We start from the raw sequence: 57,671 nt of genomic DNA on the forward strand, positions 1-57,671 counted from the left end.
GGTCATGGCGGCGTTCCTTCGCGGGAATCAGTGACGTGAACAATCACCAGCCTGCCATGACCGCCCCCTCTCAGCGAATTTGCAGAACTCTCAGCACACTACCTATCGCAGGAATGCTCGGCGGTCATCGAGATGAGCAAGTGTGCCGAAGAAGCCGAGCCGACCGGCGTCGTGCAGAGCGACCAGCCGGGTCAGGAACAGCCGTCGGAACAGCTTGCCGAGAACGCGCACCGGAAGAAGGAAAGCCGGCCGTGACGATATCCACCGGCTTCCGTCAGGCGCGATGCCGCCGCCCGGCACGATCATGTGCACGTGCGGATGGTGGGTCAGCGCCGAGCCCCAGGTATGGAGCACGGCGGTGATGCCGATGCGCGCGCCGAGATGCTTCGGATCCGCCGCGATCGTCAGCATCGTCTCCGATGCTGCCTTGAACAGCAGGTCGTAGACGAGCGCCTTGTTCTGGAACGCGATGTCGGCGACCTCGGCGGGCAGCGTGAACACGACATGGAAGTAGCCGACCGGCAGCAGATCGGCCTCGCGCTCGGCGAGCCATGTCCGCGCCGCCGCGCCCTCATCTGGGACAGTGCCGGTTGCGGCAGGAGTTATAGGCGATCCGCCATTGGCCGCAGTCCTCGCAGGCCTCGACGTGACCGCCGAGCGCCGCGGTGCGGCAATGCTCGATCGCCGACATCACCTTGAGCTGGATGAGGCTCAGGTGACCTGCATGGGCGACCCGATAGGCGGGGCCGGCAGCACGGAAGATATCGGCGACCTCGATCGAGGCGCGCACGGCTCAACCGGACGGCGTCTTGCCTTCCATCAGCGCCATCAACCGATCGAGCGGCCCTGCGTCCGCATGGATCGTCCGGGTCGAGACCTTGGTGTAGAGCGCGGTCGTATCGAGCTTGCTATGCCCGAGCAGCAGCTGGATGACGCGGATGTCGACATCCTGCTCGAGCAGGTGGGTGGCGAAGCTGTGGCGCAGCGTGTGCGGACTGACGCGCTTGCGGATGCCGGCGACTTCGGCCGCCTCCTGGACGGCGCGGTGCAGTTGCCGCGACGAGATCGGCGCCGTGCAACTGCGGCCCGGGAACAGCCAGCCATGCGGAAGCATCACCCCGCGCCGCCTGCCTTCGCGCCACCACAGCCGCAGCAGCTCCAGAAGCTGCGGCGAGAGCATCGCGTTGCGGTCCCTGCGGCCCTTGCCCTGCTCGACGCGGAGCAGCATGCGCGTGCTATCGACATCGTCCACCTTGAGATGCGCGACCTCGGATACGCGCAGGCCCGCGCCATAGGCGACGCCGAGCGCGGCCTTGTACTTGATGCCAGGTGCGGCTTCGAGCAGCCGCGCCGCTTCCTCCACGCTCAGCACGTCGGGAAGCTTGCGCTGATACCGCATGACCACCAGCGCATGCGCCAGATCCCGCCGCTTCAGCGTCACCAGGAACAGGAACCGCAATGCCGAGACCGCGCCGTTGATGGTCGCAGGCCCGGCGCCGCTCTCATGCTGATGAAGCTGGAAGCGGCGGATGTCCTCAGACGACGCCGCCTCGGGCGAGCGGCCGAGGAACGCGGCGAAGCGCCGGACGTGACGAACGTAATCCTGCTGGGTATGCGAGCCCAGGCCCCGCATGAGCATGTCGTGCTGCATGCGCTGGCGAAGCGGGCTATAGGTGCATCGGTCGATGGGGTAGCCATGGCGAGTTCCTCTCGTTGAAGGGAACTCCATGGTCAGATCGACGCCTCTACCCGCTCAAGGTCTATGACATGCACGCCATCTCAGAAGGAGGCGGCCCTCCCGCGCAGCGGGTTCGTGCATGAGGCGCAAAGCTGTCATTCCGCCGCACACAAAAGGCACCCGGCCTCTTGAACCAACCTCGGTGAAATTCCTCGTAACCTTTTGAGATAAAAACTATATTATCCGCCGGGGCCTGCAACCCGAGCCGCAGCCGTGCAGTCTTTCCCACTTGGGGGTTACCGCGGCATGGCTTGATCGAGAAAGGGCAGTAGGTCAACCGGCTTGGATGTCTGCACGGCGGTATAGCATCCGAGCACGTAACGGACCGACAACCTGTCAAGAACCAAGCCGGGTGTCTGCAGATACGGCGCCAGTTGAACAGCTGGCCGCCGATCAGGTTCAACGTCTAGGGCATGGCGTGTTATCACTGATCTTCCGCCACATGTGGGATTTGCGGTCGTAGTAGCAGTCTGTTTCGGGACCGGTATCGCCGCTTGGTATTGCGTCTAGCGCCCGCGTTGAAAAGGCGGCTGTCTGAGCCTGCGCTCGGGCGTAGACCTTGGCCTCTGGATTATTCGGGTGCACAAGATGCAAGGTTACGATTGGGTGACGGTGGTCGCCACAGGTCGCCAGCCCATGGTTCTCAAAGCGGGAAATCAGTTTCTCATCGATTTCGGTCCAGTGTTGGCAGCCACCGACCTCTGAGAACAGCAAGCGAGTACTGTCGGTTGCGTGACGTTTGACCATACCGGTCAAGACATATTGTGGGCCTTTATCAAGCTCTTCAAACATCGACTTAGCGGAAAACTTAGCCTGCGCAACCATAGACACCATCCCCGATGTTGCCGAAAAGAGATCAATCGCCAGATTCGATTGCCTGACCCAAAATAAACATAGGTTATGCGTCTGCAGTCAGCTTGAACCCCGACCGACTTCACTTGATACTCGCGGCAGTCAAGTGTCAACTAGGGAGGGGACGATGACCAAGGGTATTCCGGATTCCAACTTCTCGTTTTCTGCAGTAGCGCCAACTGTGGCACTATTCGGTCTATTATTGGCCTCTGGATGTGCGGTGGTCGACACGGTCAGCTCGCGGGCGAACACTTTCAACCAGCAGGCCTCTGAAGCCAAGAGCAACAGCATACTGACCAATGTTGTGCGGGCTGCTTACGCTGAACCCTTGCAGTTTACTGAGCTGCAGTCGACGCAGGGTACCGCCCAGGTAAATGGTTCAATCACGACCGGTGTGCCGTTTCCGTTTCGGGGCGGGACAGGCACTCTTCCACTTCAAACCATCACGGGCTCATTCCTGGCTGGAACATCCGCGGCGAACACGTTTGCTGTCGCAAATCTGAGCAGCCAGGAATTCTATCAAGGCATTCAAAAACCAATTCCGCAGCAACTCATACTGGCATATCTCAGCGAGGGCTACGATGCGCGGATATTGCTCAACATCTTCACCTCGGGCATCGAAATCACGCAGAACGGCGAGACCACTTTGGTTGCTAATGACCCCAACTCCAGCGACGATTGGCAGGAGTACTATTCCGTCATCAACATTCTGGCGAAATACAAGCTGGAGGGCGAGAAAGTCAGCGACACGACGCCCGTCGGCATCGACACCTCCCGATCGGTCGCGGGCAGCGCCCAAGTGCAAGCTGCACAGATTGCGCAGCCGGCAGGCGCACCTGGATACGAGGCAGACGGAAGCCGTGTTCGGCTGGTCAAACATGACGCCGGCTATCGGTTCTGCTTCCGCAAACATGCACCCGAAATTCCGTTGCGAGGCCTTGGAATAACGGTCAAGCTGAGCCCGGGTGACTATTGCGGAGCTTCCTCGAAGGAAATAGCCACGAAAAAATCAGGAGACAAGGTTCGGCTACGAACCAGATCGCTGGAGGGAGCCATTCTGTATCTGGGCGCCCTCGTCAGGAATGAGTGGGGGATCGGGAACGCATATGACATCCCCCATACCAGCGGACCTTCGTACACGGTCTTCAAGCTGGGAAAAGGTTATAGCGTCGGCAATCTGCTCAACGTTTGGTACAAAGGGCAGGCCTATGGCATTGCCCGCGACCCCGCAGGCAACATAGACGGTTCAAGTCGGGTGCTCCAACTGCTGACAGATATCCAAAATCTGCAGAGTTCGTCGAAAGACCTTCCGACCCAGAATGTTTACACCCTGATTGGAGGGTAGAGCTGGTCGACGGGTCACGGAGAGCCAAGGGGCCTTGGCTTCGCTGTCAGCGAGGGAGCGAACGTGGTCTGCGCTTGGCGCACACAGGGAGGCGATGATCACTCAGTCGCGTTTGATAGAGTCGCCTCCCCAACTACCGGCATCGCGTCGAAATCGCACCTGTGTGTATTGCGGGCGCCCACTCTCTCCCGACAACAGAACGCGCATCGCGGCTGATTTTTGGAGACACGGACCTATGCGCTGCAGCGGTTTGGATAATGCAATCTCGACGGCCGTCTTGGCCGGCGCAGGCAGAGCCGCGGAAGAGAAGTCGGGGGATCGACCATCAGCACAACCCAGACCGCTCGGCGCGATCAGCTCGAAACAGGCTGGTCAGTCCATCGCCAAGGCATCGGCGCTCGGGTACGCCCCCCGCGGCACGATCGTTTGTGCGGCTGCGGCTCAGAGCCCTGCGCCTTCATTTGACTATTATCATCCCCTTCATCGTCGGATGAAAATCACAGTGGTAGTGAATAGGGTCGGCTGACGCCTTAATGGTCGTCGAATACTTTTGTTTTGGTTTTAGAGAGTCTGTCCCCTCGAACTTTCCGGTAGAATCCGCGTCCGGCGTCACCGTGTGCTCAAAGGTCGTTTCGTTTGACCACTCCATGGTGTCTCCTGCGGTGATTGTCACCTCTTTGGGGTCAAAACCCATTGAGCCGTCGGCACTCTTTACGACTTTGATTTGAGTAACTTTTCCGTCGGCAAAAGCTCGTTTTTCGCCAAATGCAGCGGCACTCAATGCCAAAGCACCAATTTGCAAAGCCAAGCGGCGATCGATTTTAGCTGACATGGTAGCGCTTCCTTTCTGGATATTGATCGTTAGGGGACCACCTCGAATGGCGCCATGAGGCCCGCGTCCTCATGTTTAAGGATATGGCAGTGATAAACGAATTTACCGATTTGTTCCTGGGCGTCGAAATTCATGACGACAAATACACTTCCGTTTGCAGGAATAGGCAGGGTATCATGCCAAGTAATTGCGCCCTGTCTGTCTTCGTTGCGAATGGAAACCAATTGTGCGTTGACCGGGGCAACATAGGTCTCGGGGTCAATCCCGTTGGCAATCAAATCGGCGTTGATTGCCAGCCGGAACTTCATCTGATGAATATGGAAGTTGTGCAGTTCGGTTGTTGGATTCTTGAGTTCCCAAAGTTGTCCGTGACCGTTGGACAGCTGCACACAGGCATGTTTGGGTCGCCCGTCCGCGCCGCTCCAGTCAACCTCTCCGGCAGAATCTAAATAGGCGTCGAAACCAACCGGACCAATTCGCACCGTCTTGTCTGCTGCGAACTGCTGAAGCGGGTAGGTTCCCGCAGGCTGGGGCGGATGCATAAGATCAGTCTGCACGCGCCAGGTGCCCGGGGTTAGACCTCCCGCAAACATCACACGCCGGTGCTCACGCATGCTCCGGTCGATATCGCGGACGCATCCTGTTGGAAATGCCGGAGCCGGCGCGGTCTCTAAAGTCACAAATAGGTGACGATTGTCCGGGTCGGCGAAAGGCAAGTTCCGGTCGACCGCAACGCGTTCTCCGACGATCTTCGGAGAGGCTTCCAGGATCACTTTGGCCAGCTGGATCTCGGGCCAATTGTCACCGTCGCTCTGTGGATCTGATCCGGTGCTGACTGGACCCGTCCTCAGGAAATAGGTTCGTGAGCCGGCCGATTGGGCATCGTTGCGAACGTAAATCTCTGCGCGAGCGGCCGGCATAAGGGTGAGGGTCGACAACTGGACCGCTTTGTTTTCCGAAACCGGTGCGTTTCGCAACAAAGGTTTCCCCGGAACCACGCCGTCCACGCTCAGCAAATCGAACGGCAATAGACTTCCATCTGCCGCTGAGACGATCCGAAGGTCGTAGGTTACGTCGGCGCTCAGATTCGCGATGCGCCATAGGCCATTATGGCCTGCACCAATATCAATTGTTGGATACCGCTGTCCGTTTACAGTGAACAGCCAAATATCGTTTGCATCCTTCGGGCTCCGACAAAAACCTTTGCGATCAGTTGTCGCAGGGAGGGGTTGATCGCTCCGCGATGGAGCGCAGTGATTATGGTCTTCGGTGCGAACCCATTGTGCCGGGGCGTCGTCTGAGGCATCGCTTGGATCCACCGAAGTGTTCAGCCGGATGTCCCGGAGCATCAGGTACGAAGTATCCGTCACCGCTCGAAGGTCACTGGTTAGTTTGCCCTCCCGTATCGGGTCTGCGTCACGCGCCACCACGTTGGCGTCGCTTGGGCCAATCGACATGACGCCCGACATTCCCCCCGCGACCTGCATCGCCGAGAGGCCATGGATATGAGAATGATACCAATAAAGTCCGCCGGGGTGCGGTATGGTGCCGGCAGTGCCGTCAAGAATACTCGCGGGCAGAGCAGTTGGTATCTTAATACTGTAGTCGAGCCACTCGCCTCGTCTCAATGAGACGAACACGTTGTCGCCATTTCCATGCGTGGGGTCGGCGGCATTGTTGGGGGACACTATCAGCCCGTGCGTGTGAAGATTGGTAGCTTGCTCCATCTGCATGTCATGCATCATCCCACCAGCCTGGGATGCCGCTTCAAGAGCGTCCAGGAGGCGAACTCTTAAAGTATCGCCGGCATTGAGCTCCAGGATCGGCGGGAGATAGGTCCCGTTGTAGTTCTCGGTTTCCACTCTATACCCGCCGACCTGAACCGGCGATGTCGTCGCCGTTAAAGCCACAGTCAAGTCGGAATGAACGCTGCCCGGTCCCGAGGGTGCTATCCGGCAGAATGGCAAATTGAGTTGGGATCCCCGGGTGGTGATCGCCGAGCAAATTTGCGGCTGCATCAGCGGACCGGCTTCCGCCCCATCAGCTGTCTTCGCGGCGGTGATAAGGCCGGCCGTCCCGACGAAAGCGGTAAATGCGTAGGCCGTCAAAAAACGGATACCAACCGGGCGCGCCATCTTACCTCACGAACAAGGACATTGGGCCGCAACTGGACAAATGTTTCGGTAAGCCTCGGCGTCCTAGCGGCGCACACTTTTGGGCGCCCACCAAGGGAATGGCCAAGGAAGGGGCATACCTTCGCCAGCGATTGCCTCTTTACTCGGCGCAGCGGCACCGCCGATTTTATCCTCAACCGAGTTTGTGGAGCTGTGAACGCGAACGCCAACCACCCAAGCCGGAACAGGAAACGCCTTCGTGACACCAATCCGCGTGAATACTTGGAGGGCGAGCCCGGTCGGCGGACTGGCAACAAAGTCGAGATCGAGAATACCGTCTGTCGGGGGGACGATGTACATCCAAGGGGCAAGGTCAGGATGCGACCATCCACTTGTCGGCACCCACCCCCTGGCAGATACGGAGATGGCCGGTGGGTTGTCGGGGATTACCATGAGGCCTTCAACGTGCACCTCATCGACAGAATAGACACGCGACATAGCTTCTTCTCCATCTGCTCGTGGTCATTCGCACATTTGCCGATGCTTGGGCTTCGAGAATGCCGTATCGCTTATGAAGGGCATCTGGATCCCTCGTCGAACGATCAGCGAGTGGTCACAACCCAGGATTTTGCGGACACTCGCCAGCGCAGCTTCGTTCACGTCGATATACGCGACGATGTACCACTCACCGTTCTCCTCCTTTGCCATGCCCATGGGGTCTGCCCGCCATTTGAGGGCCCCGTGATGAGGCATGAAGTACGTTTCCTGGACACCGCCGACGGCACTCAAACCCTCGTCAAGTGCGTATTCCATCACCGCGCAGCACAGCTGCGTTAGCGTGCCGCGCAGGCCTGTAGAGCGTTTGTCGGGGACAACGAAAGTCCGAGTCCATTCGGCCCAGTCCGGTCGCCGGGGGACGCCGAACTTCTCGCACATATGAGGAAAAACCTCCGAGACCATGTGCGGCTCGCTCGTTGGGATCAATCGAGCCGATGTCACCACGCGACCGTCTTCGAGACCAAGCAGATAGGTCGCTGCGTCGGTATCAAATTGGTCTCGTTCACGTCCGTCAGGGCTGGGAGGGCGCCAGCACTTCTGATGCACGAAAAAATCGTGCCGCCGGCGTAAAAACTCGTCGAACTCGTTCTCGTAGAGATGCTTGTTTTGGGCGTTTACGACATGAGCCGCTATCATGGCGCCCTCCCTTGGTCGATCTTGCGGAGATAGTTGCAGTCCCTCTAAGATACGTCACCTGTCCGATCGGACAGTTGACGGCGCGCCGGATGACATTTGACGTCACCGACCTCCTCAAAACTCCCCTTCCAGGGCGACCAACACGTCAATTGTTAGCCTTAGCGCCGGCGCCCGCACCGACGCTCTCGGACAATCGAAAGCGATAAGGTTCTGCCTGCTCAGATGGCCGAATTCCAACTCGGGCATGCCCTGGCAGATCCTAAAAAGCGTGTGGACATCTACGCTACTGCGTATTCCCACACACCTTGCTCGCGTCGGGCTTCCACTGCGCCGCCGTGAGCAGGGTTCCCTGTTGACACAAATCGATACCGCCACTGGCAGTGCCCGTTACCGTGCCGTATGTGTTGGCCGTTGGTTTTGGTGTTGCACGTGTGATGTTGTAGAGTTTGTCGCCGTCCTTCATCACAATGCATCCGTTTTCAACGCCCGCTTCCGCACATCCTGTGACGGTCACTTGCTGCGCTGCGGCGGCGAATGCGATGCCCATTGACACTGCGGTACAAGAAGTGAAGAGGCCCCGTTTCATCTCGCCCTCCTGATACGATTGTCATTTATTCTAGCAGCGCTTGCCGCGGGCGGGCAATTCGGCCCATCGCCCGTTAGATACTTGCAGCCCAGCTAATATGAGTCACCTGTCCGATCGGACAGTTGACTCAATCTGCGCCCGTGGCCCTTGGTGGCCAAGCGCCCTGACAACTGCGAGGACAAAATTGGGACCTGAGCCAGCATCCTAGCCGGCGTGTCGATGCCATCGTCGTGGCACCAGAAGCTCAGCTTAGAATGTCGACGGCAAGAATCTCGATTGCCGAATTGATTGGGGCGGATTTATCAGTCGACAAAACAATTCCAACAATGGCAGCTTTCGGCGGATTCGGAGATTCCCAAGCTGGCAATGAGAGAAACACCTCTTTTTTTTCGCCCACGCTCAGGGGTTTGAAGAATGCCGACCCAGCTGCGTCCGGCAAAACCGCATCCGTTGCAATAGGAGCATTGTCAAGCGTCTTGTCGGTCAGTTGCACCTGGAGCAGCAATTGCTCTTCTGGATCGACCCTAAGTGGCCGCAGGCTCACCTTTATCGTGATTACTCCCGACGTCAGGACTTTTGCCCCGACCTCTCTTAGCGGAATTACAACGGCGCGGCGGGCGCTTGCGATGTTCGGTCCCAAGAGATCAACGCCATCCACAGTAGTCTCAGAAACCACCTGACCCTTAAGCGGGCAAGCCAGGTCTGAACGAACGCCCGCGACCAAGGCTGCAGATGATATCAGCACCATCATTCCCAAGGCGCGACAACTAACCCAAGGATGCAAGACATCTGGGCATTTCGACCGCAGTAGCATGACCTTCATACGCCCCACGATTCGGGCTGAAATCAGGCCGACAGGATCGTAACGCCCTTAAAGGGGATACGAGTGTCCGCGGGAACGCCCTCGGCGACAGGAACAGCCATTAACTGGACTTTGAACCCGTTCCCCGCCAGACGACCTTGCGACGCGACACTCCGCAAGGCGTCAGTCAAGTCGATGTAGACATTCCTTGGGCCGCCGTGATGCCCATGCGGTCCCCCGGGCCCAAAGAAGCTAAACACTCCCGCACAGAGTTTGTCGTCGGAAGGCGTCTCGGGCGTGAGATAAGGGCAATTCACGAATACGCCAACTGCAATATCGGTGTTTTGAGGAGTCTCAACGCCCTCTAAACGCGCAACGATGCGGCTCGGCTCGATTGCCTTTAAAGATGTTTCCGGCGCAAGAAACACGCGTACTTCTGAAAGGGCTTGCACCAAATCGGTCACCTTCACATCGACTGCCCTTTCGATGTTTGGTAGCGCAGGGCCTGGCGAGGCACCTGATCCTATGGAGGCAGGGGTGGTCAAATTTAGCTTCGCCATCATCGAGTTGCCGCCAGCGTCGAATTTTTGCAGATCGAGCTTCTCGGAAATTTGTCCGATGACCGTCGGCTCGATTGTATCGTAGATGTAGTCGAACGATCCTAGCGATAGCGCGCCTGTCGATGTTTTACTGCCGACAGACTTGCCATCCGCGTCATAGAAGCTGTCGGGATATGTGTTCTTAGGATCGTCAGATGTGTTTCCGTTAGCCTGCCACTCGGCCCAAATGCGATCGATATTGCAATGGTGGAGCCAAAATATGGGGTCAAGCGAAGACATCCCGCTGCCCATATGGCCCCTCGCCCCGTGCAGAGATCCCACGGCGACATGGGCGTTGCCGTGCGGTTGCCCCTCGAGCAGGCCTGTGAATATTTCGAAATCGGGTTGGCCGCGAATACTGTCCAGAGTCGTTTTCAGAAACGAGTTGGCGAATTGCGGGATCGACGTCATGGTTTGAGCTCGGGCGATTCCCCGCGCACCGATAGTCGTAACCCTACCCGGCCCCCAATTGTCAGACTGCTCGTTCGATTGGTCGTTCCATTGGACCACATTGAGTTTCGGAAGGTCGAAGAAGGGATCTGGAACTTTGCTCTTGCTCTCCTCCCAGTCCCAGTAGGCCAAGGCAAAATCAGGCTTGCCGATCAGCTTTGAACAAATCTGCTCAAAGTACGAAACATACCATCGATGCCAGTGCGTGAAGTCGGAAACGCCATGCGTGCAGTGGCGTATGTGGATCAGCGCCTGATTTCGCCAGTTGCGTTGGTCGCTCACCGGCAGCTGATGCATAGCCTCGACAGCTTGCGCATAATCGGAAAAAAATGGGTCGATCGGGGCCATGGTGGATGCATTTCGGCGGACGCGCGCCGCTGCTGACCAAGCTGGTCGATAACTGAGAATTGCCGGCGCCGCCAAACCAACTGTCGTGACCGCTAGAAAACTGCGACGAGTGAGCATCGTGTGACCCCCTATGATTTGATTGCAATGGATCTCATGAATTCGTGCCGGTCAGCCTTCACTGTTGGACCGCTATGAACGATGCTACATAACCGGCAGGTGCTCCGTTGTGCGGTTTGGCCCTTATGACGCTCCCGACCAATGCAGGCACCTGTCCGACGCCTTGTGGCCACGAGCGCGCCAAATATCCGAAGTAGTCGTACTCCCAGTCCTGAGTGCCGGTACCAGGCCGCCCTATTCCTACGATTTGAACCGTCAAGGGAGCGCCGGATGCAGCTGGTTGGACGCTTCCATGGAGATCCAAGCCACCGCCATTCCAGTCGATCGTTCCCTTGAGTGTGTTGTCGGCAGAAACATCAAACGTAAAAGTAGCTTCCGCAAAGAACAGACCGAGAGCGGTCTGGTCGTTGTCCGTTACGAGATTCTTGTTGTTATGGAAGCTTCGGTACGTCCACTTGCCCGTGATTTCCTGAGGCGTATTCGGCGCTGCAGCTAGCGTGCCAATTCCAATACCCACGCTCATGCAAATCGCCAACATCAAGCGCCAAAATGCAATGCGGGGTGAACTGCCGCGCCAGGCACTAGGGTCGACAAGGTAAGCGGCGATCATTGCGTGTCCCCCGGCTGGTCTCACGATTATTTGCAGCTGACCGGGACTGCGTCACCTGTCCGATGGGACAGTTGACGCAAATTAGGGATGGATCATGCGCCTGCGCACTGCCTCAACGATAGCTTGGGTGGTCGTTGCGACGCCGAAAGCTTCGCGTGCACGTGTCGCGTGCCACTTAACGGTGCGCTCCGCCAGACCCAGAATTTGCGATGTTTCGGATGATGTCTTACCAGCAGCGGCCCACAAGAGCACTTCCTTCTCGCGCTCGGTGAGCAGCCCTTCCTCGACCTCATCGCCGTGCGACAATGCCTGGATCGCCATACCCGCGTAGACCGCCATTGTGACCAGTTGCACCTCCTCGCGCGGAGAGAGAGTGCAGACCTTTGCTGAGGACGCAAACGACAGGACTGATTGCCAGTGGTGCACGCTTAGCATGGGCACCGCAAAACCACTCGATATGCCAAACTCAGTGGCCTCACCTGCAACACGTCGTGAGCCTTTCGTGTCGGACCACTTTGCCGGCACGTCGGCCCACAGAAATGGCTTCAGTGTCTTTGCCGAATAGATGCAAACCCCATCAACTGCCGCATGTTCAGCTTCTACGTAGCGTTTGAACCAGCCTTCGGGCCACCCATTGAGTTCGACCATCGGCGCGAGCTTCTGTCCGCCAAGCGGAACACCACTGAGAATGAGGTGCTCGAATCCGAGATTTCGCACTGTTTGGAGCACGTCATCCAGGAGGGGGCCAGGTGCCGTGTGCGCTCTGCAACGCTCGACGAATTCGAATACATCCGAATCGATCATCACTCCCACCGCGTAATCCACGCAGCCAACTAATTTAGTTGACGCGAACATACTATCATTCACGCGCGTTTTCCTCGCAACACTTTAATCGTTTAATAGTAGAGGCGTTGATCGTTTCTCATAAGTGCTCGGCGATCTGGTCGTTCGGCGGCACTTTTGGCCGAGTCTTGCGGTAGTATGAGCGAGCGACAACTTTTTCGGGCCTTCGGAAGGCGTTGGGTCATTTTGGACTTCCGAGCAGATGCTTGCTATGCGCGACTTGAACGATGGCGCATCTACATCGGCGTAAGCGGAATAACTGCTTCGCGCCACATGTCAGTGTTGTCTCGCACGTCGCAGGCCAACAAAAGCATTCGTCGATCAATCCGCTTGCCCGTCCCCGGCCAGGGATCAGCTGGAAGATGTTCACGTCCTTCAAGCAGGTCAAAGCTAATCCTTGTCAGCCCGTCACTAGTGCTCCCAAGACATCCTCGGCGAGGAGGCGTCAGCACCTGACAGCTGCTCTTGGGTACTAGAGTCAGAATCTGATCACTCAGGCTCGTATCCTGCGGCGCAGAAGTAGTTTGAGCACTCCTCGGCGGTGAAGCGTGGCAAGGCGTCGCGGATTGCGTCCCAAAGCTCGGGGATCTTGCGTGCGGCGGCTTTCCTGAGGATCGACTTCAGCTTGGAGAAGGCATTCTCGATCGGGTTAAAGTCGGGGCTGTAAGGCGGTAGGAAGAGCATTCGCGCGCCGGCCGCTTCGATCGCTTGGCGGGCGGCGGCGACTTTGTGAGCGGGCAGGTTGTCGAGGATGACGATGTCACCAACTCGAAGCGTAGGCGCCAATACATGCTCGGCATAAGCGGCGAACCATTCACCCGTCATCGGTCCGTCGAGGACCATCGGCGCAGTCATGCCCGTCAGGCGCAATGCGCCTGTAAAAGTAGTCGTTTTCCAGTGCCCGTGCGGGATCGGAGATCGGCACCGCATGCCCCGCTTTGCCCGTCCACGCAGGCGAGCCATCTTCGTCGATGCGCCGGTCTCGTCGATAAAGACCAACCGTTCGGGATCGAGATCAGGCTGGGCCTTGAACCAGGCGCGTCGCCGCGCGAGCACGTCGGGCCGATCCTGCTCGCTGGCGTGCGCTGTTTTTTTTGAAGGTCATCGAGTGACGGTCGAGAAAGCGCCAGATCGTGCTCGGCGCGAACACGACCGCATGCTCCGCCCTGAGAAATTCAGCCAACTCGACCAGTGTGATGTCGTCCTGACCTTCGATCACCGCCAGGATCGTATCCCGGTAGGCTTCGATCCGCTGGGAGCGCTTGTCTCCGCCTTGGGGCTTTGCCCGCGTCGCGCCGCTCTCTCGCCATTCGCGGACCCAGCGGACCGCGCTTGCCGCGGCAACACCGAAACGATCCGCCGCAGCCCGCCGCGACAGGCCACTCTCAACCGCTGCGATCACTCGCGAACGCAAATCCTCCGATATGGCTCTAACCATGCCTGCTGGCCTCCATACCCAGCCGACATGATGAATCAGATATTCTCCCCGATGGGAATCCCTCGCGATTCCATCAGGTCAGATTATGCTCTAAGTCAGTTCGCGACCGGGGCCGCGCAAAAAAAGCCCGCCGACCAAGGTCGACGGGCTACCTTTCCCTCAAACTGCCGTGCGTCCCTTCCTGGATGCTCCGCCTGAACCAGGAACCCCACGCATATGCCTCATAGCTGATATCCGGCTAACGGGGCTGTAGCCCGGGTGCAACAACGACCTAAATTCAGCAAGGCGCGGCTCGTCCAATAGCAGCTTCCGCCGCTGACGATGGACGGGGCAAGTAGCCGGAATAGCCCCACAGTATACCGGAAGAGCTATTAGCGTCGTCACCGCGATGCCGCGCGTCGGGGCCGATTTCACGCGCGAGCCTCTCTATCATGTCTGCACGCGCGTTTTACATCACCGGTCCGGGCGCAACCAGCAATGGCGCTCTCTTGCGCACCCATGGCCTAGGGCTGGCGTCTCACGATCTCTGCCTTCGAGAGGCCGCGGGCACCCCCTTCGCGACGGAATGAGGCGTAAAGCTGCCATTCCGCAAAAGACAAAAACGTGATGACGAATTGCTCGTGAGTCGACTTTGGCGAACCAGCTCGCAAGCCATTGTTTTATAACGATTGTGTTAGTCCCGGAGGGTCATCGTTTTCTACACAAAATGAAACGTTAGCGGATGGTTCGCCAAGCCATATTCTTCGTATTTTCTCGTATGGTCTGGCGAACCTAAGGACGATGAACGCGACTAATTACAGGCTTCGAGATATCGCGTAGCCGCAGGTAGAAATCCCTTGTAGTGAATGACCGAAAAGGGGCCGCGAGCCGACAGTCTGATTTCGAGATGACCTGGCCAGACAACAGACAGTGGCATCCGGCCTATCTCGTCACCAGAAGCGTTCTTCCCCTACAGTTAGATTGCAGTGCGGCTGGCGCGGAAGCAATCCGAGACACTGTCTGCTGACTGAGCTGTTTGAGCCAGTGCTTGACGTGCCAAGATTCACCTTCCGTGCCGGTCGCGTAGGAGCAACCTCGCAGCTTCCCCCCTCCTCGATGCTTGAGTGTCGCTGGCCGCCGCTTCCACCTGCAACTCCAGCTCATGCGCCTCGGCGACGCCAACGCCGATCAGATTGCCCAGCGCGCGGTCGATCCGGCCTCGCGCGGAATGCGCCGGGATCAGCAGGTCCGGTTGTTCGGCGAACGCGGCGTCGAACCAGCGCACGACGCGACCGCCGATGCCAGCGGTGATCCACAGGCCTGCCGCGCGGGTGCGATCAAACCAGGCCTCCACGGCATCGAGGACAAAGTCGAGGTGTCGCGCCCGCGGCGCAACGAGGAGCAGCTTCATAGTGCAAAGCGCCACGAACACCGTCGGACCGCCTCTCAGTAGGGGGCGCATTGTGGCTAGCAGCGGGTCGACACGGTCGAAGAGCAATGGCGGAAGATAGCTGTGCGTCCCGTTGAACGGATCGTAGGTATTGAGGAGCATCTTCGCGATGATGCTGCCACTTTCCATGTCGATCCGCGAGCTGGCCGGATCGTCGGCATATTCCCACCGCTTGAGCGCAATCACCCGCTCCACCAGCTTGGCGCGCAGATCGGCAGGCCGAGAGGCGGGGCGTTGGGGATCATTGAAATAGAGCGCGTCGGCCGCATGCATGACCGCCTGCGCAACGTCGCCGAAGGGCTCGTCTGGCAAATCGGTCACAAGCTTCAGATCGGTATCGAACGACGCGGGCGTGCCGTCGAGTAGTCGCTCAGCGAACAGCGCATAATAGTGCAGGTCCCAGTCGTGGGGGTCGCGGTCGATCTCGATATCAACCGACAGCCCCAATCCGTTCATTCGCGCGGTCCAGTCGGCATAGGCCGCAACCACCTCCTGCCGCCAGCCGATCGATCCCTTAGGCGCGGCCTGGATCATCGCCAGCCACTGCGCCGCAGCCGCGCTGTCGACGTGGACGATCTCGATCGCCTCGTCTTCGTCGAACTCTATAGGTGTGACTGGTCCGGGAACGCGGATGCGCGAGCCGCGGCGCAGATGTGGACGCTCCTTGGGCCATGTCGGCCATGCAGGTTCGGCGCCGCCATCCAGCCACGCGATCTCGGCCGAGACCGCTGCATCGATTGCCGCGGCCCGCTCTGCTTCGAAACGCGCGTGCTCGGCGTCGCCCTCCTCCTGATGGCGCTTCCAGCGCCAAGTCATGCTTGCGAAGGCTACGCGCATCGCCGCTTTGAAAAGCCTGGGGTCGATCTCGAGGATCCGCGCAAGGCCGGCGGAAAAGGCCGGCGCAGCGCGGCGGTCCTTGCGGGTCGCGAGCCGGATCAGCGCATCTCGGTCCGCATTGCTCCCCTTGCGCTCCCAGAGATGCATTAGCGCAAGCGTCGCGATCGCCGGGCGGTTGAAACGCAGCGTATCCTGCGAACCACCTCCGCGATCGGACTGCTCTTCCAACGCGATCGAGATGACCTGACGAACCCATCTGTCTTGCGTTGCGAGCAACTCGTCATCCCCATCGCGTGCTACCAGCAATGCAGTCGTGATCAGTCTCGTCGATCGCGATTTGAGAGCATCGGTGTCACTGTCGTCGGGGAGATCACCCTCTGCGTATTCGACCGCATCGCGTGCCGTTGAAGCGGTGGCGTGTTCTCCTTCTCCATCCATAGCCAGACTGATGCGCGCCTCGAGTTCGCTCGATCGGACAAACTCACCCCGCATCTTCTCCATCGCTGCAAGATGAGCGGCCTCGTCCGCCGGCGACTGATAGGCCAACTTCCCGCCCTCGATGTCTGTCCAGTTCGACCGCTGGAGCATGTTGTTGGCAACGCGTGCGATGAACCGCGCATCTCCCCAGTTCGAATAAGGCTCATAGGGCTCCAGGTTCTCGACCGCGGCGCTCATCTGCTCACGCAGACGGTTCGCAATGGCATTGTCGCCCATATAATTCGGGACGATGTCAAACAAGGACGCACCCCGTGACGGGCGGGCTTTCAAGTCGGCGAGTTTGACCTTTCCATCCGGCTCTTTCCCGATAGGGAAATCGATTCCCGAACCGATATGATCATGGGTCTGACGCGCACGGTCGGCAGCCAGCAGTTCCGGGGCCGCGATAAAAGGAGCGAGAACATCCCGGCCTACACCGAAATGCGACAGCAGCACGTCGATTGCGACCAGCAGAAAGGCTGCACAGCTGCCCTCGGGTCCAAGGATGTCGGTGAGCACTTCATCGACGGGGACACCGTCGTCGAGGCGCTGCTGGCTCCACGCCTCGAGGGCCTTCAGTCCGGAGGCCGCCGAATATTCGTGGCTCTGATCGCGAGACCACAAGTAGCTCGAAGTCCACGGAAAGAAGCGCGGGCCATGGCCGAGATCGACGGTGTAGCCGTCGTCTTCCGACACAAGCCCGTTAGTGTTGAACGCAATCGCTTCCGCGACCAGCGCCCGAATCAGTCTCAACCCTTCGGTCGCGCCGGACTCCAACAGATCGAGGAATGGCGGCTGCGCTGGCGAGGCCGGCAGATAGTCGCTGTCAGCGAAGGTGAAAGCTCGCCCCATCGAGCGGTCACGGCGGGCACGCTGATCCCGCTTCTCAATGAGGCTCGACAGCACGAGGTTCGCAAGCTCGGCCGGCGCAACCGGCGCGATCATCTTAGAAAATGGCCGGATCGCCTTGACCTTGTAGCTGTCCTTCTCGGCGCCGAGCTCCCTTAAATAAGCCTTCAGTTGATCGGGCGCGAATTCGCCAAGCAAGACCGCAATCTGGCGCAACGACTCTATCGTGCTACGCCACGCGTCGCTCGCCGCCCGGCCGAGGCTTCGCTCTCCGGGGATCGTCACCTCGGCGTCGCGAACATCGAGCTGACGCAGCCAGCCGAACAGCATGGTGGTCGTCTGCTCGGCGAACGGTCGAAGGTGCTTGAGGAAATAAACCTGTATTTGGACTAGCTCGACTACCGCGCCGATCGCCGACATCGGAATCTCGGCAGCGTGCGCCACCACCCAGCGCAGGACCAGAACTGCCGACCCGGTAATATTTGTACGATACGAGCGCGGCAGATTGACCTTGGAGCCGTCCGGCATCGTCATCAAGTCGGCCGTCGCCACGGTCTCGACCGCCGCGATCGTCGTGCACAATTCGATAAGGAGAGCCGCGTCTTCCGCCAATAGACCGGCGCCGTACTTTTCGAGCAGTTCGAAGCCGGCCTCCGACCGCGGCAAGGCGAGGATCGCTTGGCGCCGCCATGATCCATGCGCCCCTTGCGGAGACAGATGCGTGAGCAGATCGGTCCAGGCGCTGTAATTCGTCGCTTTCTCGAGCTCGAGGCGGCCGGCGACCTCAATGCCACGCGCAACGCGCGGCGATACCGGCACACTCAGATCGAGCTCAGTCAGACGGCTCGGATCCTCTGCGATGTAGTTCCCGATAGCCCAGTCGCGCAGCACGTCGTGATAGAAATCGAGCCGGTCGCGACGCACTTCCTTGAGCGTGAGCGTCCCGAGCAGATGCGACCGAGCAAACGAATCCTCGGTCAGATCAATGCCGTCTTCTCCCTTCAAGGCACTGGCCGCGAGTGCGGCCAGCAGCCGCTGCGCTGCGCGCACCTCGCGCGCAGGCGTGCCGTCCGCTCTCTTCCACCATACGTCAGCCATTGCCGCTTCAGTGCGAACCTCAGTCGCACTCGGCACCGTCAGCAGCCGGGATAGCCGATAGAGATTTCGGGCAAGACCGGCGGCGGGATGCTCGGGGTCGAGCAGCAACCGGAGATCCGGCGCCTGATCGACCAGTATCGCGACTTCATCTTCCGACAGGGGCCCGACGCTTATCCGGTGCGCGCCACCCAGGACGGTAACTATCCCTTCATCGAGCCAGGGTTCGAGATCGCCATGTCCGACCGTGCGCATGGTAGCGATTACCGTGAAGCCAGGGATCCCGCTCGCCGCTCGCATGAGCTCGATGATCGTGCGCTGGCGTCCGCGATCGTCAAACATGTCGATGCCGTCGATGAAGAGCATCGGGCCGCCGCTCGCGGCCAGATCGGTCAGGAACTCGACCGCCGAACCCGGGATGCCAAGCGAGTGGGAAAACGGCAGCCAACCGCCTGCCGGCGTGGAGTCGCGATCGAGCACAATGATCGGCGCCTGCCGCGCCACGCGTTCGGCGACATGCCGAAGAACCCAGGATTTGCCGACACCGGAATCGCCACGGATTTCAATGAACCTATGCGCTTCGGATGCGTCGTCCACCGCAGCGACAGCTTCCAATCGTGGCAAGGTCACACCCGCCACGGTCGTCCCGATATGGGCAAGCGTATTCTGCGCGAGCTCGGCAAGCCTGGCGCGTGCCGGCCCATAATCGCGGTCCCCGGCGAGCCGGAACCCTGCCTCGACGAGTTCGGCCCTGAGGCCATCTCGATCAATTGTACCGCCAGTGGTTCCGGTCTTGATCGACAAGTCGATCAGCCGGCTCCATAGCGCCTCGGCACGGGAGACATCCTCGTCTGCCAGCGCAACGCGCGCGAGCGCCAGACCATAGGTCCGGGCAATCGGCGCCGTCGCTTCGAAATCGAACTCGAGGATGAGCATTCGCCGCAAAAGCGACCAGATCGCTTGGTTATCGTCAGCGATGCCGCCGGCGATCAAATGCTTGCGCGTGGTCGCGACGAAGTCGCGCATGTCCTTACTCGCGACGCCCTTGGCTTCGATCCGGTCGAAGAACGCGGTCGCGCTGTCCGCCGTTCGCGCCCATCTGAGAACATCCTGATAGGCGCCGGAAATCTTGCGACTGGTGCGCTGAGTCGCGATGCTGAGAAGATGCCGGTCTTCCGGGACAGAGCCTACCTCGCTCCGCGCGATTTGCGACGCGACATCCTGATAGACACTATCGCCAGGCGAGAAGGTGATATCCCGCTTCGACTGGATTTCGAGGATGAAGTCGCCCGCCCATCCCGCGCCCGAAACTATCAGGTCATCGAGCTTGAACCCCTGCTCCGTGCCCTGGAACCGAACGCTGACGACTCGGGCGTCGGGCAAGCCCGGTGCCCGATTACCTGTCAGCAGCGCGAGCAGATAAACCGCGCCGAGCTCACCCTCGATATAGGCACCGGCCGGCCCCCGCGATGCCGGGCTCGAACCGCGCGCAATTTCGGGGCTGGGCTCCGTTTCCACCATCGATATGATTTGCAAGGAGTCGCCCTTCCAATCAAGTGAGCACATTGTTCTAGTGGGGCTCATCCTTTCCCTCGGGCGAGAGCGGTGTCTTGCGAGGCAAGTTCCGGCCGCGGATAATGAATCCCCTTGCTGGCAATCTCCTGCAATTGCGGCACTGCCCAGGCTCCGCACTGCTCAAAGTGCCCCGCAATTGCTGCTTTCGAGTCCGGAGCGAGCCCCCAGGTCAATGGGGGCACATGGCTTTCGAAGGTTGGCTCCTGCACCCACCGGCTTGCCTCCTGTTTCAGCCGCCGCTGCGCTTCGGCCTTTCCTTCAAGCTGGACATCGGCTTCCGGGTCGCCGTGTTGGCGGCGCTGCGCCATATGCGTGAGGAACGCAAATTCCTGCACCTGATTGTCAAAGGCTGGCAATTCCTCAAGCGGGCCGAGCCCGAAGTGAAAATAGGTGTGTTCGACGATCTTGTCGCCAGCCGCGAAGGTTCCCCAGGTCCGAGACTGGGTATCGCCCAGGCGGAGGTGATCGATGTGATCGGACAATCGCTTCGACAGACCGAGCCCTGCAAGGGATCTAGTGCTCATCAGGGTCAAGAAGGGCGACAGGATGTCGGGCGATTCGGAAATGGTGGTGTCAAGACCCAGATCAAGTTCAGGCGGAGCATCACACTTGCCCGCAAGGGTGGGATCGGAGGTGATCTGAATAAGGACATATCTGACGAAGCGTTTCGTCGCCAGCAGCTCAGAGCAAGAACGGGCATAGAGGTTCTCGATCTTCCCTCGTTCCTTGATCCTGTCGCATTGAATGTCATCGAGTTGCTCGACCAGGCGCAGTAGAGACGATGCGCCATAATTAGGGAAGCGTGAACCTGCCGCCCGGCGAAATCCCGGGGAAACGGGCTGAGTTGACGACGGCCGTGCTGACGCGCGTGGTCGGCAGGCCCACGCCGAGGACTTCAATGTCGGGGAGCGTCAGAGTCAGTTCTCCGGCGTCGCGGAGATTGGATGTATATGCGACAAGGCCGCGACTTGTCAGCGTCGCGTTCATAATCAGCGCCGGCCAGGGCCGCTGCGGCCAGAGCGCGCTGAGCGATGACTCGAACAAGGCTGATCCATAGGCATCCGCCCAGGCTCGTTCGAACGCACGCTCAAGGGCTATGCCACGATCATCGAAAAATCGCGCAGCCGGCCAGAAGATCGTCCTGAGCAGATCCCCGCTGAGCGCCGAAGCAACGACCGGTCCGAGAAACTCGCCGTCAAGCATGGCGCGCGCGCAAGGCGAAAGCCCTCCGGCCTGCAAAGGCCGGCAACCCGGCCGACGCTGTCTTTCGGCAAGCTCGCCAACATAAATTGCGGATCCAAGCGAGCCGCCGGACACCGATGAGATGGCAAAGAGCCTGTTCGAAAACTCTGGCACTTGGCGGTCCAGTTCCGAAAGAACGGTCGCCGTCCATTCCGCGGCACGTATGCCGCCGCCGGCGCTTTCCACCAGAAACATGGTCGCTTGGCCGTCCTTGTCCTGGTTGCTCGCGAGCCAACAATCAAAGGACGTCTCCACCTCCATCATCCCTGCCGGAGCTGCCGCCTCCGGACAGGCCACGGCGGCGGGAGTGGAAAACAACTTTGGATCGGGGATCTCACGGATCGGCGCCGCTTGGTAAAAGATGAAGCCGGCCAAGGTAGACAGGATCACGCTACGATAGACGTATCTTCTTGCCGGCATCTGCGCAAAGCAGCCAAGGATTGCGACAATCAAGGCCCCGATCGCAAAACATGAGGCGACCGGGCCGATGATGCCGCCTAACGTAGAAGCAAAAACCGCAAATATAAGAAACAGCAACTAAGCCAGCGACAATATCCTGAAGCGCCAGGTCTGCAGGACCGCTGCCGTCTTGACCAGGCCTCGCACGCTGTAGATCCAAAGCCACGGAATCAGGGCGAAGGCCAAGGCGACAACGCAGATCAGGGCCAGTTGATCACTTCCTGCTAGGGTGACAGCCACGGCGAACGCCACCATGAACATGCTAGCGGCCGCGATAGCAAATTGCTGTTGCCACCGCCTGGTCGCCAGCGAAATCATGAAGAGGAAGCCAACCACTGAATGAGGGCTCCGCACAGGATCGAAAGTGAACCCTGCACGGTCGCTGAGCTAGAGAGCAGCGCCTCCTGCCCGCCATCTGTGAACAAGGCGAAGCCGATCAGGCCGAGAATGAAGACGATTGATGCCATGATCCCCTCACCTCATGGACAGCCGTCCAGGCTCGAAGAGCGGCGGAACGGGCACGCAAGGCCCATCATGCGCTATCTGTTCGCGGAGCGCTATTCGGATCCTGATCGCAAGCTTCGCCGGCCTCGATATCTCAACGACAAAGAGGCCTTCGATGCGAGATGAAAAGGATTGCCATTTCGGCGATTTCTATGTCTCAGACAGCGACGACGACTTTAGAAACGACGCTCGCCGAAGTCCCCAGAGCGATCCTTGCGGCGCGGCGGCGGTCAACGGTCGCTCTTTGCCAACAATTCCAGATTTTCACGCATGTCTTTCCCCATGTGAACCGACGCAGCCGGCGCGGCTGCAAGCAGAAGACGCGCAGCGTTCGGCAGAGAGCGGTCCGAAGCCGAGAGGACCGCCGCCATCGGCGGGACGTTGACGGTGGGCGTCGCCAGCCTGAAACGCCCTTCTCCTGCAAGATCGGACCACTTGTCGAACATCCAGGAAACGAGCGGCTCGGCCACTCCGCTTCGCAGCTTAGAGGCGCGAACGTGGAAAAGCATCCATGCGCCCGCCCACCAAAGGATGACAGGCTCGCCCGTTACATCGCGCCGAAGGGTATCAACGGACAGTGCCGCCCCGTGGCGATCGGTGCCGATTGTTTTCTGCTTGCCAGTCATTCGCTCAAGAAGCGGGTGCAAGCCAGAAATCTCCGCCGTACCCAAGCCGGCTTGAACGACGCTATCCACAGCGGCGAACGCACCTGCAAGCGCGGCTGCGATCGAGAAACTGAGAAGCATGTCTTCGCCTCCGCGCAAGACCTCCGGATCCGCTGCGTCATCTATGATCGCGGGCGGGACGACGCCGCGCTCGGGATTTTGCAGTTGCTCGCCAAAGTCGCGCCCACCGCCAGCCTCCACCATGGCGGCCATTGCGGCGTGATGGCGCAGCAGCGGCACAAAGTCCGTCGCGTTGTGGCTCACGATAGCCTTGCGACCCGCCGCGATGATCCGCGAAATCTCCGACGAAAGAATCGGTCCCTTAATCAGATACCGCCGAAATTCCAGGTGGAACCCTGTCGGCCGAGGCAAAGCCTCGTCGGCGTCCGCAAGCATGTAGTAGGCAAAGTCAAGGTCGCCCAGCGGATGTGACCGGATCTCTTCTGGAGGCTCCTGGTTACTGGCGCATCCAGGAGCATAGCGAATGTCCTGAACGTCCGCGGGCACGCTATGCGTGAGTTCATTGAACAGCCACAAAACCGCATGCCTCACCACGCGATGGCAATACGCTTCAGCAAGCGTTCCGTCAGAATCTATCATGGGCAACTGCGCCAAGGCCACACGCAACTTCATCACGGCAATGTCGGGACGTCCGGCGCAACATGCAGCGTGCGCGGTATCGGCAAGCAAGCCGATCGCCATTGCCCGAACCGACGGTAACTGCAGATCAGATGCCTCAGTCCGTGCCTGCTCGAACCAACGCTCAGCCTCGGCCCAGTCACCCAGCTCGGCGGCGCTGATGCCTGCTTCCCTAGCGATATAGGCCCGCTCGAGCGCGTCCTGGCCACCGGCGCGTGCGGCGGTGGCGAGCAAGGGCAAGGCTGCTGCATGATCGCGCCGCCGCCAATGGATTTTGGCGCGCGCACGCACCAGCGCTATGTCAAAACCAAATCGCTTCTCCGCGTCCGCAAGACAAGCAAAGGCGCGCTCGACATCATCCCCGCTCTCATCGAGACAGATCGACTGGGCTATAGCGCAACGAACCGCGAGCGTCGGATTCTGCCACCGTATCGCGATATCCGCGCAGGCACCATATTGGCCGGCCGCAGCCTCCCAGTCGAAAGCGTCCGCTCGCGATTCCTTCAGCCATGCGTGCATGACCAGGATCGATATGTCACCGCGTCCGCTCTGAAAGGATGAGAAAAGTCGTTCCTGCAGCCCGGCATGCTCTTGGTCGAGCCGCTCAATCAGGGCGCGGAAACCCGCAACGGTCGTGATGTTACGCATCTGAGTGGCGAACAGCACGCCGGTCACGTGCACGTTTCCGCCTTTCGTGGATTGGAAACCTCGGCTGACCTCGGCCAAGCGCGTATCGGTTTCGGTCAAACGGTCGAAGCGCAAGAGAAGCTCAATCCATGACGGAAACAGCTCGCCCGCACGTTCATGAATCAACAGCTTCGACAGAATCGAACCTTCGAACAGCACCTTTCCCTCGACGTCAGCACGCTCGCGCTCAAGCGCCTTCCAGCACAGTTGCGCGTCTGCGGGGGCACCATTGGGAAGCAGGGACAGGAGCTGCCCAAACCGCATCATCACGGACGCGAAGGGATTTGCGGGAAAAATCGGGGTGTTCGTTGGAAACGAACCCAGCTCGCCAAGAAAGGGAGCAACAAGTTCGAGCGTCTCGGTGTTGCAACGGATTACGCTGTCCGCGAAAGCCACAACCAACGCTGCCTCATCACTCTTGAGTGCGTGGCGCATGGCAGTGCCAGCGTCAAGCACTGAAAGACGTTTGCTGCTCATTAGGGCGTCGGCTATGCAGCGATGAATGGCCCGACGTTCTGCTGCGGTGAAAACCTCAAGCCCTGTCCCTTCAAGCAATGGCGATACGCGAAGACGGTCTCCATGCCATGGCTCGATCCAAGGACCGACAAGGCGGTCAAGCGCCAGGCCAGCAAGAGCAACGGGTGGAGCGACTGCCCCAAGTGTCATGGCCAGGCCACGATCGAACGTGCCGCCGATCAAGCTGGTTCGAAGCAGCAGAGACTGGGCTTCTGTCGGGACCGCCGCGACAAGCCGCTGCCGCATCGCGCGGCGCTCCGCCCCCATTTCGGTCTGGATGCTGCCGCCAAGCAGTGCTGCGACCGACGCCCGAGACCAGCCGGCCGCTGACAGGCGTAGAAGTATTGCTATCGTAAGCTGCGGATGGCCCAGCGAAGCCGCGCGATGAACGGCATCAGCGTATTTGACCTCTCCGCCCGTCGTGCTGACCAGGGCTGACACCTCATTGTCGCTAAAATAGGGGACCTCACAGACAGGCGATTCCTGGGGAGACAGCAGATGCTGTGTCGCCGGCGCCGGTGGTCGATATGATGTGACGATTGCGGTCGCGTTGCGTCGGCGCAGGCTTGCCATCATCCGGAGAAGAAGGTCGCGCACGGTGGGATGATCGATCTCGTTCAGATCATCCAATATGACATGCGTCGGTGGACGCGCCACCAACTCGCCCATGGCGACGGAGAGCCTCGATGCCGTCTCCATGGGACCAAGATCGCGAAAATCGACGATGACCCAATGATCGTTGGACCGTGAAGCGACAAGTCTCGCCAGAAGTGTTTTTCCAAGACCAGTGGCCGCAGTGGCAATTGCTATGCCCGTCCTGCACCGAATTGCATTGATGTCCGCCACGAGTTCTGTGCGTGGTGCGACAAGGGAAGGCATCGGCAGTTCGCTCGTCGGGACGAGTAGCGAAGGGCGTGAAAAAGGGCCGGCCGATCCGCTGAAGGCTGCAGGGAGTTGATCGACGGGCACAGACACCATGGAGATGCTGTCAAGCAGGCGAAGCAGGTCGGCGCGACGCAATTGGCGAGCGCCTTTGGACGTTGCAGTCCGCAAGATGTGCTCGACCGTTGCCGGCAATAGGTTTCTGGCCACCTGGCTCGACAAGCGCCTCGCTGAAGCGACAAATTCGATGAGGCCGGATTCGAGCTCATCTCGAAGGTCCTCGAAACTTGATGCACCGCAGTGCCAATGAATCCGAGTGAAGAGCTCCGATCGCAAGGACTCGTCGTTCCGCGCCAAAACATAGGCCTTCGTAGCTGGCTTCAAATCGAGGCCCTCGAGCAGCTTGCGCAATGGCGCGACATCGGCACCGGCGGCAGCCAGACGCCAGTAATGCAACGCGGGTCGGTTACCGACGTGCTGATCTTTGCGGCGCTCGAGACCGATATCGGCGGTTGTCAGATAATGCAGGGAGACTACTCGCTTAGGATTGCGCGCAGCCGTGTCGACAAAACTGTCAATTGCCGCACGCACATCGGCCGACTGCAGGGTTATTCTGCCGCCCCCCGCGCTATACTTCACCTGGGTGCCGGCCAAAGCGTGGCGCGTCGTGACGGAATAGTCCTCCGCTACCTCGAGGTGAAGAAGTTCGCCGTCGGCCAGTCCAACCCAGGCAAGACCTGAGGCATAGAGCTGGTAGCCGTAGCCACGCAAAGCGGCAACCGCCTGGCGAGAAGGATCGCCATAAGGTGAACCGAGCCGCGGTCCAGAATCAAAGATGTCCATCTTCCATGCCCAGAGAGCCTGACGCTGCGAAAGCTACTTCCGCTTCAAGCTGCTATGCCGTTCTCTTGTAGATCGCATCATAGCGTGCTACAAGATGCGTAACCTGTAACACAAGCAGAGATGGTGATGCAACCCGACTCATCCAGGACCGAATTCCTCCGCGCCCGTGTTACCGAGCGGACAAAAATCGACTTCGATGCGATCTGCCAGGAGCTTGGGAAGACAAGCACGGAGCAGATGCGCGACCTTATCGAGGACTTCGTTCGCGAGAACTACAATGTCCTGACCGATCGAGTCGTCGTTCACATCTATCGGCCCGAAGGCTATAGTTTCGGTGCCTGGCGGGTCACGATCAAGTTGAGGAACCCGGCCGACATGACATGGGGCGGGGCCTCTGTACCCTTTCGCTTGCCCGGCTTGCCAAAGAGGCGGCTGGACTCAGACCCTGAATACCGCTCCGTGGTGGAGGGCGCCGATGGCCAGCCCACGCTCGGCGGCGTCTTCGACGGACCCGAGTGGCGCGGCCATGTCTATTCGAACGGCTCAGAAGAATCGGAAAATCCGACGCCGATTGCGCAGGTCGAGAAGGCTCTGCGCGACACGATCGTCTCGCTCATCGAGCGCTTTTCACCGAAGTAGTTCACTAAACGCTACGGTTGCCGCCGGGAAGCTGGCCCGGGATGCAGGCCAATGCCTGGGCCGGAGCATGTTCGGCACGGTGCTGCGCATTCTCGCTGGCTACTCTCGGCGGTGGCAATTTGAGCTACCGTGTACCCCACGGAATGTGGCTAGCATACTGACCGCGCCACGGCCATCGAGCTTTTGTGCGTGGACTCATCAGACGGGAAGGATCAGGTTTGCCTATCTAGCAGTGGCGGCTACCCCATGGCGCGGCCGCGACCTATAGCGCGATATGCGGAAGTCTGCTTTAAGGCGGTGGAAGGCCCGATTTCAATGACCTATTGAACCCACCGGCGCAAAGCTGCCATTCGGCAGAAGATAGATGTGCTGAGTGAGTGGCTGGATCAGGCTCTTGAATCAATTTGGGCGAGCGCGAACCCTCGGCCCAGGCCACCTCAATCGCCAGCCGGGCCTTGCGAACATAGAAATCCGGTACGTCATGGTGCGTCCCGCGCGGCCGCGCGATCGTCCGGGTGATTACGCGCTCGTGCACTGCGTGCTGCCCATCGGGAGCATCGATTTCGCAAGTACGCGAGAAGACTTGAAACTTGCCTTTTCGAGCGCACGGGTCGTCGCAAACGAGAAGCTGGTCCTGCCAAGCCGGTGGTTGCGCAATTAGGTACGGCGCCAATATTTTATCAATGCTTATCGATTATAGTTGTGAAGAGCAGTTTCGGCCGTTTACTTGCCGCTCAAGTCCCGCATAAAAGAAGACAGCACCGATTCGGTAGCTTGTCCCTGTCTTTCGCGTACTCGCGGTTCGTGGTGCCGAGTGGACGATTGAAGACCGCCAGCCCGCTCACCAGCAGGTCTGCACTGGCGCCTTGGGGGCCGTTGGTAAGCCACAGGAGTAGGGCAATGTCGAAGGATTCGGGCAAGGGCGAAAATCACGGCGGCGGCCCCGGGAAGATCGAGATCGCGGTGGTGGTGAACGGGCAGCCCACCCAGGTCGAAGCCAATCCCAACCAGCCGCTTCACGTCATTCGCACCAAAGCACTTGAGAATACGCAGAACGTCGCCCAACCGGCCGAGAATTGGGAATTCAAGGATGAGGCCGGCACCTTGCTCGACGTCGACAAAGAAGTTGGCGATTTCAGTTTCGCGACCCCTGTGACCCTGTTCCTCAGCCTGAAGGCGGGTGTCGCAGGTGCCTGAACTCCAAACTGTGGACCCTGGGGTGTCCCGAGCGAAGTTCGATCGGCAGATCGGCTGGTTCCAAACACAAGCAGGTATTTACCGGGCTCAGGGTTGTTTCCTGATCGAGGCGAGCTTCCCGACGGCCTTCTTCATCTTCGTACCGCCGAAGATAAAGCCACAGATCATCGGTGCAGCTGTCGAGATCGACTTCTCCAATTACGACCTCCGACCTCCGTCGGTGGTCTTCGTAGACCCCTTTATACGCCGGCCGATTGCCCGGAAGGATTTGCTGCTCAGGATGCTGAGACGACCGCATCTACCCGGAACCCCACCGGATATGATTTTGGTCCTCATGCAGCAGAACGCTCTGTCGCTGTCGGACTTCATCCAGGCCAACAGTGCGGAACACACGCCATTCCTGTGCATGTCAGGCGTCCGGGAATACCACGACAATCCAGCCCATTCAGGTGATTCATGGCTTCTCCACCGGGGTTCTGGCGAAGGCTGTTTGGCCTTCATCCTGGACAAGATCATCAAGTACGGGACCGGTCCCGTGGAGCAGCTTCAGTATCAGTTCCAAATCTCAGTGGGAGCCATGATAGCACCCCTACCCGCCATTCCAGAATGACCGAGCTCAAGGATGTCGGGACAGTCGCTCTTCCCCGAGACTGTCTTTCAAGTGTCCAGGCGCACCTGCGCTCAGTTGGGCGACAGGGCCATGAGGGGATGGCGCTCTGGGTCGGCGTTCAGCAGGACCAGCACTTTGGCGTAACAGAGACCGTTATACCGGCACAGCGTCACATTCGGACGGGCGACGGCGTTTGCGTGATAGTTCCGGCCGAAGAACTACACCGGCTCAATGTCTGGCTCTACAAGAGCAGCCTTAAACTCTTCGCCCAGATCCATAGCCATCCGGGCCGAGCCTACCATTCGACGACCGACGACGCCTACGCGGTCGCTACGACGGTTGGGTGTCTGTCGCTGGTGGTGCCCAATTTCGCCCGCGAGCCTTTCGATCTTGCTCGGGTCGCCGCCTATCGACTTGACGCGAAGGCGAACTGGAATGAGGTCCCATCCGCGGCACTCAGGCGGATGATCACGATAACGGGTTGAACGATGGCACTCGCTAACTTCATCGACCGCGCCGCCACGGCAGCTTCTCAGGTGCTGGCCGACTTTCATCTATGCGACTTCAAAGCAGCCCTCGAAAAGCAGGTCGTGGCTGTGGCCTTCGACAGCCAAGCCGCTTCGTGTGCCGAGGGCCAGGCGACGCTTGACCTTACGGTCAGGTTGCTTGCCAGACTTTATCCGGTTCTGGCCATACTCCCCCTGGACATGGCCGCGAGCTCTCAAGCCCAAGCGCTCGAGCGCTTGGCAAAGTCGATCAATCCAAAAATCAGCATCCGGCGTTCGGGCAAGTATGCGACGGTCTGTGTAGCTGCAGGCGCGGTGCACCCATCACTTCGGTGCCCAACGTTTTTCATGGGATCCCAGGGTTGGGCGGCAAAGCTGTCGCGTACGGACCCGGTGGGCTCTGGCTCGAGCTTGCTGCCCTATGGAGCTGGCGCCACAAGCTGCTTCGCCGCGGCCAACGTCTTTCGAACCATCTTTGCTTCCCAGCTGACTGGCGCCGAGCTGGACGAGAACATCGACCTCTCTTTATGCACCTACAACAAGAGCAACGCCGGCGATTCCAGCCCCTTAAATTTCCCTGTCGACCTTGGCGAAACGCACCTCGTTGGGCTCGGCGCGATAGGCCATGGCTCGCTCTGGGCGCTGGCGAGGCAATCCGGTCTGTCGGGGCGCCTGCATGTAGTTGATCACGAAGCTATCGAACTCTCAAACCTGCAGCGCTACGTGTTGGCAGGTCAGGCGGAGGTCGGCCTCTCTAAGGCGGCCCTCGCGACCAACGCCCTTCGGTCCACCGCCCTTCGGTCCACCGTCCTTGAAGTCGAGGCGCACCCTATGAAGTGGGCAGAATATGTTGCGCGCCGGGGCGATTGGGTATTCGACCGAGTGGGTGTGGCGCTTGACACCGCCGCCGACCGTCTAGCTGTCCAAGGTGCTCTGCCCCGATGGATCGCGAACGCCTGGACTCAGGAGCAAGATCTAGGCATCTCGCGGCATGGTTTCGATGACAGCCAGGCTTGCCTTTGCTGCATGTACATGCCGACCGGGAAATCCAAGGACGAACACCAACTGGTCGCGGAGGAACTCGGAATGCCGGAAGCACACGATGAGGTAAAAACGCTCCTGCAGACTAATACAGGAGTCCCCAATGAGTTCGTAGCTCGGGTGGCTACGGCGATGGCTGTGCCGTTTGAGCCGCTCGCCGCGTTTGTTGGCCAGCCCCTCCGTTCCTTTTATCAGCAGGCTATCTGCGGCGGTCTGGTGTTCCAGCTTAGCGATGGAAGTCGTCTCGTTCGAACCGTGGTTCCGATGGCCTTTCAATCAGCGCTTGCCGGGATCATGCTTGCCGCAGACCTGGTCAAGCATAGTGCGGGTTTTCCGATGAGTCCGACAACCAGCACTCGCGTGAACCTACTGCGCCCCCTTGGTTCTCACCTCCATGATCCGAAAGCCAAAGATTCCAGCGGCCGCTGCATCTGCAGCGATGAGGATTTCATCGCCGCCTACAGGCTGAAATACGGCTGTGCCGTTGAACAGCTGAGCAACGGGTCCGCCTAAGAAAGATCTGAAGTCTTCGTTACCGCGGACGGCGCGCTGTCAAGCGCTCACCGACGTTTTCGACCACGATCGAGTGCCTGATGAGAGCGCGGGGCGGATACTGTGACACGCCCGGCCCGCTGCTTGCCAATGTCAGGCCCAGAACCCACGACAGAGATCCTTGAGCGACGCCTCGTCGTTTAACTTTTTTGTACTGTTATCTACGTTCGACCATATTCGTCGTCGAAGCGAACGATATCATCCTCGGCGAGATAATCGCCGCTCTGCACTTCGATGATCACCAGGTCAATTCTGCCTGGGTTCTCGAGCCGATGCTTATGGCCGCAGGGGATGTAAGTAGATTCGTTTGTCCCTAGGAACAACTCCTGCTCGCCATTGACGATCTTGGCGGAGCCGCTGACCACGACCCAGTGCTCCGAACGATGATAGTGCATCTGCAGGCTCAACTGGCGACCGGGCTTCACCTCGATGCGTTTGATCTTGAAGCGCTCGCCTTCCTCCAGAACCGTAAAGGTACCCCAGGGCCGGTGTACCGTGCTATGGACCAGATGGGCTTCATGTCCCGAAGCCTTGAGGCTCTCGAAGAGCTTCTTAACGTCCTGAACGCGGTCGCGGGATGTGACAAGCAAAGCATCCGGGGAATCAACGATCATCAGGTCGCTTACGCCCACCGTGCCGATGACGCGCTTGTCGGAGCTCACATAGGTGCCGGTCGTGTCGACCATGTGCACATCGCCGCGTATCCTGTTCCCGCTTTCGTCGGGGGCGATTAAATCGGCCATTGCGTTCCAAGATCCGATGTCGTTCCAATCCATGTCGCAGGGAATCACGGCAAGTTTGTTAGTTTTCTCCATGACAGCGTGGTCGAGCGAGATCCGCGGCGCGGAACCGAAATGCTCAGGCGCGAGTTCGATTTTGGCAAAGCCTTGGCATTGACTGGCGCGGCCGTTCTCGTAGCTGTCGACGACGGCCTGGAGCACCTCGGGACAATGCAAAACCATCTCGTCGAGCATGGTTTGCGCACTGAAGCAGAAAATGCCGGCGTTCCAGAAGAAGCGTTGAGACGCGACATAGGCTTTGGCTGTATCCAGATCCGGTTTTTCAACGAAACGGACGACGTTCTCACCATTTGCTTCGATGTAGCCGAATGCCGTGTCTGGTCTGGTTGGGGTGATGCCCAATGTGGCGATCCGCCCGAGCTTCGCATGTTCCATGGCCAGGCCCATGACGTCTAGAAACGCTGGCAGGTTGCTAATCAGGTGATCGGCCGGGAAAACGCACAGGATCGCGTCAGGGCCTTGCGTTGCCCTCGCATGGATCGCGGCTGCAGCCACGGCGGCGGCCGTATCCCGAGCTTCGGGCTCGAGCAGAAACGTGCGTGGCAGGACCACGGAATCCAGTTCGTCAAATTCGTCCTTGGTCAGGAAGAGGTGTTCCCCGGATGTAACAGCGACGAGTTCCACGACACCTTCTATCGAAGCGGCGCGCAGCACAGTGTGCTGAATGAGAGAATATCCATCCGCTACTTTGAGGAAAGGTTTGGGGTGCGATTGCCTTGAGGCGGGCCATAGCCGCGATCCGGCTCCGCCGCTGATGATCACGGGAATCACTTTCATAACTAACCTCGATTTCGTCTCTGGAGTGATCGCCCGCGTTCTTTCGAGCGTCAGCGTCACGATCGCCGTCGCTCTGGCTTGTCTGCGGCCCCGCGTAACGGCGAAGTTCTGGCGCGTTGCAGGCGGCGTCAGATGACGACGCTATCGGTAATGTACGACGCCTCCACTGGCGTCGGTGAGAAATGCGCATTCAACTATGGTTGCGTCTGCCGAATTGCGCAGGTGGCGGGTCTTAACTGAGATCAGAGACTTGGCTGCCCTCTATCAAAGTCAAACGACTTGGCTCTTTCAGATCGAATTCAATTACCCGTGGTGCGAAAAGGCGTGCATATCGTGTAAAGGCGCTCGTCGGGGGAAACCGAATTACGGTATCGCAGCGCCCGAGAAGATACATCTCAACGAGGGCGGAAATTCCGCCGTCAATCCCGAGTGCTGCAGTGTGTAAGGGGCCACCTTGATTGGATCCGAAGTGCTTCGGGACAGTGAGCAGATCGGGAAACCTGGCCGACAGAAGATCCAGTATCCGCGCGCTGTCCGTGCATAAGAACAGCCGCACAGGCCTGGGATGCGGTAACGCCTTAGCCTTGTCAATTGCAGCGCACACTTGCCGAACCGCGAGCTCCGGATCGGCCCAGTAGGGCGCATGCTCCATGATGTCTTCACCGTTACCGTGCCGAACATGAATCCCGATGATGCTGTGCCCCTCAAAACATTCCTGATAAATGGCATCTATGCGGGCTTGAATTTCTGGCCGAGGCTGGACACTCTGGAACACCTGCCGCTCTGCATCCTCATCGCACCGCCACATCAGACAAGCGTCACACACTACTGTGTTCGCTTCGACATCGTGTTCGGCCTGAAAGAGCTCGCCCAACTCATCGCGCTCTTGGAAAATCTGCTCATCTGGCCGGTAAAGGCACTCGATCGCCGGCCTGTTCCACCACTCCGGGAAGAATGGACCAGGGAAGGAAACGTCGTTGATCCGGTCGTCGGAAATAGCCGGCACCCCAGCGATGTCATTGATCGGCTGGAAGAACACCGGAAACGCATTTGTTAAGGGTTGGTCGAGGTAGCAGGCCCCCCGCCAGTCGATGACTAGAGTTCGTCCCGACCGCTGCGCGTAGCGCCAAGCGGCCGCCAACGACCACAGACAATCACCGAACCCCGTACGCCTCCGAGAGACGACGAACCGGCGCTTTTCCAATCCACTAACATGCATTTTCGGAAATCTCGTTTCGGAGAGGAGGTTGCATCCGGTTTGGAATCCTTAGTCGACACTAGTAGACCCTGACGCCGGGCCCTTGGCAGAGGCCGGGCCATAGGGCAGAAGAGCTCACTCAGCACTGCCCACTAATCCCGTGACGCTCGCAAAGCTTGAAGCCGATGCCCTCGCTTGGGGTTGCCCTCGCTTCCGGTTCAGCCTTCTCTACTGGGCCTCCGCCGCATATGTAAAATCTATTGAGTGGATGCCGGCCATCCATGTGTTGGATGCCATGATGAAGGGGCTCGGCTGACGCGGGCCCGGTCAATAGAGCCGAAACAGCCGGAAACGCTACGACACTGCCTGCCGAAGCAAATCATTCCGTCGACGCCGTACGCCAAGGGTGCAAGGCTGCATACAGCAACCGGTACCGGGCGAGATGAGGTCGACGGCTCGACGCGCCTGGAACCAGCTGATCGACAGAATCCGCAGTCGGCTCCCAAAGTTCTGCACGACCTGTGCCGGATCCTGTGGTGACGCTCGCGGCCACGAACTTTGTCCTCGCCCCGAACGGAAGCTCGCGCTACGACTCCGGGCCGGCGATGCGCCCCCGCTGCTCGCTCAGACCATCCATTCTGTGGATTCACTTTATCCAAACAATCGATTTCACGGATCCAAACAATTCCCATTAGAAGACGCTGAAGCAAGAAAGAAAGGCGTCCTCACTCGCTGATAGAAGAGCAAATCAGCTGCAAGGTGCTGGGAGTACATGTCGCTCAGGGCGTGAGCTGAGCGGCACTCAGACCGCATGTACGAGTCCGACAGGTTAGCGGCGCGACTCTATTTTTGCTCGTGACTCTAAGCAGAGCAGGTGTGCTCGGCTGGCGGACCGTCAATGACGATCTTCGCGCCGCATCTGTCGAAGTGCTCCATAGGGCACGGGGCGGGCCGCACATTGTGTCGGCGTGGCGAGCCGGAGCCGAAACGTTAAACTTTAATTGAGCAGGAATAGAATGGGTGATAGCAGGAAAGTTGCTCTTATTACGGGCATAACTGGACAGGATGGTGCCTATCTTGCCCGTCTTCTTCTCAAAAAAGACTACATCGTTCATGGGATTAAGCGACGTTCCTCTTCCTTCAACACCGGTCGTATCGAAGACCTCTACCAAGACCCGCACGAATCCGATCCGCGCTTAATCTTGCATTACGGTGATCTCACTGATTCGACTAACCTCATCCGCGTGGTTCAGGAATCTCAGCCAGACGAAATTTACAACTTGGCTGCTCAGAGCCATGTCCAGGTGTCGTTCGAAACACCTGAGTACACAGCAAACGCGGACGGTATCGGTACATTGCGACTTCTTGAGGCGATTCGCCTCCTCGGTCTGACGGACAAGACCCGCTTCTATCAAGCCTCGACGTCAGAGCTATACGGCCTCGTGCAGTCCGTACCGCAGAACGAAACGACGCCCTTTTATCCGCGCAGCCCTTACGCCGCCGCCAAGCTCTACGCCTACTGGATGGTCGTCAATTATCGCGAGGGCTATGGTATGCACGCTTCCAACGGCATTCTTTTTAATCACGAAAGCCCCCTTCGTGGCGAAACTTTTGTGACGCGCAAGATCACCCGCGCTGCCGCTGCTATTTACCTGGGCAAGCAGGACAAGCTTTATCTCGGCAATCTCGATGCTCAACGCGATTGGGGCCATGCGCGTGAGTACGTGCGAGGTATGTGGATGATGATGCAGCAGGATCAACCGGATGATTACGTGCTGGCTACGGGCAAAACGACTCCTGTCCGCCAATTCGTCGAGTGGGCTTTCGAAGATGTCGGCGTCGAGATCGAATGGCGTGGCAAGGGTGTCGACGAAAAGGGCTATGATCTAGCGAGCGGCAGATGCCTAGTCCAAGTGGACCCACGCTACTTCCGCCCCACGGAAGTCGATCTTCTCCTGGGTGACGCTACCAAGGCGAAGGAGAAGCTCGGCTGGGTGCATGAGATATCCGTGCGCGACCTTGCTGCGGAAATGGTCCGCGAAGACCTGAAGGTCATGCAGACATCTGTAGTCATGAAGGAAGCGTAATGTATGATCTGAACGGAAAAACCGTGTGGGTCGCTGGCCACAAAGGTATGGTGGGCAGCGCTGTTGTACGCCGACTCGCGTCTGAAGACTGCAAAGTTGTGGCCGCCCCTCGGGGAGAGCTAGATCTCAAGCGACAGACCGAGGTTGAAAACTTCGTGGCAGTGATGAAACCGGACGCTATCATTATGGCGGCGGCAAAGGTAGGTGGTATTCTCGCGAACGCCACCTATCCGGTCGACTTTCTTTACGACAATCTGATGATCGAGGCCAATATCTTCGCGGCAGCCCACGAAAACAATGTCGACCGCGTCCTCTTCCTCGGCTCGTCTTGCATCTATCCGAAGATGGCACCACAGCCCATTCCTGAAAGCGCGCTTTTGACCGGGCCACTAGAGCGCACCAACGAATGCTACGCCGTCGCCAAGATCACCGGCATCAAAATGGCTCAAGCCTATCGCCAGCAATATGGCCGCGACTACATCTCCGCTATGCCGACGAATCTCTACGGGCCAGGCGACAATTATGACTTGCAGTCAAGCCACGTCATCCCAGCGCTGATCCGGAAAGCGCATGAAGCTAAGCTCATAAGTGATAAGCGAATCACCATCTGGGGCACGGGCACACCACGTCGGGAATTCATGCACGTCGACGACTGCGCCGACGCATTAGTCTTCCTTCTGAAGAACTACTCTGACCATGATCACGTCAATCTCGGCTGCGGACAGGACATCACGATCCTAGAGCTGACCAGAATGATCTGCCGTGTAGTCGGATTTACTGGGGAGATCGCGCATGATCACTCTAGACCTGACGGTACACCGCGAAAGCTGATGAGCGTCGACAAGCTGCGCACTTTGGGATGGGCAGCAAAGATCACTCTCATGGAAGGCATCGAGAGTGTCTATCATGCATTTCTGAACGGGAGCTACACCGAACGGCGATAGATAAGAGGATTTGCTGTACGTCGCTTTCGGGACCCAGAGCTAATGTAGACTGAGACAATCACTCGATGGCGATAGCGCTCATGTGAGCCAGCCGCGAGGAGCCCTGCCGGGCCCGGACCCCATCCGCTCCAACTCGTCGCCGTGAAGGTCACGGTGCGCTGCCCACGCCGACGCCGACTGCGTCAATCCTCACAAGGGTAACCCTCGATAACCGAACGCGTCTACGGTAACCGAATGTACTTCTTGTTCTCGTCCGAGGGATCTGTCGATGGGCATTCCGGACGAGCCAAAGTTTGAGCATGTTACCCTCAAAACCCGGTTAGCAACGTCGGATTTGGTATGAAATTCGGAACAAGTGGATTACGGGGCCTGGCGACAGAATTGGCAGGAGCCGCCTCTGCCCTATATGCAACGGCATTCGCGACATTCCTGCTGGAATCCGGCCTGGCCAGAATTGGCGACGAGATACTCATAGGGCGCGACTTTCGCGCCTCGAGTCCGGCCATCGCCGCCGTCTGTGCGGCGGCACTGTCTGCGCTCGGCTTCATCGTAGTCGATTGCGGCGCCGTCCCCACCCCTGCCCTGGCACTGTATGCTCAGGCGCGTAAGAGTGGTTGTTTGATGATCACAGGCTCGCACATTCCGGCCGACCGTAATGGAATAAAATTCTATCGACCCGACGGTGAGATCGACAAGGGTGATGAGCGGGAGATAACGCGCATCGCCTTGCAGTTGGAGAAGCGCGGATACGTCCTTGAAGGTGCTGTTGCACGTCGGCAGCACCGGGAGGCCGAATGCAAGGCCTTTTTCATGGCGCGCAATCGAAAGCTTATGGAGATTAATGCTCTAAAGGGCTTAACGGTGGGCGTATATCAGCACAGCACAGTCGCGCGCGATCTCTTGGTTGACATTCTCTCATATCACTGTGCGACGGTCGTAACCCTGGGACGTTCGGAAGGTTTCATTCCTGTCGACACTGAAGCGGTCTCGGACGAGACTGCTCAACAGTTCAAGCTCTGGGCCAAAGAGCATCGGCTTGATGCGGTCGTCTCGGCAGATGGCGATGGTGACCGCCCACTGGTAGCTGACGACCACGGAGACCCCCTTCGCGGTGATTTGTTAGGCCTGATTACGGCGAACTTCCTGCAAGCGAAGGCAGTCGTCACGCCGGTCACATCAAACTCTGGTATCGAGACCGCAGGTTCTTTTAAAGTCGTGCGTACCAAGGTTGGATCGCCATTTGTTATTGCTGCCATGCTCGATTTGGTTGCGTCGGGTCACGAGCGCGTGGTTGGTTTCGAAGCAAACGGTGGTTTGTTGACCGGCACGGACTTTGACCCGAACGGAACTAAACTGCCAGCGCTACCTACACGCGACAGTTTTCTCCCCATCCTCGCGGCACTTTCCCTTGTTAATACAAGTGGGCAGCCACTGTCGGAGATTGGCAGTTCCTTTCAATTGCCGGCGGCGGCGGCGGATCGCTTGGAAAATTTTTCCGTCGAAAGCAGCACTCGCCTCATGACATACCTTCGTACAGCGGAAACTAACATCGCCGCCTTCGTCGGGTCGATTGGAGTGGTAAGCAAGGTTAGCGATGTTGACGGGCTTCGTATCACTCTCGCGGATAAGCGTGTCTTGCATTTGCGTCCATCCGGAAATGCCCCGGAGATGCGGTGCTACGTCGAAGCCGAAAATCGGGAGGACGCGGAGCTTTTGCTCCGGACTGGATTGGATCGAATTCGTAATTGGACGCAAGGCTAAATAAAAGCCGCCTCCCTGCGTATTCCAGGTGACCCTGGGGGTCGCACGAGCTACTCTAGCGCGATCAGAACGTCCACAGTGTCCCTGGCAACTGTCCGCTTTGAAGCGAACCGGAACGCCCGTGGAAATGGCGGGGCGGTGGACGTGAGCCGATCCGTACCGGCCCGAAGCGTCCGGTAGCTCATGGTCAAGGCAGCGCCTTCCGGTAGCGAACAGCCGGTCCCGCACTCACCGCCTGTGCCGCATGTACGATGGCGTTGGTGTCCAGGCCGTGGTGACGGTAGAGGTCCGCAATAGTCCCCGTCTGGCCGAAATGCTCGACCCCGAGCGCCTTCACGCGATGCCCGTTAACCCCACCGAGCCACGCGAGCGTCGCCGGGTGGCCGTCGATCACGGTGACGATGCCGCAGTCACGCGATAGCGGCGCGAGCAGCCGCTCGATATGACTCAGGGCGCCAATCGCGCCACGCTGCCGGGCTCGTTCCGCCGCCTGCCAGCCCGCATTAAGCCGGTCCGCGGAGGTGATCGCGAGCAGCCCGACATCGCGCCGGTCCTCCGCCAGAAGACCCGTCGCGGCAATCGCCTCCGGCGCGACAACGCCTTGGTAAGCAATGACGACACTCGCGTTCGGCCCGGGCGGACGCAGCCAATAGGCGCCATTGACGATGTCCCGCGCGAGCGCCGGTTTCATGTCGCGCAGCGGCTGCTCGAGCGGCCGGGTTGACAGGCGAAGATAGACCGATCCTCCGGTCTGATCACGCAGCCACGTCGTCTCATCCGGATTCCCCTCGCCATTACGTTGCATGTAATCGAAGGCAAAGCGCATGATCACGGACAGTTCGTCGACGAAGGCCGGTTCGAAGGCGCAAAGCCCATCCTGCGCCATGCCGATCAATGGGGTGCCGATCGACTGGTGTGCCCCGCCCTCGGGCGCCAGCGTCACGCCCGAGGGCGTTGCGACCAGCATGAAGCGCGCATCCTGATAGCAGGCGTAGTTTAGCTGGTCGGTCGATCGGTAGATGAAGGGATCATAGACTGTCCCGATCGGCAGTAGGCGCACGCCATTAATCGAGTGCGAGAGACCGAGCGCCCCGAGCATGATCATCAGGTTCGACTCGGCGATCCCGAGCTCGAGGTGCTGCCCCTTCGGCCCAAATTCCCAGGTAAAGGTCGACGGAATGCGTTCGGCCTTGAAGGTGTCCGCCATGGTCTCCCGGGCGAAAAGGCCGCGCCGGTTGACCCAGCCACCGAGATTGGTCGAGACCGTCACATCGGGCGAGGTGGTGACAATGCGGTCGGCAAGCAGACTGCGCTCTCGTGCGATGTCGTTCAGGATCTGGCCGAAGCCCATCTGGGTCGAGAGCGGCTTGCCGGGCTGCCCCGGTGACGGAAGGGTTTCGGGCACGGCACCGACGGCGCAGACAGCCTCCTACGGCCCTCACTGAAGAACGGCGCCCTTGCGAAGAAGGCGTCAAGTTCCGCTTCCGGCAAGTTGGCGGCCGCCCATTTGTCCCACTCCTCACCCCGCTTTACGCCCATCTGCAGGCGGTAGTCTTCCATCTGCGTGGGCGTCATCTGCCCCGCGTGGTTGTCCTTGTGTCCGGCAAGCGGCAGACCGTAGCCCTTGATGGTGTAACAGATGAAGCAGACGGGACGGTCATGCCTGGACGCCGCCTCGAAGGCTTCGAGGAGGCTCGGCATGTCATGCCCGCCAAGGTTCGTCATCAACGCCTGCAACTCGTCGTCGGAGCGGCGTTCGATCAGAGTGGTTACCCGCCCTTGGTCTCCGATCTCGTCGAGCAGCCGCTTGCGCCAGGCAGCACCCCCTTGGAAGGTCAGCGCCGAATAGAGCTGGTTCGGACAGCGCTCTATCCACTCGAGCAGCTTCTCGCCCCCCGGCTCGGCAAAGGCAGCCTCTTGCACAGCGCCGTGGCGCAGGACCATCACGTCCCAGCCGAAGTTGCGAAAAATCTGCTCGAAACGCTGCCAGAGGCCCTCCCGGATCACGGCGTCGAGCGACTGGCGATTGTAGTCGACCACCCACCAGCAGTTCCTGAGCCCGTGCTTCCAGCCTTCGATCAGGGCCTCGTAGATGTTGCCCTCATCCATCTCGGCGTCGCCGATCAGGCTGACCATTCGGCCCTCGGCACGCTCCTTCATCCAGCCGTGACCCGAGACGTAGTCCTGTACCAGCGACGAGAACAGCGTCTGAGCAACGCCGAGACCCACCGACCCGGTCGAGAAGTCGACATCGTCGACATCCTTCGTCCGCGAAGGGTAGCTCTGCGCGCCCTTGTAGCCGCGGAAGTTCATGAGCTTTTCGTGAGTCTGGTTGCCCGCCAGATACTGAAGTGCATGGAAGATCGGCGCCGCATGGGGTTTGACCGCCACCCGATCCTGCGGGCGTAGGACCGAACCGTAGAGCGCGGTCATGATGGTGCTCAGCGACGCGGACGAGGCCTGATGCCCCCCGACCTTGATCTCATCGCCCTCGCGGACGTGGTTGGCGTGGTGGATCGTCCAGGCTGCGAGCCAGGAGACGCAGCGCTCGATCTCGTTCAGATATTCCAGTTTCCTCGTCATTCAGTTTCCCGCAAATCAGCTGCCGGTCTCACAGGACCCCCGCCCAAATGGTCAAAGATCGAGTTTCAACACACCTGTCGCGCGCGACACACAGGGGATGAAGCGGTGACCGCGTGCCTCCTTGGACAGGACGGCATCCCGATGGATCGGCTGCCCCCCCAGCATTGCGCATTCGCAGGTCCCGCACACCCCGTTCTCACACGAGGCCATCAACGGCACACCGGCCGCACGCAAGGCGGCCAGTGCCGTGGTCTCAGCCGAAACCTCAACCACCCTGCCCTCAGCCAGTTCTATGACGAACGGTTCCGGTGGCGCGCCGTCAAACTCGGGAGGCTGGAAAGTTTCGAAATGAACAGTACCCTCGGGCCAGTGTTGAGCCGCGCGCCCCACAACCGCCATGAAGCCAGGCGGTCCGCAGTAGTATGTCTGCGCGTCGTCCGAACGGTTCGCCAGCAGCGCGGCGATGTTCTGCCGGGTCTGAGGCTCGTCGTCGAAATGGATCCGCACATTGCCGCCAGGAAGATCGCTCCCGATCGCCGCCAAGAGTGGCGTGAGCGCCCGGCTGCGGGTGAAATAGTGCAACTCGAAGGGCTTGGCCTGCCGGGTGAGCGCGCGCGCCATGGCCAGAATCGGGGTGATCCCGATTCCCCCTGCCAGCAGCAAAGTCGGCCCCTCGCCTGGCTTGAGCGCAAAATGGTTGCGTGGCGCGGAGACAGGCAGTGTGGAGCCGACGGCAATGGTTTCGTGGATCCACGCCGAGCCGCCACGGCTGTCATTCTCGCGCTTCACCGCGATGGTGTAGCGGCCAAGCTCGGTCGGGTCGCCGCAAAGTGAATACTGACGCACCTTCCCTTCAGGCAGATGGACGTCGACGTGAGAACCCGCTTCGAACGCCGGCAGCACAGGTTTGCGTGGGTGTTTCAGGTCGATGACCAGCACGTCGCCCGGCTCCTTGCGGGCGGCGGTCACGGTCAGCTTCATGATGATGCGCGGCGAGGCCATGGCGTTTCACTCGTCGATGGGCAAGATCAGATCACCGGGGCGGATCACGCCCCCGACCTCGATTGTGCAGTTCAGGCCGGAGCGGTTCAGAAGCCCCTCGTAGAGACCCGGAAGCCCGAGCAACTCCTCGATATACTTGCACGGCACATTCATCCGGGCGGCCCTGAGAATCGTTTCCCCGACCCGGAAGCGTTTGCCGACAAGATGGCTAAGCGGAACGCCTCGTGTCGTCAGATTGCGCCGGTGATCTTCGGGTGCGAGCTTGGCCTTGAAGCCCGGAATTCTGGGTTCGCCCTGGGCGATGGCGTCCAAGACTTCAGCTTCGATCAGCGTCACTTCGCGAACGTCAGGACGCGCGGAATAGGTCCCCGTCCCCAGGTAGTAGCGGTCTCCGACAACGCCTTGGCCGGCAATAAGCTGCGCCTGCGCCAGCTCCTCCATTTCATAGGAGGCGGCAGGCGCGATATGGACGTGAAGCAGCTTTCCTCGCCAGGTCATCATCGCTCTCGGAAATTCGTCCGTGGAAACCTGCTGCAAAACTGGCCTGATCAACAGCGCCAGTTGCATGGCATTTTCCCGGTCCAGTTGGCTGTTTGGAAAGAAATACGGGGGCCCTCGGACCGTTTTCAGCGCCAGCTTTCGGCGTCGCCCCGGCTCAGTTGTTCCGCGCCGGCATCGCGTCTTGCACCTGCTTGACAACCTCTCGCAGGACCTCAACGCCCTTCCCGATCTGCCGAATGCTCAAGGCGGCATAGCCCATGACAAGTCCGACGCGATCGGTGCGGCCTTCGTCCGATGGCCGTTCGTAGAGCGGCGAGATCAGGTGTAGCCCCAGGCCAGCGTCGCGGGCGGATTCGACCAAGGCCGTTTCCCGCGATCGTGGCAGGTCATTGAACCAAACCGCGACGTGCAGTCCCGCATCTGCTCCCTGGACAGTGATGCGATCCCCGAAGCTGTGCTGCAAGGCACCCAACAACGTTTCCCGACGCTCGCCGTTCAGCCTGCGCACACGGCGCACATGGCTTTCGTAGCCGCCGCTCTCGATCAACGATGCCAGCGCTTCCTGTTCAGCGACCGGCGAATGCCGGTCTGCGAATTGTTTGGCGGTTGCGAAGACCTCCTGCAATTCGGGCGGGACGACGAGGTAGCCGATGCGCAGCATCGGCGAGAGCGTTTTGGAGATCGTGCCGAGGTAGATGACAGCCCCGTGGTCCTCGAGACTGTGCAGCGGAGGGACCGGATTGATGTCGTAGCGATATTCGCTGTCGTAGTCGTCCTCGATCACATAGGCGTTGTTGTGCCGCGCCCATTTCAGAAGCTGATGGCGGCGCGCGATCGGCATGACGCCGCCCAGCGGAAACTGATGCGATGGCGTCACATAAGCCAGTCGTGCTCCGATCCCCGCTAGCAACTCGGTCCTCATCCCGTCTTCGTCGACGATGACCGGGATGGGTGAGGCACCCGTACTGGCAAAGACCTGACGCGCCATCCTGTAGCACGGATCCTCGATGACGAAACGGTCGGCGGGATCGAGAAGCAGGCGCGCGCACAGATCAAGGCCCTGCTGCGAACCGTTCACAACTATGATCTGGTCGAGGTCGCAGCTCAGGGTCCGGGCGCGCCAGAGATAGCCCTGAAGCGCCTGGCGAAGCCGGCGCGAGCCGCGAGGATCGTCATAGGCAAGACGCAGCGGGCGCTGCCCCATCGCCTCGTTCATCGCGCGTTTCCAGACCAGTGAAGGGAAATCCGACGGCGCGAGGTCGCCATAGCGGAACTCGACCTTCAGCCCAGTCGGCAGATAATCTGGCCAGGGTGACGTCGCGCGCAGCCGCTCGCCATATGCGGACAGGTGGATTGGGCCGACCCGTTGCGCGTGAGTGCGCCCCGTCCCATGGCCCATCAACGAAGACGCAACGCGAGGTCGTGCGCCTTGACGGACTTCGATGAAACCCTCCGCAGCCAGTTGTTCATAGGCGACCGTCACCGTGGTTCGCGAAACGCCGAGGTCATTTGCCAGGGCCCGGGAGGATGGCAACTGACTGCCGGTTTCGTAGACGCCGCCGAGGATTTGCTCGCGAAGGGCTTCGTATATCTGGCGTGCACCCATCGCGTGCGAGCGCGCTGCAGACCCGGCACTTGAAGACTGGACCATCTCTTTCATCGCCAACTGGATATTTCACATTGGCCAGGTTGCCGTCAATCTTTCGGAACCCCAAGAGAGATCGCAGAGGCCGAATGACCAGCTCCCATCAATCCGAAACCGATGCTCCCACGGGGTCGCTCAACCGCACCAGCCCCGGATTTGCCACCCGGGCGATCCATCATGGCTACGATCCGGCCGGCTTTTCCAATGCCGTCCAGCCGCCAGTGTTCCTGACGTCAACCTATGGGTTCGAAAGCGTGGCAGCAAACGATGCCGCCGCCGCCCTTGGTGGAAGGCTCTATGCGCGCGAATACAATCCCACGACCGAGATCCTCGAGCAGCGGCTCGCGAATCTGGAAGGAGCCGAGGCAGGGCTGGTTGTTGCCTCGGGGATGGCGGCCTTCGGCACTCTGATCCTGTCGCTCCTGTCCCAGGGCGATGAACTCATCGTCCACAAGACGCTTTATGCGAACACGCTTGCCATGGTCGAACAGGCGGTCCCCCGCTTCGGCATCAAGGTCGTCGCGGTCGATCTGTCAAATCCTCACAATCTCGATGCTGCGATCACCGAGCGGACGCGGCTGGTTTTCTTCGAGACGCCGGTGAATCCGCTGAGCCGCATCCTCGACATAGCGGCAATTGCCGAGCGCGCTCACGCGCGCGGTGTAAGGGTTGCAGTCGACAGCACCTTCGCCTCGCCCGCGCTCCAGCGACCGCTTGAGCACGGGGCGGACATCGTGCTCCATTCGATGACCAAGTACATCAATGGTCATGGCGATGCCCTTGGCGGGGCGCTTCTCGGCGACGCCCAGACGCTCCGTACGCTGCATGAAACGGGCCTGCGCTACATCACCGGCGCAGCGCTCTCGCCCATGTCAGCTTTCCTAATCCTGCGCGGTCTCAAGACGCTGACGCTGCGTATGGAACGGCACAGCGCCACAGCCCTTGCGGTGGCTCGGGCGCTGGAAGCGCACCCGGCGGTGGCATTTGTGAGTTATCCGTTCCTCGACTCGCACCCTGATCAGGTGACGGCGCGAAAACAGATGTCCAACGGATCGGGCATGTTGGCCTTTGGCCTCCACGCTGGATACGAAGGAGCGCGCCGGATGATGGACCGGCTCAACCTGATCATTCGCGCCGTCAGCCTCGGCGATGCCGACAGCCTCATCTATCATCCAGCAAGCCTCACCCGTGCTCGGCAGCCGATCCGCAAGGATGCCCATTTGGCCGATGGAGTCGGCGAGGATCTCATGCGTCTCTCGGTGGGGCTTGAAGACGCTGATGACCTGATCGCCGATCTGCGGCGGGCTTTGGACGTCTTGTAATGACCTGGCGTGCGGCCACCTCTGCGCTCACACATAGATCTGGAGCCTTGCCATGGCATTCCTGAGCGGTCTTTCCGCGTTCCCCATCACCCCGACCAATCGTGACGGCCGCGTCGATAGCGTTGCCCTGCGCAGGCTGATTGCTCGGCTTGGCATTGCTCAGGTCGATTCCATCGGTCTTCTCGGCAGCACCGGCACATACATCTATCTGTCGCGCGAGCAACGGCGGCGGGCGCTCTCCGAGACCTTGGACCAAACGGCGGGGCAAATGCCGGTCGTGGTGGGTGTGGGCGCGCTGCGCACCGATGAAGCCGTGGGGCTCGCGCAAGACGCCAAGGCCCTTGGAGCAGCTGCGGGTTTGCTTGCCGCCGCCTCCTACACCCCGCTTACTGATGACGAGGTGTTCGATCATTTCTCCACTGTGGCGCGCGAAAGTGGCCTGCCGATCGTCGTCTACGACAATCCAGGAACGACGCATTTCCATTTCAGTCCACCCCTTGTCAGCCGCCTGGCAAAGGTGGCTGGGATTGTCGCCATCAAGAATCCGACAGACAAAAGCGATGCGATCAAGAACCACCTGACCGCCCAGAGGCGCACACTGCCGGAAGGGTTCTCGATTGGTTACAGCGGCGACTGGAACGCCGCCGAGGCCATGATCGCCGGCGCCGACACATGGTACAGCGTCCTCGCGGGCATCCTGCCCGAGGTCTGCATGACGATCGTCACAGCGGCGCAACAGGGCGATGCGGCCGAAGCGCGACGGATCAATGCCGCGCTGGTCCCGATCTGGAGCCTCTTCAAGGAGTTCTCGAGCCTTCGCGTCGTCTATGCACTCGCTGAATTGCTCGACGTTTGCAGTGCCGAACCCCCGCGTCCCATCCTGCCTCTGCCCCCAGCAGCGAAGCGCCAGATCGCTGCCGCGTTGAAAGGTTTGCCATCGGATGCCAGCCGGTGAACAGCAAACCCCGTTCGGCAAGTGAAAGGTATTTACCCGCTCATTTCGAGAACTGATCGAAAACAACGCACTCGGCGTGCTGATAGCCATGGCTGGAGCGGTCTCGACGCCAATCACACCCCCTTCGAACTCGACAATCGACTGCGGAGGTACAGACTGCGCAGGGCACTCCGCCCATGCCGCACCGTTCGCCTTCAAACTAGGAATCGGTGGTTTATCCATTGGAATGGCATCGAGCCGGCGCTTTACTTCCGGCCCGGTGCGCGCATTGAAGCCGGTGCCAATGCCGCCGGCGAACACCAGATTTCCGTCCTCGACATTCGCCAGAGCACGCTTCCCGACCGCCGTAACTGTTGCCGGGTTCGCAGCCGATGACGATGAACTCATCACTCAGCACGCATTTTGTCTCACCCATTCTTGGCGCCGGCCGGATCGATATGGACTGACACGCAGCTTGGAGACGATGCCCATCGAGGCCGAACTGGGAGACTTGCGCGAGAATGTCGCTGCCGCCGCTGATCTCGTCGCTCAGAACGATGCCGTTTGGCGGCGTCTCAGCAGGTTAACTAGCGCTTTGCGCCGATCGACGAGTGGCCGATCGCGAAGACCCTCGCCGTCGATCTTGAGCAGGTCGAAGCCGGCAAGCATGGTCCTGACGTCTCCCGCCGCGGCCAAGAGCCCGCTGAAGACTGGGAATGCGCGACAAGCCTTCTGGTCAACGACGAACGCCTCACCGCCTATTATCGCGTCCGAGGCGCCGAGCTCGGCCACCGCCCGGGACGATAGCCGGAAACCTGAGGGTCCAGTCGTGGAGGTTGCGGGTCGAGGTAGGCCCCCATCGATAGTAGTCCCATTTCATTTCGTGTAGCCAATCAGGGCCCTGCCGGACGCGGCCGACCAGCGGTCGATGTTCGCGACGACCCGAATGTCCAGTCTCGTGTAACCCAGCCTAAAGCGGCCTGTCCGCCCAAAAAATGACATTCAGTTGCCTCCAGCCTTTCGACACGACCCACTTCACGATCTCGTAACTCGCCAACCTAGCGGCTTGTTGCTTGAGCTGCGCGTTCCTACGGTGTGGTCGCTAGGCCTCAGCAACAAGAGCTCGGTTGCCAGGCGGGCGGAGGCTCAACGAGATAGCCAGCTCAGGACAAGGAGAGCAAGCAATGGTCGCTTTTACCCTCAATGGCGAGGCGCGAACACTCGACGTCGATCCAGAGATGCCGCTGCTCTGGGCGGTCCGTGACGTCATCGGACTCACGGGAACGAAATTCGGTTGCGGGCTTGCCCAGTGCGGCGCTTGCACGGTTCACGTTAACGGCATGCCGACGCGCTCGTGCCAGACCGCAGTCGGCGACATCGAAGGAGCCTCGATCACCACCATTGAGGGTGTGTCGGGCAAGATAGGCGAAACGGTCCAGGCCGTGTGGGCCGAGTTCGACGTACCTCAATGCGGCTATTGCCAGTCTGGCCAGATCATGTCGGCCGTGGCCCTCCTTACAGAAACGCCTAAGCCGACGGACGATGATATTGATTCGGCGATGAGCGGCAACCTCTGCCGCTGCGCCACCTATCATCGCATCCGCGCGGCCATCCACGAGACCGCCAACCGGCTGGAGACCTGAGGCATGTCGCAGTTTCTCTCGAAGCATACTGCCGTGCGGCCCACGCGCCGCTGGTTCCTCGTCGGCGCGGGCGTTACCACCGGCGGCCTCGCAGTGGGCTACCGGCCAGTGCTGGCCGCGCCCGACATCGCACAAACGACCCCTGCAAAGGTTCCGGCGAACCCCTTCCAGACCTATGTCGAGATCACAAAGGAGAACCGAATCATCATCCACTCCTCGCAGTTCGAGATGGGACAAGGCTCCTATTTCGGCATCGCCACCCTGGTTATGGAAGAGCTCGACGGCGACTGGGCGCAGGTGGACGTGGTCGGCGGATATGGCAATACCGCGTTCTACGGCAATCTCGCCTGGGGCGGGGCCGCACAGGCAACTGGTGGCTCCACGTCGATGGGCTCGTCGTGGGAACGCTACCGCAAGGCGGGTGCTGCCGCACGGGCCTTGCTGGTGGCGGCCGCGGCGCAGCGGTGGGACGTGCCAGCCGGCGAGATCAAAGTCGCTTCCGGGGTCGTGTCGCACGCCTCAGGGATGCAGGCGCGCTACGGTGACCTGGCTGAAGCCGCAGCGGGAATGCCGGTTCCCGACGACGTGCCGCTAAAGCCGCGCGACAAGTGGGCCCAGATCGGATCGGACAGCCTCAAGCGCTACGATTCCGCCGGCAAGACCAACGGCGCGCAGACCTACACGATCGACCTCATGATGGAGGGACTCCAGACGGCCGTTATGATCCATCCGCCGAAGTTCGGCGCCGAGATCGAGAGCTTCGACGCAACCAAGGCCAAGGCACTCGACGGCATTGTCGATGTCATCCAGACGCCGCGAGGCCTTGCCGTGGTTGGCAGGGACACCTGGACGGCGCTGAAGGGCCGCGACCTCGTGGAGGTGACCTGGAACGAGGAGAAGGCCGAAGAGCGCGGCACGGCCGAGATCATGGCCGAATACAACAAGGCAGCAGACGATCTGGGCGCGGCCACCGCGCGCGACGACGGTAACACTCCCGCAGCGTTCGCCAGTGCTGAGAAAATCATCGAGGGGCACTACGAATTCCCCTATCTTGTCCATGCTTCGATCGAGCCACTCAACGCGGCCGCCCGAATCAACGAAGACGGCACCATCGATGTCTGGGGCGGACACCAGATGCCCGACCTTTATCAGGCGGCTGCCGCTCAGGTAGGCGGCACCACGCCGGACAAGGTGAGGCTGCACGTGATGAAGACCGGCGGCAGTTTCGGCCGCCGCGCGGTCTTGGATGCAGATGTCATTATCGAAGCTGTTTCCACAGCGCGTGCACTGGGACGCGGCAAGCCAGTGAAGGTGCAGTGGACCCGCGAGAATGACATGCGGGGTGGGCGGTACCGGCCGGCCTATGTGCACGCAGTCAAGGCGGGGCTCGACAAGAAAGGCAATGTCGTCGCTCTCCATGACCACATCGTGGGTCAATCGGTCTTGGGCGGTTCGACCTCTGCGGCGATGATCAAGAACGGCATCGATCCAACCTCCGTAGAGGGCGCCACCAACCTGCCCTATGCGATCCCGAACCTGAAGGTCGAGCTGACCACCACGGACGTGAACATCCCGGTGCTGTGGTGGCGTTCGGTAGGCTCCACCCACACCGCTTACGCGGTGGAAACCCTGATCGATGAGCTCGCCGCCGCTGCGAACCGTGATCCGGTCGACTTCCGCTTGTCAATGCTCGGTCACCATCCACGGCATGCCGCCGTGCTTAAAGTGGCTGCTGAGAAGGCAGGCTGGGACAAGCCTCTGCCGGAAGGCCGTTTCCGCGGCGTGGCCCTGCATGAAAGCCTCTCGACCTATGTCGCCGATGTGGTGGAGATCACCCTCAACGATGAAAATGGTTTCAAGGTCGACCGCGTCGTCTGCGCGGTAGATTGCGGCACCGCGATAAATCCTGACCAGATTCGCGCTCAGATGGAGGGCGGTATCGGATTCGGGCTAGGTGCGATCCTCCAGGAGGAGCTGACCCTGAAGGGCGGTGTCGTAGACCAAGAGAACTACGATACCTATACACCGCTCAGGATCGAGCAGATGCCGCGAGTCGAGGTGCACATTGTGCCGTCCGAGGAGCCGCCCACGGGAGTTGGTGAGCCAGGTGTGCCGCCGATCGGCCCGGCCGTCGCCAACGCGCTACGGGCGGCGACGGGCAAGACTATCCGCAAGCTGCCGATTATAAAGAACATGTCAGGAATGACACCATGAAACAGCCGCGATGAAGATCGCGCCGTTTTCGAACGCCTCCTGACAGGCGCTCATTTCCATGGGTCAAATTCCGGCGGCTGCCCGCTCCAATATCCGGTTTGGAGACGGCACCCCGTGTTCTGAACGACCACAGACGGGCCTTGGCGCCGGTTCCACTGAAGAACCGCTTTCGAGACGCAAATGCGTCCACTCCATGAAGAGCACAACCGTATAGCACCAGGAAGGCTAGCTACCTCCATCGCTTCGGAGACCCAGGAACCCTCAGAAAACCGAACCTCCAGAGCTCAGAGGCGCTCGTGATCACAATCGCGCTGGTGCGTGGATCATTGTTCAAGGGTTTGTCAATAGGCAGGCGAGATGGCCGATCGACATGATCTTCGCCCGATGCCCTACAAACACAATGCCAGCCGCTGTCACGGAGTCGCGAAGACGAAGGCAATGAGGGTCGACGCCGATACTCATCGTTTGGTTGACAGAGCGCTTGGAATGCCATGCGCTTCACATCGGAGTAGCCATCCGGGAAGCCTGAAGCGCTTTGAAAACGCATGTGCTGCGGCTGTTATTCATAGCGTGGATGACTTTGATCAAAACAATCGATTTCATCACTCTTCCGGAATCGTGCATGGACAAAAAAGAGCCTCACGCACCAATCACACGCTGCTCTAACGCGTGACGAAAGCTGCCTTAGGTATAATCCAAAGGAGAAAATCTTCGATGCGCCCTGACGTGCAGTGGAGGTCGTGCCGAGAAAGTGAGTTGCAACTGGCCGACAATGTCGGGCGGTGCGACCATGGTCGCTTCGGAGAATGAAATCGGGCCAGTTCACGGGGGCGGTACTGTTATTCGTCGACGGCCGCCCTTCCCAAGAACAGGCGGCATCGCAAGTTGGTTCTGCCGATGAAAACGACATCGCCGGATACATGTCAGCAGCCGCTCAGGATTGGATGATCCAGCCAAGCTCTCGGCGTGATGGCACTGTAGGCGTCACAGTCGAAGCATCTCATTGATCGTTTATGAGGCTTTCTTCGATGCCGCTGATGCCTGACGGGCGGTCGCAGCTGCAGGCGACAACACGCCTATTTAGTTGGAAACAGTCGAGGTAAGCCAATTTGGCTTCCCGTTACTATTTGGAGAAAGAAATGCTGTGCCTAGGAATCAGCGGCGGACTTGACCAAGTCCATGAAAACCGATTCGAGCGTCCGAACGCCTTTATGCACGATGGCGCCGCGGTGCTCGTCCGAGACGGAAAGGTGATAGCCGCCGTAGAAGAGGAACGCCTCAATCGAATCAAGCACTCGAACAAGCTGCCAAGTGGTTCGATTCAATACTGTCTCTCGACGGCCGGGGTTCAGCTCAGCGACATTGATCGTGTCGCGGTCTACGCCAGCGAGCCCTATGCCAACGCCATGCTTGAAGGTATGTCCGCTTCCCAACCGGACATTCTCTCCACTCCGTTGGATGCTAAAATGTTGGTGCAGAACCTGTTAGCGCGTGAGTTCGGCACTAAGTTGGACAGTTCGCGTATTTCATTCGTAGGTCATCATCAGGCGCACGCCGTGAGCGCCTTTGCAATGTCGGGCTTCGAACAAAGTCTCATTCTAGCGATTGATGGCTGTGGTGATTTCCTGTCGGGCCTTGTGGCGGTAGGGTCTGGCACAGAAATTACGCAAATCGAGGCTTTCCCGGAGGACAATTCTCTTGGGCTGTTTTATCTCGAGACGATCCGCTGTCTCGGCTACGGCATGTTCGACGAGTATAAGGTAATGGGACTCGCGCCCTATGGCGACCCCGCTCCCTATCGCGAGCTCTTCGAGCAGTTGTACGAGCTCTCCGCCAACGGTGGCTACCGTGTTCACCTCGACCGCATCGGTCCGGCGTTGCTCCGCAACATCGAGATCAGGCGAAAGGGAATGCCTTTCACCCAGCAGCATCGAGATGTGAGTGCGTCACTGCAGGAAGCGCTTGAGCGGATCGTGTTCCACATTCTCCGGCACCACCGTGAGGCCACCGGCATGAAGCGGTTGTGTCTGGCGGGAGGGGTAGCCCACAACTGCACGATGAACGGCAAGCTGCTGTATTCAGGGCTTTTCGAAGACATCTTCGTGCAACCCGCGTCTCACGACGCTGGCTGCGCATTGGGAGCTGCGCTGATAGTCTCTAACGAGATGGGCCGCCCCGCGCCGCGTGAGCGACTGCAGGAGGTCTATTGGGGTCCTGATCTCGGGAGCGACCGCGCCGTGGAACAGGAACTGAATGCATGGTCCGGACATCTCGAGGTTGAACGCTCTTATGACGTAGCGAGCAGTGCAGCCCACTGGATCACCAACGGCGCCGTGATCGGCTGGGTGCAGGGTCGTTCGGAGTTTGGGCCACGTGCGCTGGGCAACCGCAGCATTCTTGCCGACCCTCGGCCCGCTGCAAACAAGGACCGGATCAATGCCATGGTCAAGAAGCGCGAAGGCTATAGGCCTTTCGCACCATCTGTGCTGGAAGAGGATGCGAGCGAATTTTTCGACCTCCCGGACGGTAAGCACGAATTTCCATTCATGAATTTCGTCGTTCGCGTGCGTGACTCAAAGCGCGCCTTGTTGGGTGCCATTACGCACGTCGACGGTACGGCTCGGCTGCAAACAGTATCGCGCGATGCCAACCCAGCTTACTGGGAGGTCATCAATGCCTTCAAGAAGCGGACAGGCACTCCAATTCTGCTCAATACGTCCTTTAACAACAATGCTGAACCGATCGTGGATACGGTTGCAGACGCGATTGCCACATTTTTGACGACAGAGCTGGATGGACTTGTGGTCGGGCCCTTCCTGGTAAAAAAACGGGCTGCAACGCTGCAGGATTGGACTGCGCTTGCGATTTCATTGCCTCCCTCAGTCTCCCTCCATCAAACCCGTGCTTACACAGCGCGAGATCATCAGGAGACTGTCTGCGAGATTATTCCGAACCACTCCAGCATTGACAGTGTGCGAATTTCAAACGACTTGTTTAATCTACTGATGCGGATCGAGGGCGAAGCCGTGTTGCGAGATCACCTCAATATGATTGAGCCGGATCAGGCCAGGCATGCAGCTCTAATGGAGGGCCTGCGAAGACTGTGGGAGCAGCGCCTGGTTCGGTTGCATCCCTCACAAGCTGGTCGGATGGATCATGGGTCCGATCAAACGCTGGACCAGCCCAATAAGCAATCAGCCTGATAGAGATGCACCTCAAGCTCGGCCAATCAAGGGTGTTTGTCGACCCCGCCTGCGAGCTCCCGCTGTGATTACGGGGTCGTCGCCTACGCGGCGGCGCCCACCAACATCTCCATCAGTCGCTTCGGCGACAAAGCCAATCATCTCCCGTAAGAGCAAGTGCTTTCGGGCAAGGTCTGCAGGTTCAAGGAGTTCGTTGAAGGCGCCGCCAGCTGGAGCTGCGTCGAGCGCATCATCGCGCATGGTCGAGCTCGGCGCCCAAGGGAAATCGCCCAATTCGACACGCGTGCGTTTGCGCCTCATTCAAAACCGCTGCGCGGATGGTCGAGGTGAAATCGGAAGTCCGTCTGTGCCAGCCGACGACGTTCCCGCAGCGCATCCTGCACATCGCCCTCGATCGCATTCCTCAACTCGCGACATACGACGGGGCGCAGGCGCCGGAAACGAACCCGCCCACCGCAACCTGCAAACTCCCGCCTGTCCTCACGACGGAGCAATCCTGTCGCCTGAGCAGGCGCGTGGAAAAGCATCACAAGGGTGACCACAGCGTCGCTTCAGGCCGTCAAACGCTATTGCCGTGCGTCAAGGCGGACTAGGTGACCCGTCGGGAAGCCGGCACCAGCGGCTTTGTCGGGACAAGACACATGCTATTGGGATTTGACCGCCGCAGCCGCGAGCATCGCTTCTCCCATCGCAATGGCCCCTTGGGCACGCAGCATTTCGCCAGGGTTCTGAATGTCGCGCAACTCTTTGTTCTGGCTGAGTTTTGATTTTCCAACCAGGCCGGTGATCTCGATCTCCAAGGCGACGATTGCCCTGACCATCGTGTCGATGAAGTCCTTCGGCGCGTCGCCCATCTTCCATGGGACCGGCTGCGAGGCTTCTTGCATGTGAGTGAGCTTCGCCACGTTGCGGCGCACATACCGCTCATCATCCCGGACAGTGATGCGTCCGTGGGCATGGACGACGAGATAGTTCCAGGTCGGCACCTGCTTGTGGAATTCATGCTTGCTCGGATACCAGTTCGGCGAGATGTAAGCGTCGGCCTCACGGAAGATTACGAGAACCTCATCGCCATTGGCGACTTCCTCCCAGACTGGGTTCTTGCGAGCGACATGGCAATTGAGAACGCCCTTGTCTCCCTTCGAGCGGTCAAGCTCGAAAGGGAGGTGGTTCGCGTCCAGCGTGCCTTTGCTTTGGGTGACGAGGATACCCAGCGGGTGTCTCTCGATAAGGTCAAACAGGGCGTTCTGATCAGGGACGGCAAAATGAGGCGGAACGTACAACGGTTTATCTCCTGTCGCGAATGTGCGGTTGTTAATAATCGGCGGGGCCTTACGGAACGTGCCCCTGAATCTTCGCTGCCGTCGACGAGTGCCCCGGATTTCGGTGTCCACCACGCTCAAGCACCGCCATCGTGAAGTGGGCGGGCACATCAGATGCCGCCGCATATGAGTGAGGTTGGTCAGTGACAAGCCGCGCACTCTCGCCTTCGCTTAAAATTTCCACGTGGGTACCTACCACAACGCTCAGGGCACCCTGACTGACCGAGATCAGCTCGCGCGTATCCGGACTATGAGCGTCCGCGGAAAACACATCGCCCGGCATCATGACCCAGCTCCACAGTTCGAACATCGTGCGTCCCGAGGTCGACGAATGCAGTTGCGCAGAGCTTCCCTTGGCGCTCGTCCAAAGCCTCCTGGTCTCTGTCCGCTCGATGGGAAGGCGCACCGTGGAAGGGTGCTCGTTCAACAAATCGGCCACCGAGAGCGAAAACGCCGCCGCCAGCCGACACAGTATGCCGATACTGGGGTTCGCCCTACCCTGCTCCAGCGCGACCACGGTTCCCTTCGATAGGCCACCTAGTTTAGCCAGGCGATCCAGGGTCAGGCTTTGGTCACGCCTCAAGTCTCGGATCCGGGCTGCTATCGCTTGCCCAAGCGCTTGCTCGGCATCAAACGCTTCCGTAACATTGGTCATTATATTGACTTGGGTCCTCGGCTCACGTATTGCGGTCAGTATAATGACCGGCACGAAATTGCAACTGCCCGTTAGGAAGGAATAACCGATGCGTTTTGAGACGAAGGCGATCCACTGCGGCCGAGGTGTCGACGCGTCCACGGGGGCCGTATCCATGCCGCTGCACACCAGCACGACGTTCGAACGAGGCGCCAACGGGTCATTTCCGTCCGGCTTCGAATACGCAAGGGATGGAAATCCGACACGCAATGCGTTCGAGGCGGCCATGGCGACGCTTGAGGGAGGGGGAGACGGCATCGCCTTCGCTTCGGGCATGGCCGCAATCGCTGCAGTTTTCGAGAGCCATCCGTCGGCGGGTCGGATCGTTCTGCCGGATGACATGTATTTCGGCATTCGTTCGCTGATCGAAGAGACCGACATTGGGTCTCGCTTCGACTTTGCCCCCGTCGACATGCGCGATTTGGACGCTTTGCGCGCCGCAGTGACATCGAAGCGGACTGGCCTCGTCTGGGTCGAGACGCCGTCAAACCCGATGATCCGCGTTGTCGACATTGCGGCCATCTGCGCAATCGCGCACGAGGCAGACGCCTTGGCGGTGGTGGACAATACGTGGGCCACCCCAGTGCTTCAACTGCCACTCGAAATCGGGGCAGACGCGGTGATGCACTCGGCGACAAAGTACATTGGCGGCCACTCGGATTTGATGGCCGGTGTCGTCATTGTCCCAAACGCGTCACCCCTCGGTCGCCCATTGCGGATGGTCCAGAAACACAAGGGCAGCGTCGCAGCGCCCTTCGACTGTTGGCTGGCGTTGCGGGGCCTGCAGACATTGCCGGTCCGCATGCGCGCCCATTGCGAAGGCGCCCAGAAAGTGGCCGAGGCCCTGGCGTCTCATCCGCGCGTCGAAAAAGTGCTCTTTCCTGGTTTGCAAACTGATCCGGGACACGATCTTGCTACGCGGCAAATGAGCCATTACGGAGCGATGCTATCCTTTATCGTCGAGGGCGGAGCCGATGCTGCAATGGCCGTGGCCGGCCGCCTGAAGATTGTTGTCCGGGCGACAAGCCTTGGCGGGACGCATTCTCTGATAGAGCATCGCGCATCCGTTGAAGGTGCGAAGTCCAAAGCGCCAGGCGGATTGCTGCGAATTTCTGTAGGGCTTGAACATCCTCAGGACATTATAGATGACCTGATGCAGGCCCTAGGCGAAACCTGCAAAGCGGGAGTCCAATGACGGGTGCAAGAACTCTGGCGCCGCTTTACGTGACGGCTGGCGCAGCCGACGATCGGCAGAACAATGTTCCTGCTGAGTAGAACGCACGTCCTCTGGTGAACCGCTACCGCCGTGTCGCATTGTCTCGGGCGTGGTGGTCGCCTGGGTGATGAACGTCTTCGGGTTTCCGGACGATGGCCACGCGCTCGACCGGATAGCGGAAATACCCAGATTTGCCGTTGACCTACTGCTGCTCGACCTCGTCGGAGATCGCGGTCAACAGATGGGATGGATGTGCTGGCACTACGGCAGTTTGACAAGCCGGCCATCGGGGCGCTAGCACCGTCCAAAGCCAAGAGTCGCAGGGCAGAACTGACCGCACCCAGCGGGCTGCGGGACCCATCAGCTAACGGCCAGGTTGGTACCTCAAGGCGCATCAGCACCATGGATGTCACATTGTCCTTGTTGCGAGCGCGATTTCGGAACTTCGTTGTGACGCAGTCTGTGCACAGAGCGCACCGCTGTAAGCAAATGAGCGGACGAACGACACCCAGTGGAGGAGAGAAGTGATGCGGCGTCAAGATCCTCCGCGCTTTGCGGCAAACACACTGATCCCTCTTCACAACCCGGTCTTTCGTTCTATCTGGACAGCCACGCAGATATCCAGCCTTGGCTGGCTGGTGCAGAGCGTGGCTATAAGCTGGCTCATGGCGACGATTTCAGCCTCCGATCTAATGGTTGCGCTCGTACAGGCT

General features: G+C 59.7%; 40 protein-coding genes and 2 pseudogenes (1 of these 42 running past the window's edge). 17 read left to right on the forward strand and 25 right to left on the reverse strand.

Going from position 1 to position 57,671, the window contains the following annotated elements; genetic code table 11:
• Positions 1-111 precede the first annotated feature (111 nt).
• The 3 genes and pseudogenes from NKK50_RS27345 to NKK50_RS27355 form a co-directional block, all read right to left on the reverse strand.
• Positions 112-790 (reverse strand): annotated as a pseudogene (locus tag NKK50_RS27345) (IS91 family transposase); the annotation flags it as partial.
• Between the two features lie 3 nt (positions 791-793).
• The gene (locus tag NKK50_RS27350; protein ID WP_352544175.1) at positions 794-1,651 is read right to left on the reverse strand and encodes a tyrosine-type recombinase/integrase; all 858 of its coding nucleotides are present in this window, start codon (positions 1,649-1,651) and stop codon (positions 794-796) included.
• Positions 1,652-2,137: 486 nt separating this feature from the next.
• Positions 2,138-2,563, reverse strand: a complete 426-nt coding sequence (locus tag NKK50_RS27355; RefSeq protein WP_352544176.1) for a hypothetical protein — start codon at positions 2,561-2,563, stop codon at positions 2,138-2,140.
• A 154-nt stretch (positions 2,564-2,717) separates the two neighbouring features.
• Here NKK50_RS27355 and NKK50_RS27360 point away from each other — a divergent pair, with 154 nt between their 5' ends.
• Positions 2,718-3,935, forward strand: coding sequence for a hypothetical protein (locus NKK50_RS27360; RefSeq protein WP_352544177.1), 1,218 nt, complete (start codon positions 2,718-2,720; stop codon positions 3,933-3,935).
• Between the two features lie 457 nt (positions 3,936-4,392).
• Here the strand turns inward: NKK50_RS27360 and NKK50_RS27365 are convergent, their stop codons facing one another.
• From NKK50_RS27365 to NKK50_RS27410, 10 genes are all read right to left on the reverse strand, one after another.
• Positions 4,393-4,767, reverse strand: a complete 375-nt coding sequence (locus NKK50_RS27365) for a cupredoxin domain-containing protein (RefSeq protein WP_352544178.1) — start codon at positions 4,765-4,767, stop codon at positions 4,393-4,395.
• A 29-nt stretch (positions 4,768-4,796) separates the two neighbouring features.
• The gene (locus NKK50_RS27370; RefSeq protein WP_352544179.1) at positions 4,797-6,902 is read right to left on the reverse strand and encodes a multicopper oxidase family protein; all 2,106 of its coding nucleotides are present in this window, start codon (positions 6,900-6,902) and stop codon (positions 4,797-4,799) included.
• A gap of 501 nt (positions 6,903-7,403) precedes the next feature.
• Positions 7,404-8,075, reverse strand: a complete 672-nt coding sequence (locus NKK50_RS27375) for an acyl-homoserine-lactone synthase (RefSeq protein WP_023772735.1) — start codon at positions 8,073-8,075, stop codon at positions 7,404-7,406.
• 283 nt (positions 8,076-8,358) lie between these two features.
• Positions 8,359-8,661, reverse strand: a complete 303-nt coding sequence (locus NKK50_RS27380; RefSeq protein WP_352544180.1) for a hypothetical protein — start codon at positions 8,659-8,661, stop codon at positions 8,359-8,361.
• Between the two features lie 244 nt (positions 8,662-8,905).
• On the reverse strand, positions 8,906-9,319 hold the full coding sequence (locus NKK50_RS27385; protein WP_245275558.1) for a hypothetical protein: 414 nt from the start codon (positions 9,317-9,319) through the stop codon (positions 8,906-8,908).
• 188 nt (positions 9,320-9,507) lie between these two features.
• Positions 9,508-10,860, reverse strand: a complete 1,353-nt coding sequence (locus NKK50_RS27390; RefSeq protein WP_352544181.1) for a tyrosinase family protein — start codon at positions 10,858-10,860, stop codon at positions 9,508-9,510.
• 175 nt (positions 10,861-11,035) lie between these two features.
• A complete protein-coding gene (locus NKK50_RS27395; RefSeq protein WP_352544182.1) occupies positions 11,036-11,587 on the reverse strand; it encodes a hypothetical protein in 552 nt (183 codons plus the stop codon).
• A gap of 81 nt (positions 11,588-11,668) precedes the next feature.
• Positions 11,669-12,391 (reverse strand): helix-turn-helix transcriptional regulator, encoded by a 723-nt coding sequence (locus NKK50_RS27400; RefSeq protein ID WP_023772729.1) that lies wholly within the window; start codon positions 12,389-12,391, stop codon positions 11,669-11,671.
• 528 nt (positions 12,392-12,919) lie between these two features.
• A protein-coding gene (locus NKK50_RS27405) for an IS630 family transposase (RefSeq protein WP_352544184.1) occupies positions 12,920-13,868 on the reverse strand; the annotation gives its coding sequence in 2 pieces (ribosomal slippage) (positions 12,920-13,526 and positions 13,525-13,868; 951 coding nt in all).
• Positions 13,869-14,910: 1,042 nt separating this feature from the next.
• Positions 14,911-20,091 (reverse strand): NACHT domain-containing protein, encoded by a 5,181-nt coding sequence (locus NKK50_RS27410; protein WP_352544185.1) that lies wholly within the window; start codon positions 20,089-20,091, stop codon positions 14,911-14,913.
• A 221-nt stretch (positions 20,092-20,312) separates the two neighbouring features.
• On the opposite strand from NKK50_RS27410, the gene NKK50_RS27415 reads away from it, so the two are divergent.
• Complete coding sequence (locus tag NKK50_RS27415) at positions 20,313-20,906, forward strand: hypothetical protein (RefSeq protein ID WP_352544186.1); 594 nt, start codon at positions 20,313-20,315, stop codon at positions 20,904-20,906.
• 16 nt (positions 20,907-20,922) lie between these two features.
• Here NKK50_RS27415 and NKK50_RS27420 read toward each other — a convergent pair whose 3' ends face one another.
• The 4 genes from NKK50_RS27420 to NKK50_RS27435 form a co-directional block, all read right to left on the reverse strand.
• Positions 20,923-21,909 (reverse strand): hypothetical protein, encoded by a 987-nt coding sequence (locus NKK50_RS27420; RefSeq protein WP_352544187.1) that lies wholly within the window; start codon positions 21,907-21,909, stop codon positions 20,923-20,925.
• On the reverse strand, positions 21,910-22,167 hold the full coding sequence (locus NKK50_RS27425; protein WP_352544188.1) for a hypothetical protein: 258 nt from the start codon (positions 22,165-22,167) through the stop codon (positions 21,910-21,912).
• Positions 22,146-22,298 carry a hypothetical protein gene (locus NKK50_RS27430; protein WP_352544189.1) on the reverse strand — a complete coding sequence of 51 codons (153 nt, stop codon included), beginning with the start codon at positions 22,296-22,298 and terminating at the stop codon, positions 22,146-22,148. Before NKK50_RS27430 ends, NKK50_RS27425 begins: the two co-directional genes overlap by 22 nt.
• 267 nt (positions 22,299-22,565) lie before the next feature.
• A complete protein-coding gene (locus tag NKK50_RS27435; protein ID WP_352544190.1) occupies positions 22,566-26,567 on the reverse strand; it encodes an ATP-binding protein in 4,002 nt (1,333 codons plus the stop codon).
• Positions 26,568-26,693: 126 nt separating this feature from the next.
• Here NKK50_RS27435 and NKK50_RS27440 point away from each other — a divergent pair, with 126 nt between their 5' ends.
• From NKK50_RS27440 to NKK50_RS27460, 5 genes are all read left to right on the forward strand, one after another.
• Complete coding sequence (locus tag NKK50_RS27440; protein ID WP_352544191.1) at positions 26,694-27,206, forward strand: hypothetical protein; 513 nt, start codon at positions 26,694-26,696, stop codon at positions 27,204-27,206.
• 900 nt (positions 27,207-28,106) lie between these two features.
• On the forward strand, positions 28,107-28,403 hold the full coding sequence (locus tag NKK50_RS27445) for a DUF2604 domain-containing protein (protein ID WP_352544192.1): 297 nt from the start codon (positions 28,107-28,109) through the stop codon (positions 28,401-28,403).
• Positions 28,396-29,013: a putative metal-binding protein gene (locus tag NKK50_RS27450; protein WP_352544193.1), complete on the forward strand. Its 618-nt coding sequence runs from the start codon at positions 28,396-28,398 to the stop codon at positions 29,011-29,013. Before NKK50_RS27445 ends, NKK50_RS27450 begins: the two co-directional genes overlap by 8 nt.
• A gap of 98 nt (positions 29,014-29,111) precedes the next feature.
• Positions 29,112-29,498 carry a hypothetical protein gene (locus NKK50_RS27455; protein WP_245261414.1) on the forward strand — a complete coding sequence of 129 codons (387 nt, stop codon included), beginning with the start codon at positions 29,112-29,114 and terminating at the stop codon, positions 29,496-29,498.
• Between the two features lie 3 nt (positions 29,499-29,501).
• Positions 29,502-31,073, forward strand: a complete 1,572-nt coding sequence (locus NKK50_RS27460) for an E2 ligase fold family C protein (RefSeq protein WP_352544194.1) — start codon at positions 29,502-29,504, stop codon at positions 31,071-31,073.
• 200 nt (positions 31,074-31,273) lie between these two features.
• Here NKK50_RS27460 and NKK50_RS27465 read toward each other — a convergent pair whose 3' ends face one another.
• Both NKK50_RS27465 and NKK50_RS27470 read right to left on the reverse strand, forming a co-directional pair.
• Positions 31,274-32,689, reverse strand: coding sequence for a mannose-1-phosphate guanylyltransferase/mannose-6-phosphate isomerase (locus NKK50_RS27465; protein ID WP_352544216.1), 1,416 nt, complete (start codon positions 32,687-32,689; stop codon positions 31,274-31,276).
• Positions 32,690-32,921: 232 nt separating this feature from the next.
• A complete protein-coding gene (locus NKK50_RS27470; RefSeq protein ID WP_352544195.1) occupies positions 32,922-33,908 on the reverse strand; it encodes a nodulation protein NodZ in 987 nt (328 codons plus the stop codon).
• Between the two features lie 995 nt (positions 33,909-34,903).
• On the opposite strand from NKK50_RS27470, the gene gmd reads away from it, so the two are divergent.
• The 3 genes from gmd to NKK50_RS27485 all read left to right on the forward strand — a co-directional run bounded on the left by gmd (position 34,904) and on the right by NKK50_RS27485 (position 38,679).
• The gene (gene gmd, locus NKK50_RS27475) at positions 34,904-35,974 is read left to right on the forward strand and encodes a GDP-mannose 4,6-dehydratase (RefSeq protein ID WP_023672397.1); all 1,071 of its coding nucleotides are present in this window, start codon (positions 34,904-34,906) and stop codon (positions 35,972-35,974) included.
• Positions 35,974-36,918, forward strand: coding sequence for a GDP-L-fucose synthase (fcl, locus tag NKK50_RS27480; protein WP_023672396.1), 945 nt, complete (start codon positions 35,974-35,976; stop codon positions 36,916-36,918). The genes gmd and fcl overlap by 1 nt, the downstream gene beginning before the upstream one ends.
• 339 nt (positions 36,919-37,257) lie before the next feature.
• Complete coding sequence (locus tag NKK50_RS27485) at positions 37,258-38,679, forward strand: phosphomannomutase (RefSeq protein ID WP_352544196.1); 1,422 nt, start codon at positions 37,258-37,260, stop codon at positions 38,677-38,679.
• A gap of 187 nt (positions 38,680-38,866) precedes the next feature.
• Here NKK50_RS27485 and NKK50_RS27490 read toward each other — a convergent pair.
• The 4 genes and pseudogenes from NKK50_RS27490 to pdxR form a co-directional block, all read right to left on the reverse strand.
• Positions 38,867-41,262: pseudogene (locus NKK50_RS27490) on the reverse strand (transketolase).
• 51 nt (positions 41,263-41,313) lie between these two features.
• Entirely contained in the window at positions 41,314-42,264 is a 951-nt protein-coding gene (locus tag NKK50_RS27495) for a PDR/VanB family oxidoreductase (RefSeq protein ID WP_352544197.1), read from the reverse strand.
• Positions 42,265-42,270: 6 nt separating this feature from the next.
• A complete protein-coding gene (locus tag NKK50_RS27500) occupies positions 42,271-42,762 on the reverse strand; it encodes an MOSC domain-containing protein (protein WP_023704114.1) in 492 nt (163 codons plus the stop codon).
• Positions 42,763-42,919: 157 nt separating this feature from the next.
• Entirely contained in the window at positions 42,920-44,425 is a 1,506-nt protein-coding gene (pdxR, locus tag NKK50_RS27505; protein WP_023697829.1) for a MocR-like pyridoxine biosynthesis transcription factor PdxR, read from the reverse strand.
• Between the two features lie 74 nt (positions 44,426-44,499).
• Between pdxR and NKK50_RS27510 the strand changes: the two genes are divergently transcribed.
• The 5 genes from NKK50_RS27510 to NKK50_RS27530 all read left to right on the forward strand — a co-directional run bounded on the left by NKK50_RS27510 (position 44,500) and on the right by NKK50_RS27530 (position 53,726).
• Positions 44,500-45,732 (forward strand): trans-sulfuration enzyme family protein, encoded by a 1,233-nt coding sequence (locus NKK50_RS27510; protein ID WP_023697828.1) that lies wholly within the window; start codon positions 44,500-44,502, stop codon positions 45,730-45,732.
• A 52-nt stretch (positions 45,733-45,784) separates the two neighbouring features.
• Positions 45,785-46,687: a dihydrodipicolinate synthase family protein gene (locus tag NKK50_RS27515; RefSeq protein ID WP_023685525.1), complete on the forward strand. Its 903-nt coding sequence runs from the start codon at positions 45,785-45,787 to the stop codon at positions 46,685-46,687.
• A gap of 1,163 nt (positions 46,688-47,850) precedes the next feature.
• A complete protein-coding gene (locus NKK50_RS27520; protein WP_023689394.1) occupies positions 47,851-48,309 on the forward strand; it encodes a (2Fe-2S)-binding protein in 459 nt (152 codons plus the stop codon).
• Between the two features lie 3 nt (positions 48,310-48,312).
• Positions 48,313-50,523: a xanthine dehydrogenase family protein molybdopterin-binding subunit gene (locus NKK50_RS27525; RefSeq protein WP_352544198.1), complete on the forward strand. Its 2,211-nt coding sequence runs from the start codon at positions 48,313-48,315 to the stop codon at positions 50,521-50,523.
• A 1,139-nt stretch (positions 50,524-51,662) separates the two neighbouring features.
• Positions 51,663-53,726 carry a carbamoyltransferase family protein gene (locus NKK50_RS27530; RefSeq protein WP_023708043.1) on the forward strand — a complete coding sequence of 688 codons (2,064 nt, stop codon included), beginning with the start codon at positions 51,663-51,665 and terminating at the stop codon, positions 53,724-53,726.
• Between the two features lie 644 nt (positions 53,727-54,370).
• Here the strand turns inward: NKK50_RS27530 and NKK50_RS27535 are convergent.
• The gene (locus tag NKK50_RS27535) at positions 54,371-55,009 is read right to left on the reverse strand and encodes an FMN-binding negative transcriptional regulator (protein ID WP_023672382.1); all 639 of its coding nucleotides are present in this window, start codon (positions 55,007-55,009) and stop codon (positions 54,371-54,373) included.
• A gap of 49 nt (positions 55,010-55,058) precedes the next feature.
• A complete protein-coding gene (locus NKK50_RS27540) occupies positions 55,059-55,703 on the reverse strand; it encodes a helix-turn-helix domain-containing protein (protein ID WP_352544199.1) in 645 nt (214 codons plus the stop codon).
• A gap of 88 nt (positions 55,704-55,791) precedes the next feature.
• Here NKK50_RS27540 and NKK50_RS27545 point away from each other — a divergent pair, with 88 nt between their 5' ends.
• Together NKK50_RS27545 and NKK50_RS27550 are read left to right on the forward strand one after the other, a co-directional pair.
• Positions 55,792-56,937, forward strand: a complete 1,146-nt coding sequence (locus NKK50_RS27545) for a trans-sulfuration enzyme family protein (RefSeq protein ID WP_352544200.1) — start codon at positions 55,792-55,794, stop codon at positions 56,935-56,937.
• 548 nt (positions 56,938-57,485) lie between these two features.
• On the forward strand, positions 57,486-57,671 hold the start of the coding sequence (locus NKK50_RS27550) for an MFS transporter (RefSeq protein WP_023704122.1). It continues 1,461 nt past the right edge of the window; 186 of the gene's 1,647 nt are visible here — the first part of the coding sequence; the start codon lies at positions 57,486-57,488; the stop codon falls past the right edge of the window.

It is taken from the genome of Mesorhizobium sp. M0001, from assembly GCF_040324255.1.
Taxonomy (GTDB): Bacteria; Pseudomonadota; Alphaproteobacteria; order Rhizobiales; family Rhizobiaceae; genus Mesorhizobium.

Bases quoted from the DNA above. Each gene is read 5' to 3' on its own strand.
- NKK50_RS27350 (WP_352544175.1), bottom strand. From the start codon at position 1,651: ATGCAGCACGACATGCTCATGCGGGGCCTGGGCTCGCATACCCAGCAG.
- NKK50_RS27545 (WP_352544200.1), top strand. From the start codon at position 55,792: ATGCGTTTTGAGACGAAGGCGATCCACTGCGGCCGAGGTGTCGACGCG.
- NKK50_RS27495 (WP_352544197.1), bottom strand. From the start codon at position 42,264: ATGGCCTCGCCGCGCATCATCATGAAGCTGACCGTGACCGCCGCCCGC.
- NKK50_RS27390 (WP_352544181.1), bottom strand. From the start codon at position 10,860: ATGGCCCCGATCGACCCATTTTTTTCCGATTATGCGCAAGCTGTCGAG.
- NKK50_RS27470 (WP_352544195.1), bottom strand. From the start codon at position 33,908: ATGCATGTTAGTGGATTGGAAAAGCGCCGGTTCGTCGTCTCTCGGAGG.
- gmd (WP_023672397.1), top strand. From the start codon at position 34,904: ATGGGTGATAGCAGGAAAGTTGCTCTTATTACGGGCATAACTGGACAG.
- NKK50_RS27435 (WP_352544190.1), bottom strand. From the start codon at position 26,567: ATGGACATCTTTGATTCTGGACCGCGGCTCGGTTCACCTTATGGCGAT.
- NKK50_RS27365 (WP_352544178.1), bottom strand. From the start codon at position 4,767: ATGTCAGCTAAAATCGATCGCCGCTTGGCTTTGCAAATTGGTGCTTTG.
- NKK50_RS27440 (WP_352544191.1), top strand. From the start codon at position 26,694: ATGCAACCCGACTCATCCAGGACCGAATTCCTCCGCGCCCGTGTTACC.
- NKK50_RS27395 (WP_352544182.1), bottom strand. From the start codon at position 11,587: ATGATCGCCGCTTACCTTGTCGACCCTAGTGCCTGGCGCGGCAGTTCA.
- NKK50_RS27540 (WP_352544199.1), bottom strand. From the start codon at position 55,703: ATGACCAATGTTACGGAAGCGTTTGATGCCGAGCAAGCGCTTGGGCAA.
- NKK50_RS27400 (WP_023772729.1), bottom strand. From the start codon at position 12,391: ATGATCGATTCGGATGTATTCGAATTCGTCGAGCGTTGCAGAGCGCAC.
- NKK50_RS27455 (WP_245261414.1), top strand. From the start codon at position 29,112: ATGGCGCTCTGGGTCGGCGTTCAGCAGGACCAGCACTTTGGCGTAACA.
- NKK50_RS27360 (WP_352544177.1), top strand. From the start codon at position 2,718: ATGACCAAGGGTATTCCGGATTCCAACTTCTCGTTTTCTGCAGTAGCG.
- NKK50_RS27500 (WP_023704114.1), bottom strand. From the start codon at position 42,762: ATGACCTGGCGAGGAAAGCTGCTTCACGTCCATATCGCGCCTGCCGCC.
- pdxR (WP_023697829.1), bottom strand. From the start codon at position 44,425: ATGAAAGAGATGGTCCAGTCTTCAAGTGCCGGGTCTGCAGCGCGCTCG.
- fcl (WP_023672396.1), top strand. From the start codon at position 35,974: ATGTATGATCTGAACGGAAAAACCGTGTGGGTCGCTGGCCACAAAGGT.
- NKK50_RS27520 (WP_023689394.1), top strand. From the start codon at position 47,851: ATGGTCGCTTTTACCCTCAATGGCGAGGCGCGAACACTCGACGTCGAT.
- NKK50_RS27415 (WP_352544186.1), top strand. From the start codon at position 20,313: ATGGCTTTCGAAGGTTGGCTCCTGCACCCACCGGCTTGCCTCCTGTTT.
- NKK50_RS27375 (WP_023772735.1), bottom strand. From the start codon at position 8,075: ATGATAGCGGCTCATGTCGTAAACGCCCAAAACAAGCATCTCTACGAG.
- NKK50_RS27445 (WP_352544192.1), top strand. From the start codon at position 28,107: ATGTCGAAGGATTCGGGCAAGGGCGAAAATCACGGCGGCGGCCCCGGG.
- NKK50_RS27525 (WP_352544198.1), top strand. From the start codon at position 48,313: ATGTCGCAGTTTCTCTCGAAGCATACTGCCGTGCGGCCCACGCGCCGC.
- NKK50_RS27485 (WP_352544196.1), top strand. From the start codon at position 37,258: ATGAAATTCGGAACAAGTGGATTACGGGGCCTGGCGACAGAATTGGCA.
- NKK50_RS27530 (WP_023708043.1), top strand. From the start codon at position 51,663: ATGCTGTGCCTAGGAATCAGCGGCGGACTTGACCAAGTCCATGAAAAC.
- NKK50_RS27515 (WP_023685525.1), top strand. From the start codon at position 45,785: ATGGCATTCCTGAGCGGTCTTTCCGCGTTCCCCATCACCCCGACCAAT.
- NKK50_RS27460 (WP_352544194.1), top strand. From the start codon at position 29,502: ATGGCACTCGCTAACTTCATCGACCGCGCCGCCACGGCAGCTTCTCAG.
- NKK50_RS27430 (WP_352544189.1), bottom strand. From the start codon at position 22,298: ATGGCATCAATCGTCTTCATTCTCGGCCTGATCGGCTTCGCCTTGTTC.
- NKK50_RS27510 (WP_023697828.1), top strand. From the start codon at position 44,500: ATGACCAGCTCCCATCAATCCGAAACCGATGCTCCCACGGGGTCGCTC.
- NKK50_RS27380 (WP_352544180.1), bottom strand. From the start codon at position 8,661: ATGAAACGGGGCCTCTTCACTTCTTGTACCGCAGTGTCAATGGGCATC.
- NKK50_RS27465 (WP_352544216.1), bottom strand. From the start codon at position 32,689: ATGAAAGTGATTCCCGTGATCATCAGCGGCGGAGCCGGATCGCGGCTA.
- NKK50_RS27370 (WP_352544179.1), bottom strand. From the start codon at position 6,902: ATGGCGCGCCCGGTTGGTATCCGTTTTTTGACGGCCTACGCATTTACC.
- NKK50_RS27355 (WP_352544176.1), bottom strand. From the start codon at position 2,563: ATGGTTGCGCAGGCTAAGTTTTCCGCTAAGTCGATGTTTGAAGAGCTT.